Genomic DNA, 56,922 nt, shown 5'->3' on the forward strand with positions numbered 1-56,922 from the left:
GGATCCTGTCGTAGACGATCAAGGTTTTATCGGCCGCCAGACCGGCGCTGCGGGCGAAGGCTTCGAACGCGGCGGCGTCGGGAAGCATGTGGGGCAGGTCGGTATCGGCGCGAGAGGCTGCCTCGATATCGAAGAACGCGGCGCCCGGCAGGTGGCTTTCACGATAGCTGTCCAGTGCGTTCCCCGGTTCGGACGCGGCGAAGTATGTCGCGTCGACGAACTGCGCGCGTCCCGCTTGATGAAGCGCACGGGCGTCTTCGACCGAAATCAGCGGGTCGGGAGCGAGGGTGTCGACAGGCATCGGGTCCTTCCTGTGGGTCCGGCACGATGCGGCGGGCGGTGCCCAGCATCGACGACCCGGTTCTGACTGCCGGGCGTGTTGGTCTGCGTTTTTCTTGGAGTTCAGATTTGCGGGAATAATACGTATTGTCAATATACAAAAATTCCGTAACTTTTTGCCAACTCGTTTATCGCGGTGTGCCTGGGCTTTCCTGACATGACCGCCGCTCTTGCTGGAGAAAACATGCAGAAAATCAATGAGCAAAGCGTCATCGTTATCGGCGCCGGTGTGGGGGGACTCGCGTCGGCCAAGGCTTTGTCGACCATGTTCGGGAAGGTCCTGATCATCGACCGCGACACGATGCCGGACGGCGCCGAACCCCGTGTCGGCGTCCCGCAAAGCCGTCAGGTTCACGTTCTTTTGGGCGGCGGATTGCGGGCGCTGAACACGCTGGTGCCGGGTTTCGAGGACAAGCTTGTCGCGGCCGGTGCGAACCGGGCCCGGGTGGGGTCGGAGATCCGGGTCGAGGTGCCGGGCTTGCCGGTCCTGCCGGAGCGTCCGTTCGAATTTCACTCGATGTGCATGACGCGGCCCCTGCTGGAAAGCGTGCTGCGGCGCGAGGTTCTTGCGACGCCCAACGTCGAGTTGTTGGAGCAGGCGAACGTCATGGAACTGCTGGCCTCTGAGGATGGCAGCCGGGTCGTTGCGGTGAAGGTCCTGCGCCGCAGCGGCGAGGAAGAGGTGCACAAGGCCGATTTCTTCGTCGACGCGGCGTCTCGGGCGGATCTGACGCCCAAGCTGCTGGACAAGCTGGATATGCCCCGGCCTGTAGACACCGAAATCGGGATCGACCTGAACTATTCGACGGCGGTGTTCGATATCCCTGCCGAGGCTACGGGCCCTTGGAAGGCTGTCATTCACCGGCCCGACCCGGCGGATGGGCGCGCGGGCTTCCTGTTCCCGATCGAGAACGGCAAATGGCACGTCAATCTCAACAGTGTCCACGGGGACGGGGCCGGGCGCACGCCCGAGGAATTTCTGGAATTCGCCTACAGCCTGCGCACGCACACGATCTATGACGCGCTGAAAGCGGGCACGATCGACGGCAAGATCAACAAGTTCATCCTGAAGGCCAGTTCTCGCCGCCGGTACGAGGATCTGGACCGCTTCCCGGGACGTCTGATCGTGATCGGGGATGCCATCTGCCGGTACAACCCGGCTTATGGTCAGGGCATGAGCGTGGCGTCGCAAGAGGCGGCAGCCCTGCGCGAAGTGTTTGCCGAACGGCTTGCCCTGGATAACCCGCTGGACGGCATCGCACCGGACTATTTCCAGCGCATGGCAACGATCCTGGGTGCCCCGTGGAGCGTCGCCGAGTCGGATTTCGTCTATCCCGAGACCCGTGGCGAACGGTCGCCCGACGTGATGGAGCGGATGCGGGTCAACAAGACGCTGCTTCGGCTGGCCTATGACGATCCAAAGATGCACCACCTGTGGGCCGAGGTCACAAACCTGATCAAACCGGCGACGACGCTGCTTGAAGATCCGTGGCGCGAGATCCTTTCGCAGGATGCGCCGCCGCTGCCGCCCGAGGCAGAGGCCCTTGTGCCCCGACGCCGCGCGGCAGAGTAGGAGAGCGACGCGGGGACTCGGCGATCCTGCCCGCTGCCGGTCGGGATCGCGTTTGCCGCTTTTTTGTACATGGACGGTAGGACAGGCACCGGAAACGCCCTGTTTGAGGCCACAACGGCCCTCGCTGGAAATCATATATTGACAATAAATGTATTTCCCGAATGCTGGGAAATACGAAAAAAACGGAAGTAAATTTTGGCCGGCGCGCGGGGTGCATCCCGCCTCGTGCGGGGCCGCGAGCCGAAAACGTAATGGCTCGTTATCCCAACAGAAAGGTAAGACGTCCGATGAAATTCGCCCGTATGCGGCGTGGCCTTGTCGCCTCCGCGATTTCGGCATTCGCCCTTGCTGCCCCGATGGCGGCGCCGGTGTCCGCGCAGAACCTCACGATGCTGGTCCAACCCGAGCCGACCACGCTGCTGGCTCAGCTGAATACCTCAAGCTCGGTACAGATCGTCGCCACCAAGATCTTCGACGGTTTGTTCAACCTTGACGCCGACCTAGAGCTTCAGCCGGCACTGGCGCTGGGCTACGAGCTTAGCGACGATGGCCGCACCCTGACGCTGGAACTGCGCCCCGACGTGCGCTGGCACGATGGCGAGCCCTTCACCTCGGAAGACGTGCGGTACACCCTTATGGAGGTCATCAAGGAATTCCACCCGCGCGGCCGTTCCATCCTTGCCTCGCTGACTGCGGTCGAGACGCCGGATGAACACACCGCGATCCTGCAATTCGCAGAGCCGACCCTGTACGCCCTGCGGTCGCTGACCGGCCCTGAAGCGCCGATCCTCCCGGCGCATATCTTCGCGGGCTCCGACGTGCGTGAGAACCCCGCCGGCAATGCGCCCATCGGCACCGGCCCGTTCAAGTTCGAGGAATGGGACCGCGGCAGCGCCATCATCCTGTCGGCGAACGAAGACTACTGGATGCCCGACGCGCCGAAGGTCGAGCGCCTGATCGTGCGCAACATCCCCGACCCGTCGACCCGTTCGATCGCGCTGGAGACCGGCGAGGTCGCGGTTGCGGGCATGAACCCGATCGCGCTGAGCGAACTGAACGCCGTGTCCGAGGTCGAAGGCGTCGAGGTCTCGACCGCCGGGTATGACGCTCTTGGCGGGATCATGTTCTTCGAGTTCAACACGCGGCTTGAGAAATTCGCGGACGTTCGTGTGCGTCAGGCGATTGCCCACGCGCTGAACCGCCAGTTCATCGCCGACAACGTGTGGTTCGGTCTGGGGACGCCGGCGACCAGCCCGGTGCCGTCCTGGGTTGCGGAATTCCACAACGAGGCGCTTACGGGTTACGATTATGATCTGGAAGAGGCGACGCGTCTTCTGGACGAGGCGGGCCTGACGCCGGACGAAGACGGCTGGCGGCTGAGCTTTACCCACGACGTGATGCCGTTCGACGAGAACTATCAGCGGCTTGCGCGCTACTTCAAACAGGCGCTGGCGCAGGTCGGCATCAACGTCGAGCTTCGCAACCAGGACTTCCCGACGTGGCTAAGCCGCGTCTACACCGACTATGACTACGAGACGTCGGCCTACATCGTCTTCGCGGGTGTCGACCCGGCGATCGGCATCCAGCGTCTGATCTGGGGGGACAACATCCGCAGCGGCGTCGCCTTCTCGAACGCTTCGGGCTACGACGACGACACCGTGGACGGCTTGCTGGCCGACGCGGCGACGGCGCCGACCCAAGAAGAGCGCATCGCGATCTGGAACGACGTTCAGTCCAAGGTCATGGAAGATCTGCCGGTGCTGCCGCTGATCGACGTAAGCTATGCCACCATCCACCAGGGCAACGTGTCCGGGATCGAGGATGACGGCTATGGCGTCTTCGGCTCGTTCGCGAACGTGTCGGTCGACGAGTAAGGACCCCCTGAAGAATGCGTAGTTTCCTGCCCTTTATCCTTCGCCGATTGGCCCGAGCGATCCTGGTGGTCCTTGCGGTGGCGGTGATCAACTTTGTCATCATCCAGTCCGCGCCGGGCGACGCTGCCTCGGTTCTTGCGGGGGAGGCCGGGGCAGGGGACACGCAGTATGTCGAGGACCTGAGAGAACAACTGGGACTCGACCGGCCGTTTCACGTTCAGCTGGGGCGCTACATGTCGTCCCTGCTGACCGGCGATCTCGGCTATTCCATGCGGCACAACATGCCGGTCGTCGACCTGATCATGGACCGGCTGCCCGCGACGATCCTGCTGGTTGTCGTCAGTATTCTGTTCGCCACCGTGGTCGGCTCGCTCATGGGCCTGCTGGCGGGCTTCAACCGGGGCAAGTGGCCGGACATGGTCGTCTCGGTGCTTGCGCTGATCGGCTATGCCACGCCGCTGTTTTGGCTGGGCCTGATGCTGGTGATGATCTTCAGCCTGAACCTTCGTCTGCTGCCAAGCAGCGGCATGGCGACGGTCGGGGCGGGCGGCAACGCGTGGGATCACGCGCTGGACGTCGGTCGCCATCTGATCATGCCGGCCACGACGCTGGGCCTGTTTTACCTGGCAACCTACGCCCGGATCGTCCGCGCCTCGACGCTGGACATCCTTGGCATGGACTATGTGAAGGTGGCGATCTCGAAAGGGGCCTCGCGCCTGCGGATCGCGATCTTCCACGTGATGCGCAACGCGATGCTGCCGGTGCTGACGATCTTCGGCGTCCAGTTTGCAACCGCGCTTGGCGGGGCCGTGGTGATCGAGGTCGTCTTCGGCTGGCCCGGTATCGGACGGCTGGCGCAGGAGGCGCTGCTGCAACGCGACGTGAACCTGCTGCTGGGTGTGCTGTTCTTCTCCGCCATCCTCGTTTCGCTCGTCAACCTGATCGTTGACATCCTTTATACCGTCGTCGACCCGCGGATCACGCTGCAATGACCCAGTCAAATTCCAAACCCCGTCGGCGGATCAAGCCGCTGACGATTTTCGGGATCCTCGGGATTGCCCTTGTCGCCTTCGCGATCGTGGGCCCCTGGATCTATCCGCAGGACCCTTGGGCAATGGCGGGTGCGCCGTTCGTCTGGCCCTTCACCAGCACCGACCACATCTTCGGCACTGACAGTCTAGGGCGCGACGTGGCGGCCGGGCTGCTGTACGGCGCACGTTTGTCGCTGCTGATCAGCAGCGTGGCCGCGGGCACGGCCCTGACCATCGGGGTGCTGGTCGGCGCGATCGCGGGCTACTATCGCGGATGGGTCGATGACGTCCTGATGCGCCTGACGGACACGCTGCAGACGACACCCTCGTTCCTGATGATGATCGTGCTTGTCGCCGTATTCGGATCGACCGTGGGGGTGCTGATCGTGGCCATCGGCATCGTGTCGTGGCCGCCGGTCGCGCGCCTGACCCGGGCCGAGTTCCTGACCCTGCGCGAACGCGATTACGTCAACGCGGCACGGCTGCTGAAGAAAAGCGATCTGCACATCATCCTGCGCGAGATCCTTCCCAACGCGCTGCCGCCGATCCTTGTCATGGTGTCGATCCTCGTCGCCAACGGCATCCTGAGCGAGGCGGCCCTGTCCTTCCTTGGTCTGGGCGATCCCAACGCGACCTCGCTGGGGTCCATGATCGGCACCGGGCGCGAGTCGATGCGCAGTGCTTGGTACCTCGTGGCGGTGCCCGGCTCGATGATCATCCTGATCGTTGTCGTCGTGAACATTCTGGGCGACCTGCTGAACGATCGCCTCAACCCGAGAGGCCGCCAATGACCGTGGCAACCAATACCGAAACGGCACTGCGGATCGAGGATCTGACGGTGTCGCTGAACCGGCCTGACGGCACGCGCGTGCCCGTGGTCGAGGGCGTGTCCCTGTCGCTGTCGCGGGGCGAGGTGATGGGCCTTGTCGGTGAAAGCGGCTGCGGCAAGTCGGTGACCGCTCAGGCCGTCATGGGCGTGCTGAGCGGCAACATGCAGATCACGGGCGGCCGCATCTGGCTTGGCGACAAAGAGATGACGGCGATGCCCGAACGGGCCCTGCGCCAGCTGCGCGGTCGTGACATCGCGATGATCTTTCAGGATCCGATGAGTTCGCTGAACCCGCTGATCACCATCGGCAAGCAGATCGCCGAAACGCTGATCATCCACGGGATCGCGAACCGCAGGACCGCCCGCGCGCGGGCATTGGACCTGCTGAAGCTGGTTCGCATCCCGTCGCCCGAAGCACGGATGGACGAATTCCCTCATCGCCTGTCGGGCGGGATGCGGCAGCGAGTGATGATCGCCATCGCGCTTGCCTGCGACCCGGCCGTTCTGATCGCCGACGAACCGACAACGGCGCTTGATGTGACCATCCAGCGCCAGATTCTAAGCCTTTTGGGCGAGTTACAGGACAAACTTGGCGTCGCCGTTCTGATGATCACGCATGATTTCGGGGTCGTCCGAGAATTCGCCGACAGCGTGACGGTGATGTATGCGGGCAAGGTCGTCGAGCAGGCGGCAAGCGACCGGTTGTTCGCGGACCCGCGCCACCCCTATTCGCGCAAGCTGCTGGCGGCGATGCCGCATTTCTCGCGCGAGGTTACGGACGCCGACCGTGCGCGGCTGGTGGAAATCCCGGGCATCGTGCCGCCCATCGGACAACGGCCTGCGGGCTGCAATTTCAATCCGCGCTGCGACCGCGCCACCGAACTGTGCGGCACACGCGAGCCCGTCACCGAACCCTGCGGTCCGTCCCACACCGTCGCCTGTTTCCATCACGGAGAACCCGATGCAGCCCACTGACATCGTTCTGAAGGCCGACCGCGTTGGCGTTACCTATGGCAGCGGGCACAAGGCTGTTCATGCGGTTCACGAGGTTTCGCTGGAACTCAAACGGGGCGAGACCCTTGCCATCGTCGGAGAGTCCGGCTGCGGCAAGTCCAGCCTCGCGCGTGCTTTGGTCGGGCTGACCGACCCCACAAGCGGCGCGATCACCTTTCCGGCCGATACCGGAACCGCGCCGGACGGCACCCGCATCCAGATGGTGTTTCAGGACCCGTTCTCGTCCTTCAACCCGCGAAAGCGCATTCGCCGCTCGATCGCCGACGCGCTGGCGCTGCTGGACAAGTCCGAGGCTGAAAAGATCGCGTTCCGCGACCACCTGCTGGAAAAGGTCGGCTTCGGCCCCGAAGTGCTGGACCGGTTCCCGCACGAATTTTCGGGCGGTCAACGACAGCGGTTGGGGATCGTGCGGGCATTGGCGACCGGCGCGCGGATCATCGTGTTCGACGAACCCGTTTCGGCTTTGGATGTCTCGGTTCAGGCGCAGATCCTGAACATGATCGCGGACATGCAGGCCGAGCTTGGTCTGTCCTATGTCTTCATCTCTCACGACCTTGCGGTCGTGAAGCACATCGCTGACCGTATCGCGATCATGTACCTTGGCCGCGTTGTGGAAGAGGGCGCGCGCGCCAGCTTCTGGTCCGACAGTTCGCACCCCTATTCGCAGATCCTGATGGACGCGGTTCCGGGGGCCGAGCAGACGCCAGAGCCGGAAGGCGGCGCACCCGTGGTGGACGCAAGCGAGGTGACCGCGATGGCGCCGCCGCCGGGCTGCGTATTCCACCCGCGCTGTGCGCTGCGAAAGCCCGTCTGCGAGACGAAAGTCCCCGTGCTGCGCGATGAAGCGGATGACCGCCGCATCGCCTGCCACCTGTTCTGAACCCATCCCCCGACGCAGGCCGCGACGCTTCCGCCACAGCGCGAAGCCCTTCGATGACGCGGCCATCTTCCTAGAGGACACCACCTTTTCATGGCCCCGACGCATACCCGGATCCGCCGCGCCTTTGTAACCATCGACGACCGCCAGGTTCATTACCGCCACGCCGGGGAAGGCCCCGTTGTGATCGTGATCGGCCAGTCGCCCACGTCGGCGCGGATGCTGGACAAGCAGACCGCCGCCTTCGCCGAAGCAGGGTTCACCGCCATTGCGCTTGATGCGCCGGGGCTTGGCCGGTCCACGCCGCACAACACGCCGCGCCCGGATGTCAGCGATCAAGCCATCGGACTGGCGCGGATGCTGGATGCGCTGGGGGTCGACAAGGTGGGGCTGTACGGCTCGCACTCGGGCGCCTCGATTGCGTTGGAATTCTCTCGCCTCTACCCGGACCGGTCGGCCATCGCGCTGATGGACGGGCTTCCGATCTATAACGATCTTGAGCGCAACCTGCGCCTTAGCACCTATTTTCCCGAGTACGAGACGACGTGGGACGGTCTGCACCTGATGTGGCTGTGGTATCGGTATCGCGAGCAGAACGTGTTCTGGCCGTGGAACATTCGCGGTCGCGGGGCGCGGGGGCCGGTCGACATTCCGTCGCCGCGCAAGCTGCATGACGGGGTGGTGGACATCCTAGAGGTCGGCAACGGCTATATCCCGCCATACGCCGCCGTCTTCCGCTACCGGGCCGAGGACGCGATCCCGCACCTGTCCACGCCGGCGCATTTTCTGGCGTATCCGGACGACTCTCTGCTGCCCGCGCTTCGGCACCTGCCAAACCTGCCGGACTGCTGCCATCTGACCGAGATGCCGCTCGACAAGACGAAGGGCATCGAGAAGGAAATCGAGCTTTTGCGCAGCGTTCCCGCGTGGGGCGCATCCGAGATCCGGCACGGCGCCGCACCGCGCCGCAATGGCAGCGCGCTGGACTATGTCGACGTGGCCGGTGGCCAGCTTGCGGTGGCGCGCTGGGGGATCGGCAAGGGCCGCCCGCTGGTCATTTTGCCGCCGGCGCCCGGGTCGGTCACGCAGCTTGGCACCTTGCCCGAGTATCTGGGCGAAGAGCGCGAGGTGATCGCCATCGACCTGCCCGGATGCGGGGACTCTGACGTGCTCGAAGGCACGCCCGTGACCGTCGAAGCCTTCGCGGAACAGGTCGCGGCCGCTTTGGATCAGCTCGTTGACGGTCCGGTGGACATCTACGCCCGCGACGGGGCCGCCGCCGTCGCCTTGGACCTGCGCAGGCAGGCCCCGGACCGGGTGCGGCGCCTGCTGATCGACAACGTGCCCGCCGTCGCGCCCGCAGAGCGCGACGAGATCGCGGAGGCCTATGCCGAGCCAATCACGCTGGACTGGGACGGCGCGCATCTTGTGCGCCTGTGGCACGCGACGCGCGACAAGGAACTGTATTGGCCGTGGTACAACCGAACCATCGACGGCGTGCGCTATGAGAACGACCCGCAGATCGACCCGCATCAATTGACGGTCGAGGTGAACGCGTATCTCAAGAACTTCGAAAGCTACGCGCCGACGTGGAAGGCGATCTTGCAGTACCCGGTCTATGAAGCTTTGGCAGAGCCGAGTGACGACATCGTCGTCTGTGCGGACGAGGATGGGCGATATGCCCACCTTGCCCGGGCTGTCGCCGGAGATCGGTTTCGGGACATGCCCTTGGGCGTTCTGGCCAGAAGCGGGGAAATCCTGAAACTGCTGGACTAAGCGTCGTCGCGTCCGGGCCTGGCGGCCTGTCGGCCGTCAGCGGTACTTGCTGACGAGGCCGGTGAACGTCGAGGGATTGAAGATCTCGTGCACGGGCAGGGCGGCGGCGCCAAGTTGGGGCAGCTGGTCCTGTTCGGCGCGTAGGATCTGCGGCGGCGTGACGAAGTAGTCCTCGCCAAGGTTCTCGGCCGACATGACCCGATCCAGCATGTTGCCGATCAGGGCAGGGTGCAGGGTGCCGCCCACGACAATCGCGTCGGGCGCGAAGGTCCGTGCGATCACCAGACACAGCCACCGCAGTTGATCCGCGGCGCGCTCGCACCAATCGGTGACGACGGGCAGCGCAAGATGGCTGTCGTCGAGGTCGCTCAGCCGGTCAAGCGACACGCCGTTGGAGGCAAGAACGTCGAGAAGATCCTGCCCCGAGGGGCGGGGCTGCGACTTGGGGAACAGGCCGCCCCATTCCGCCGCAAGGTTGTTGCGCCCGAGATAGGGCTGCTGGTCGACGATGGCCGCGCCGCCGATGCCGTAGGACAGCCAGATGTGGCAGAAGTTGCTGAAGTTGCGGCAGGCGCCATGATACAGCTCGGCCATGCAGGCGGCCTTGGCGTCGTTCATGTGGTGGACCGGCATCCCGAAATAGGGCGTCAGGTCGCGCCGCACGTTGACGCGCGGCCAGTCACGGAACTGACGGATGCGCAGCACCTGCGTCGGGTCGGCGCTGTATTGGCCGGGATAGCTGACACCGCACCCGGCGATGCGCGCGCGGTCGATCCCCGTCTTTTCGACCAGACGGTTCACGCTTTCACCCGCCTCGGTCATCAGGCGCACGAAGGATCGGTCGGGGACCGGCGCCTCTTCGACCGCCAGCGCCTTGCCGCTTAGATCGCTTATGCAGGTCATGATGCGGTCGGGGTCGATGTAGACGCCCGCGCTGAACACACCGTCCGGCGCGATGCTAAGCAGTTTCGCAGGATACCCTTTCTGCCCCTCGCGGGATGGGTCCGGCTCTTCCTTCAGAAGGCCCTCGGCGACCAGCGGCCCGGTCAGGCGCGTCACGGTGGACGGCTTGATTTCAAGCCGCCGCGCAAGGTCCGCGCGCGACTGCGGGCCCTGCGTCCGGATCGCGGAAATGATCCGTCGGCCGTTGTAGGTCAGCCTGAAAAGGTCGCTCGCTCCGTCCATCTTTGAAAGCTGTAACCAGAGCCGCGTTTGTCGGGAAGCGCAAAATTTTTGTTGACTTGGGTTTTGTTCTGGATTGCAAATTAATCAGACGCAGCGACACCTGCGCAGACAAAATACGCGGGGCCCACCCGCGCAGACCCCAACCGGAGGATAAAAATGACCCTGAAATCCACGATGTTCGCCTCGGCCCTCGCGCTGTGCGCCACCGGCGCGCTGGCCGATACCGTCACCGTCTACACCGCCGCCCCGCAGAACCTGATCGACGCGCTGGTGCCGATGTTCGAGGAAGCCACCGGCAATGACGTCGAAATCATCAAGGCCGGCTCGGGCGAGCTGCTGAACCGCCTGAGCGCGGAATCCGACGCGCCGCAGGGCGACGTGCTGTGGAGCGTCGACGGCACCGCCGTGGACTTCAACCCCGCGCTGTTCGAAGCCTACGAGGCGACCGGGTCCGAGAACCTTGCCGATGGCATGAAGCAAAGCGACCTGTGGACGCCCTTCACCGCCGTCGTCATGGCCTTCATCGTCAACGAATCAGAACTTGACGGCAAGCCCGTGCCGGACAGCTGGGCCGCGCTGGCCGATCCGCAGTACGACGACATGATCTCGTCCGCCCGCGCCGACGCGTCGGGTTCGGCCTACATCCAGTACGCCACCGTCCTTCAGGCCTTCGGGTCGGAAGAGGAAGGCATGGAGATGTACAAGGCCATGCTGGGCAACTTCGTCCTGTCGGAAAGCTCGGGCGCCGTGCCGCGCTTCGTCAACGACGGCGAACTGGCCATCGGCGTGACGCTGGAAGACGCCGCGCTGCGCTATGTCGAAGGCGGCGGCCCGGTCGAGATCGTGTATCCCTCGGAAGGCACCGCGATCGCCCCCGACGCGATGGCGCTGGTCGCTGGCGCGCCGAACGCGGACGGCGGCAAGGCCTTCATCGACTACATGCTGTCGGAAGAGGCGCAGGCCACCATCGCAGAGCAGGGCCGTCGCCCGGTCCGCTCGGACGTGGCGTCGAAAGACGCGCTGGCGCCTCTCGATGAGGTGAACTCGGTCGGGTACGACGGCGCATGGGCCGCGGACAACCGCGAGCGGCTGGTCGAGGAATGGAAGGACATGGTTCTCGACGTTCAATAAGACATAGGCCGGGCGCGCGGTGGCGCGCCCGGAGCCTCCTCGAATTTACCCAAGTCAGATAGGTACCCCATGGCGTCCGTGGAAATTTCCGCGCTCCGCAAGCTTTACGGCGACGTGGTCGCGCTTTCGGATATCAACATCACGATCCCCTCAGGGTCCTTCTACACGCTGCTTGGCCCGTCGGGCTGCGGCAAGACCACCCTTCTGCGGACGATCGCAGGCTTTCACAGCCAGAACTCCGGCAGCATCAAGGTCGACGGCGCGTCGATCGAGAGCCTGCCCGCCTATCGCCGCGACGTCGGCATGGTGTTTCAGGATTACGCGATCTTCCCCCATCTCAGCGTGCGCGACAACGTCGCCTTCGGCCTGAAGCAGCGCAAGGTCGGCTCTGCCGACATCGCGCGCCGGGTGAAGGACGTGCTGGAGGTCGTGCAGCTGGGCAGTTTCGCCGACCGGATGCCGCACGAGCTTTCGGGCGGCCAGCAGCAGCGCGTGGGCCTCGCCCGCGCCATCGTCATCGAGCCGAAGGTGCTGTTGATGGACGAGCCGCTGTCGAACCTCGACGCCAAGCTGCGGGTCGACCTGCGCGCCGAGTTGCGCCGCATCCAGCGAGAGCTTGGCATCACCACGATCTACGTGACCCACGACCAGGAAGAGGCGCTGGCCATGTCCGATACGGTCTGCGTGATGTACGGCGGGGTGATCCAGCAGGCGACCAGCCCGCTGGAGATCTACCTCAAGCCCGCCAACCGCTTCGTGGCGTCTTTCGTGGGCGCGAACAACTTCCTGTCGGTCGGTCGTGACGGCGGTTCTGCCGCGCTGCGGTCCGGCGGGGCGGATGTGTCGGCGATGCTGCCGGGTTCTGACGCCGCCGTAGCCTGCGCCATCCGTCCCGAGGCGCTGCGCGTCGTACCGGGGCAGGCGGCGGCCGATCCCGCGTCCATCGCCATCCCCGCGAACCTGCGCGAGGTCAGCTTTATCGGCCGCGAGATGGAGGTCTTCGCGACCACCGAAACCGGCGAAACCCTAAAGGCCGTGGCCCGGCCCGATCCGGCCGTGGTCGACCTGCCAGAGGGCAGCCCGGTGACCTTCACCGCCCCCCGCAGCGACCTGCTGTTCTTCGAAGACAACGAAACCGGAAAGCGCATCGCATGAGCACGCGCGCCCGGTTCCGCCCCGAGTTCTGGAACGTCGTCACGGTCCTGATCCTTGTCGTGCTTGCGGTCCTGCTGATCCTGCCGATCCTGCGGGTCCTCATGCTCAGCTTCGTCGACGCCAAGACCGAAGCCTTTACGCTTGGCAACTACGTCGAGGTCTTTACCCGCAATTATTACCTGAACGGCTTCAAGAACACGCTGTTCGTCGGTGCGCTGGGCACGCTGGGGGCCTGTCTGCTGGGCATCCCTCTGGCGTTCTTCACCGCGCGGTTCCACATCGCGGGCCGGACCTGGATTTCGACGCTGGCGATCCTTGTGCTTGTCGCGCCGCCGTTCATCGGCGCCTATGCGTGGATCATGATGCTGGGCTCGAACGGGTTCATCACCAACTTCTTCGAACGCATCGGCATCTCGACGCCCACGATCTATGGCGCGCACGGGATCATCCTTGTGTTCACGCTGAAGTTCTTTCCCTTCGTCTTCCTGATGACGCAGACCGCGCTGAACGCGGTGAACAAAAGCTTCGAGGACGCGGCAGAGAACCTTGGCTGCACGCCGTGGCAGCGGTTCTACAAGGTCACCCTGCCGCTGGTGTTCCCGGCGATCTCGACCGGGGCGATCATCTGCTTCGTGCTGTCCATCGCAGACTTCGGCACGCCGGCCATCCTTGGGCGCGGGTTCCGCACCCTGTCGACCATCGCGCTTGCGGCCTATCGGTCGGAACTTGGCGGGCTGCCCACGATGGCGGTCACCGTTTCGATCATCATGATGGCGATTTCGATGCTGGCGCTTGTGGCGCAGCGCCGGATCCTTGCAAAGCGCCGCTATGCCTCGGCCCTGACCAACCTGCCGGTCAAGTCGAAGCTGTCGGGCTGGCGCAACGTGGGCGTTCACCTGTTCTGTCACGGTGTTGTGCTGATCGCGATGCTGCCGACGCTGGTGGTGGTCTACACCTCGTTTCTTCAGACGAAGGGCCCCGTGTTTACCGGCGGTTTCGGGCTGGAAAGCTATCGCCGCATCATGCTCGACGCGCCGGGCGCCATCGCCAACAGCTTCCTCTTCTCGCTGGCGGCGGTCGTCCTGATCACGGCGGTCTCGGCGCTGATCTCTTACGTCATCGTGCGGCGCGACACGCCGGCCTCGGGGGCGATCGATTTCCTGATGATGGTGCCGTACCTCGTGCCCGGGGTCGTGATGGCGATCGGGTTCGTCACCACCTTCCGCAACGGTCCCGTCGGGATCTTCGGGGCGGCGGGGCTGCTGATCATGATCTACTTCATTCGGCGGCTGCCCTACGGCGTGCGGTCCACCACGTCGAGCCTGCGTCAGATCAAGCCATCGCTCGAGGAAGCCGCCGTGAACCTTGGCGCACCGCCGCTGAAGGCCTTCCTGAAGGTCACCGTGCCGCTGATCGTGCCGGGGCTGATCGTCGGGTCGTTGATGAGTTTCATCACTGCGATCAACGAGTTGTCGTCGACACTTATCATCTACGACTCGGGCACCATCACCATGCCGGTGAAGATCTATCTTGCCGTGTTGGACGGTGAATTCGGGCTGGCGGCGGCGTTGTCGACCGTGCTTCTGCTGTGCACCGGCGTCTGCGTCTATGCGGTGTTCCGCTTCGCCGACAACCGCGACTCTGCTTTCGTCTGAGACCGTCATGAGAATCGAAGTTCTGAACATTTCGAAGTACCGCACCTCGGCGCGGGTCGGCGACGACGTGCCCGTGGTCCTGCCGGGGGCGTTGATCGGGGTCTGCGACGGGGCTACGGACCCTCGGGGGACGGCGGTCGACGGGATCGGGACGGGGCGGCTGGCGGCCCTGACGGTGGCGTCTGCGGCGGCGGAACTGGCAATCGACCCGGACAGCCGCGACATGCCAGCCGCCGATCTGCTGGGGCATCTGGCGGGGGCGCTGGCGCGCAGGACCGCGCCGTTGAACCTTGAGATTCCGCCGTCGACGACGCTGGCGCTGGTGTTCGACTGCGGCGACCGCTGGCGGTTCCTGACGCTTGGCGACACCGGCATTCGGATCAACGGGACCGAGGTTCTGCGGACCGACAAGCTGATCGACGACGTGTCGACGCACGCCCGGATCGCCGTGTTCCGGCACCTTGCCGGAGAGGGGCCCGCCACAGACGCGACCGAGGCCGCGACCCGTCGCGCGATCCTGCTGGGGCTGGATAACGCGGTGGCCGAGGGTGTCATCGCAGGCGACGTGGCCGAGAACGTGATCGATGCGACGGTGCGCGCGCTGAAGCTTGACGACCATCGCGCCCCGGTCACCCGGTTCCTTCGGGGCGGGATTAAGACCCAGTTTGAGTTCAGCAACGACCCGGACAGCCCGCTGGGGTTCGATACGATGAACGGCAACACCCCGCGCCGTGGGGATTACGTGGACGTCTCCCGCCCCAAGGCGCAGGTCCAAAGCATCGAGATTTTCTCCGACGGCTACCCGGCGATTCCCGACGCCGTGTCGCTAGAGGCATGGGAAGCGGTGTTCGCGAAGGCCGAGGCAGAGGACGTCCACAAGATCGGCGCCTACGCGACGGTGAAGGGGTCTACCACGGACGAATTCTTCGACGACCGGACGGTGATCGTGGTGGATCGGCTCTGAGCGCAGCGCCAAAACGGGACACGCTGCGGTTCTGCTGCCGGATCATGTTTTTATATAATTCGCAAAGGCTTGCCTTCGCACTTTGATGTAATGCGGGTGCGTGAGCGGAAAGGTCCGCTCCACCTTCGCCCGTCTCAGTCGGTCTCTGAAATGCCGAAGTATGTCAGGTACTTGTCGATCGCACTTGCGATGACTTCTTCGGGGTTCTCGGGCGCTGGCAGTCCGTAGATGTGCGTGCGGATGCCGATGTAGACGATGCCGCCGTGCAGGTTCCAGATATCCTCCATCGTCGGTCGGGCCGAGGCGGACGCAAGCGCGGCGGTCTCGGCCAGCACGGGATTCAGAATCACGCCGCCCAGATGTTCGAGATAGCGATTGTTCAGCGCCGCCCCCGCAAGGCCCGAGAACATGAAGATCCGCATCCAGTCATGTTCGAAGATCAGGGCGCTGTACTCGGTATAGAAGGCCAGCAGGCGGGTGCGAAGCGACACGGAACGGTCCGTCAGGCGCGCAGGCCAGTCGGACGAAAGCCGGTCCAGATACACCGTCTCGTACACCGCTTCCAATAGATCCTCTTTGGTGGCGAAGTACTTGAAAAGAAGGGACTGTGTCACGCCAAGCCGCTTTGCCAGCTGCCGCGTGTTCCCGTCCAGCCCGACCTCGGCGAAGAAGCGCACCGCCTCGTTCACGATCTGCTCGCGGCGTTCCTTCGGCGGCAGCCTGCGACGGCCGCCCGCATCCCTGTCGTGTCCGGTTTCGCTGTCCAACATCCGATCCTCAAATCGCCTCTTCCGACCCCATCTAACAAATTTTTCTTGTAATGCTCAAAATTTTATAGATCATCCGATCAACAAGAGTGAGCAGCCGCTCAATAAGCGCCCAAGGCGTGGCGTCGCTCTTGAAGGGAGGACATCACTATGAAGGCATCGGCCGGCGGATACGCCCGGGCAAAAGACGTGCCGCATGCGTTGGAACTGATGGCCGCGTCCGAGGGGGCGGGCCGGTTCCTTGCTGGCGGGCAAAGCCTTGTCGCCGCGATGAACATGCGCCTGTCCGAAGGCGACATGCTGATCGACATTTCCAGAATTTCCGGCCTGTCCGGGGTCAGCCTGTCGGGCGATCACCTGCGGATCGGCGCGCTGACGCGTCACGTCGAGGTCGGGTCCGATCCGCTGATCCGCGACCACGCGCCGCTGCTGACGCAGGCCGTGACCCACATCGCACACGCCGCGATCCGCAATCGCGGGACGATCGGCGGCGCGCTGGCCCATGCCGACCCCGCTGCAGAATTTCCCGCCTGCGCGCTGGCTTTGGGCGTGACCCTTCACGCGCAAGGCGACAACGGCACGCGGGACATCCCGGTCGAGACATTCTTCGAGGACGTGTTCACCACCGCGCTAGAGGAAGGCGAGATGCTGACCGGCCTGTCCGTCCCAGTGGCGGAACCGGATGAGGTTCAGGTTATCGAAGAGGTCGCACGCCGGTCGGGCGACTATGCGCTGACGGGGCTGTGCCTTGTCCGCCGCGCGTCCGGGCACCGGCTATCGGTGTTCTCTGCCGGGCCGGTTCCGATGCTGGCGACCGGCGCGATGCAGGCGCTGGATGCGGGCGACGTGGACGCGGCGGTCGATGCGCTGCGCGCCGAGATCGACCCGCCCTCCGACACACAAGCCAGCGGCAGCTACCGCCGGCATCTTGCGGGCGTTCTTCTGCGCCGCGCCGTTTCGCGTATCGAGGGAGACCGCGCATGACACAGGCATTCCGCGACAGGGTGGACATCGCCCTGACGGTGAACGGTGAACCGGTCGAGGCCCGCGTGCCCGCCGGTCAGCACCTGATCGATTTCCTGCGGACCGAGGTCGGTCTGACCGGCGCCCACGCAAGCTGTGAACACGGCGTTTGCGGTGCCTGCACCATCCGCGTCGACGGGCAGGCCGTGCGCGGCTGCCTGACGCTGGCAGCGCAGGCCGACGGTGCCGAGGTCTGGACGGTGGAGGGTCTGACCGACGCGGGCGCCATCGCCGACCTTCAGGCGGCGTTCGTGGACCGTAACGCCCTGCAATGCGGGTTCTGCACGCCCGGGATGCTGGTCGCGGCCGAAGAGCTTTTGGCTGCGGGCACGGTGCCGTCGCGGGCCGAGATCCGCGAGCACCTGTCCGGGAACTATTGCCGCTGCACCGGCTACGAGGCCATCGTGGACGTGGTGGAAAGCGTGGCCCGCGCACGGGCCGGGAAGGGGGACGCATGACCATCGCCTTCGGAAACCCAGACCGTCCGAATTCCTACATCGGCAAGACCGTTCCGCGCCCGAATGCCGGAAAGCTGGTGCAGGGCCGTGGCCGCTATGTCGACGACGTGGTGCTGCCGCGCATGGTGCATGTCGCCTTCGTCCGCTCGCCCTTTGCCCATGCCCGGATCACCGGCATCGATCTTGAGGCCGCGAAAGAAGTGCCGGGCGTCGTTCGGATCTTTACCGGGGCGGACCTGCAAGAGGTCTGCACCCCGTGGGTCGGCGTCCTTGCGCATCTCAAGGGCCTGAAATCCGCGCCGCAACATGCGCTGGCGGTGGACCGCGCCGCATGGGTGGGCGAGCCGGTCGTGGCCATCGTCGCAACGACCCGCGCGGCCGCCGAGAATGCCGTGGCACTGGTCGAGGTCGATTATGACCCGCTGCCGGTCGTCACCGACACGATGACTGCGCTGGACGCGGACACCCCGGTGATCCACCCGGATTTGGGCGACAACCTTGCCTTCCGCCGCCTGCACGAGGAAGGCGACGTCAAGGCGGCGATGGCCTCGGCGCACAAGGTGGTCAAGGCCAGCTTCCGCACCGCGCGGCACACCGGCGTCACGCTGGAACCGCGCTCGATCCTTGTGGACTGGAACCCCGCCGAAGGGCAGATGACCGCGTACCACGCGACGCAGGCGCCGCACATGATCCAGACCGTTCTGGCTGAGCATCTGGACATCCCCGAAAGCCGGGTGCGGGTGATCTGCGGTGACGTCGGCGGGTCCTACGGCATCAAGGTCCACGTCTACCCCGACGAGGTGGCGACCGCCGCCATCGCCAAGGTGATGGCGCGTCCGGTCAAGTTCATCGCCGACCGGCTGGAAAGCTTTTCCACCGACATTCATGCCCGCGACCACGAGATCGAGGCGTCCATCGCGGTGGACGAAGACGGCAAGATCCTTGCCATCGACGTGGATGACTGGACCGGCATCGGGCCGTACTCGGTCTATCCGCGCACCTCGGCCATCGAGGGCAATCAGGTCGTGAATCTGTGCGGCGGACCCTACGACTTTGCCAACTACCGCGCCCAGACGACGGTGGTGTTCCAGAACAAGACGCCCACCTGCCAGTACCGCGCCGTGGGCCATCCCATCGCCGTGGCGATCACCGAGGGGCTGGTGGACATGGCCGCCGCCGAGCTGGGCATGGACCCGGTCGAGATCCGCCGCCGCAACATGTTTGCCGACGATGCCTATCCGGTGACGTCGCCCGCCAAGATGCGGTTCGAAGGGCTGTCGCATCACGCCTCGATGGACAAGCTGATCGCGATGATGGACTACGACGCGCTGCGGGCCGATCAGGCCGAGGCGCGCAACCGCGGCAAGTACCGTGGCATCGGCATCGCGTCCTTCATCGAACTGACCAACCCGTCGCCCTTCATGTACGGCATCGGCGGCGCCCGGATCTCGGCGCAGGACGGCTGCACCGTGCGGATGGACCCCGACGGGTCCGTCGTGGCGCTGTCGGGCGTGACCGAACAGGGGCAGGGCACCGAGGCGATGTTGTCTCAGGTGGTGGCCGAAGGGGTCGGGGTGTCGCCGTCGCGGGTGCGCATCATCACCGGCGACACGCAGGTCACGCCCTATGGCGGCGGCACTTGGGCGTCGCGCGGCGCAGGCATCGGCGGCGAGGCCGCGCTGCAGGCCGCCCGCGCGCTGCGCCAGTCGATCCTAAAGGTCGCGGGTGCGATGCTTCAGGCCGACCCGTCCACGCTGGACATCCGCGACGGGCAGGTGGTGAACGCCGACACCGGCGAGGACCGCCTGCCGCTCGAGGAACTGGGCCGCATCGTCTATTTCCGGGGCGATACCCTGCCCAAGGACCTGCCGCGCGAACTGGTGCAGACACGGCACTTCATCACGATGGACTATCCGTTCGCCTTCACCAACGGCGTGCAGGCCTCGTATCTCGAGGTGGACACCGACACCGGCGTCGTCACCCTGCTGAAGCACTGGTGCGTCGAGGATTGCGGCCGGGTCATCAACCCGCAGCTTGTCGACGAACAGATCCGGGGCGGTATCGTGCAGGGGCTGGGCGGCGCGCTGTACGAGGAAATCCACTATGACGAGGAAGGCCAGCTTCTGAACGGGTCGATGGCGGACTACCTTGTGCCGATGGCGGCCGAGATGCCGGACATGCAGATCGGCCACGTCGAGACGCCCACCGGCGAAAGCGAACTGGGCGCCAAGGGCGCCGGAGAGGCCGGCACCGCCGGGGCGCCCGCTGCGGTGATGAACGCGATCAACGACGCGCTGCGCCCGCTTGGGGCGCAGGTCACCGAAATGCCATTCACGCCCGAGCGCATCCTGCGCGCTTTGGGAACGATCAAGGACTGAACCAAGATGGGGCACGACGGGAGCGTGCCCCGAACAAGGGAGGAAAGACTATGACCTACATGAAACTCGCGGCGACCACCGCGATTGCGGTCCTGGCAGGCGGCGCGGCATTCGCGCAGCAAAGCATCACCGTCAACATCGGCTCGTCGCACCCGGAGGCCAACATCTGGGTCTACGCGATGAAGAACACCTTCCAGCCCGAGGTGAACCGCATCCTTGCGGAGAACGGCAACGAGTATCAGGTCGACTGGGTCGAGAACTATGCCGGCACCCTGTACAAGTTCACCGACACCCGCGAGGCGGTGATGGACGGGATCGTTGACGTCGGCATGGTCGGCACGGTCTGGGAAGGGGCGAACATGCCGCTCCAGAACGTGACCTATTTCACGCCCTTCGCGACCGAGGATCACCGGATGATCATCGAGATCTTCGATGACCTGTCCGAGAACCTGCCCGAGCTGAAGAACAGCTGGGCCGAGAACGGCATGGTCCACCTGTCGTCGCTGATCACCGACAGCTACGACATCTACGGGACCTTCCCGGTCAACTCGATGGCCGACCTGCAGAACCGCAAGCTGAACGCGCCGGGCACCTCGGCCAACTGGCTGCGCGAAACCGGCGCGACCCCGGTGGATGGCGCGCTGACGACCTACTACACCAACATCCAGACCGGTGTGACCGAGGGCACGCTGTCCTTTGCCTCGGGCATCCTGCCCACCCGCGTCTACGAAGTGGCCCCGGAACTGACCCGCGTTGGCATCGGGTCGATGTATTTCGGCGGGATTGCGGCCAACAAGGACTTCTTCGACGGGCTTCCCGCCCCGGTGCAGGACGCCTTCCGCGAGGCGGCGCAAGCGACCTCGGTCGCGCATGGCGACTATGTCGCCGACCTTGCCGCCCGCGCGCTGGACGAGATGCAGAAAGCCGGCCTGACCATCCATCAACTGCCCGAGGCCGAGAAGGCCGCATGGGTCGAGGGTCTGCCGAACATCGTCGAGCCGTGGCTGGAGCAGACGGGCGAGGCCGGCAAGACCGTGCTGAAGGCCTATTTCGACGCTCTGGAAGAACGCGGCGCGACGCCGCTGCGCAACTGGGCCGAAGGCCTGTAAGGTCCGAACGGACCACCGCGTGACCTACCCGTCGGCCCGGCCGTTTCCGGTCGGGCCGGCCCACCTTGCAAGGCAGGCCCAATGAGCGAAGACACGACCGCCGATCCTGAAGACCAGTTCGTTCCGGCCTTCGCCGAGGCGCCGCTTGGCGCGGCGCTGGGCAGCGTCGCCGCCGCCATGTCGGCGATCGGCACCGCGTCCATCGGGGCGCTGATGCTATTGATCGTGGCCGACGTGATCGGCCGCAACCTGCTGGACCTGCCGATCACCGGCGTGTCCGAAATCGCCGCCCGCACCGTGGTGGCCATCGTGTTCCTGCAGGTGCCCGCCGCGATCCTGCAACGGCGTCTGACCCGCGCCGATTTCCTTGTCCGCCGCATCGGGCGCTCGTCTCCTGCGGCGGTGTCGGTGCTGGAGATCGTGTTCTGCCTGACCGGCGCGGTCGTCTTCGCGCTGGTCGTCTGGGCCTCTTGGCCGAAATTCGTGTCCGCGTGGCAGACGGCCGAGTTCTTCGGCGTTCAGGGCGTCTGGACCATTCCGACTTGGCCCTTCCGGGCGATTACCGTCCTTGGGGCCGGAACCGCGGTGCTGGCCGCGCTGTACCGCGTGACCCGCGAGATCGAAGAAGTGAAGGCCACGCAATGACGACCCTGACCATCGGTTTCATCCTTATCGCCGTCCTGATCGCGCTGGTGCTTCTTGGGATGCAGATCGCCTACGCGCTGTTTTCGGTGGCCTTCGTCGGGATCTGGATCATCCGCGACAACATCGGGCTGGCGTTCCGGATGCTGGAACTGACCGCCTATTCCGGCATCGCCGACTACCTGTTCGCGACCATTCCGCTGTTCGTTCTGATGGGGCTGCTGGTCAGCGTCTCGAACGTCGGGCGAGATACCTTCGCGGTGGCCGAAGAGCTGCTGCGCCGCATGATCTGCGGGCTGGGCGTCGCCACCGTCGCGGCCAACACGATCTTCGCCGCCGTCACCGGGGTGTCGATCGCCTCGGCCGCCGTGTTCACCCGCGTCGCCGTGCCCGAGATGACGCGCCACGGCTATCGCCCGGCCTTCTCGTCGGGCACCGTCGCCGGGTCCTCGGTGCTGGGGATGTTGATCCCGCCCAGCCTGCTGCTGATCATCTACGGCGTGCTGGCCGAGGTCTCGATCGGCGGCATGTTCATCGCGGGGATCATTCCGGGGCTGCTGCTGGCGGGCGGCTTCGTGGTCATGCTGATCAGCGTGACGATCATCGCGCCGAACTTTGTGCTCAGCGACCCCGAAAGCACCCGCGCGCGGCGGTTGGACCGCGACATCGAACCGATGCCGCTGGGCCAGCTGATCCGCAAGCTGATCCCGATCATCCTGCTGGTTATCCTTGTGCTGGGAGGCCTTTACACCGGGTTCTTCACCCCGACCGAGGCGGGCGGCGTCGGTGCCTTCGGCGCGCTGCTGGTCGCGCTGTCGCGCCGCAGCCTTGATCGCCACAAGCTGTGGCAGGTGATGAAACAGACCGGCGTGATCTCGGTCTCGATCCTGCTGCTGCTGATCGCCGCCTCGTTCTATTCCCGGATGCTGGCCATCGCGGGCCTGCCGAATGCCATCGCTGGGCTGGTGGCCGGGTCGGGCTTCGGACCGCTGGGGTTCATGCTGTTCTACGCGGCGATCATCCTGCTGATGGGGATGATCCTGGACAGCACGTCGATCCTGCTGATCATGGTGCCCATTGCCGCGCCCATCGCGCAGGGCATGGGGCTGGACCTGATGCACTTCGGGATCGTCACGGTGATCGCGGTCGAGATCGGCCTGCTGACACCGCCGTTCGGGATCTCGGTCTTCACGGTGCACAACACGCTGAACGATCCCGACGTGTCCGTCGAACAGATCTTCGGCGCCACGCTTCCGTTCATCGGCGTGATGCTTCTGGTGCTGATCACGGTCGCGCTGGTTCCGGCGACGGTGACCGTGTTCCTTTAGACCGGGCGGGGCGAACCGCGCGTCGCGCGGGCCGCTAGGGCGTGGCGATGGTGCCGCCAAGCGCAAGATCGGCGCCGATACCCGACGGGCTGTCGACGTTCCCGCTTTGGATCGAATGCAGCAGCGCCGGGTGCCGTTCAAGCGCGGCGGCAATGCGGTCGGCTGCTTTCCTAAGCGCGGGAACCCGCGTTTCGATCATCGTGTCGAGGTTCGCGCGCGACAGCTCTCCGGAACAGTTCACCGCCGCCAGCACATCGCCGTCGGGGGACCGGACCGGAACCGCCACGGACAGGACACCGTATTCCAGCTGTTCAAGCGCCGCGGCGTGATCGTTGCGCCGGACGAAATCCAGCGCGGACTGTAGTTCCTCGGCGGATGAGATGGTGCGCGAGGTGTACCGCTCGAACGAGACGGTGTCGAAATAGGTCTCGATGGCCTTCGGATCGGAGAACGCCAGAAGCACATGCCCCAGCGAGGTGCAGTAGATCGGCAGGCTGTACCCGATGCGCGCGCGGAAGCGGTTATCGCGCATGCTGGAGATATGGGAAACGTACAGCACATGATTGCCGTTCAGCACGGCAAGCGACACCGCGTCGTGGAATTCCTCGTGCACTTCCTGCAGGAAATGGTCGGCCACGTCCTTGATGTTCATCGAGTTCAGGAAGGCGGACCCAAGCGACAGCACCTTGGCGCGCAGCAGGAACCGCTTGCCGTTCATGCCGACGTAGCCAAGCTTGCGAAGCGTGTGCAGCGACCGCCGCGCCGTGGCCGGGCTAAGACCGGTCTTCTCCGCGACTTCCTTCAGCGTCATCTCGGGGCTTTCGCGGGTGAACGACAGGATGACCTCCAGACCGCGGGCCAGTGACTCGACGAAATCGCGGTCACCCTCGTGTGGTCTTTGCGACGCGGAGGTCTTGTTCATCTTTGCCTCGAATCTTGACGCCGGCTGGCTTGGGGGGCGCATCTGACGCGTCCTGCCGGGGTTTCGGGTCACTATAGTCTTCCGGCACCGAAGCTCAAATGCTGCTGGCCGTGGCAGACGCCGGACATCGGCTGGGACGGGCGCACCGGGACCCGTCCCGGCAGGGCGTCAGGTGAATTCGCCGCGCTGGTCCGAGAAGGTGACGCGCACGGTCACACCGCCTTCGTTCACCATCCACGGCCGGATGGTATAGGTGCGCGCGCCGCTGGCGTGCATGGGGTCTTCGTCGCACAGCGCGCGGGCCGCGTCGATCGAGGCCGCGCGCAGGACGAACATTCCGGTGCCGTCGAAGCTTTCGCTGTCCTCGCTTAGAAGCGGACCGGCGGCGACCATGTGCCCCTCGCGCTCCATCCGGACCTGATGGTCAAGATGCGCGGGCGTCACCTCGTTCAGCAGGTCTTCCTTGCCATCGACGGGCGAGGTCACGACCACGTAAAGCTCGCGCTGCAGCATCCCGCGCGTCTTCTGCCGGACTTCTTCTGTGCTGATGTGATAGGCCAAGGCGGTCACTCCTTTCGTGGGCTGGGTTATCTGGCAAGGACCAAAGCGATCTGCGGGAAGACGGCGAGGATGGCGACCAGCAGCAGCATACCCAGCAGGAACGGGAACGCGCCGCGGAAGATGGTGCCCAGCGTCAGGTCGGGGTCGTTCAGGCTGGATTTCACCACGAAGGCCGACAGACCGAAGGGCGGCGTCAACAGGCCCACCTCGATCGAGACGATCGACACGATGCCGAACCAGATCGGGTCCAGCCCCATGCCTTCGATCACCGGCAGCATGATCGGGATGACGATCAGCAGGATCGAGACAGAGTCGATGAAGCAGCCCAGCACCAGAAGGATCGCCACGTAGCAGATCAGGAACCCCACGTATCCAAGGTTCAGCGCCGTGATGCCGTCCGCCACCGAGGCGGGCAGCCCGCTAAGCGACAGTGCGCGGCTGTACAGCGTGGCGGCGATGATCAGGAACAGGATCGAGACGTTGATGCTTCCCGTCTCCATCGACAGGCGCCACAAGCTGCGCGGGCCAAGGCTGCGTCGCAGCAGGGCGATCACCAGCGCCCCCGCAACGCCGACTGCGCCGGCCTCGGTCGGGCTGAACTTGCCCGAGTAGATGCCGCCAAGGACCAGCAGGATCAGGATCAGCATCGGCGCGATCTTCGCCAGCAGGGTCGGGCCGCTCATCCGGGGCGGCAGGGCGGCGTTCTCGGGCAGGGGGGCGCCGTCCGCGCGCTGCCCGACCGACCCGGGGCGAAGCCGGGCGGTGATCAGGATGATGGCAGCGAAGATCAGCGCCAGCAGCGCGCCCGGCAGAAGCCCGGCCAGAAACAGGCGGCCGATGGATTCCTCGGCGATGATGCCATAGACGATCAGCAGCAGGCTGGGCGGTATAAGCATCCCCAGCACCGAGCTTCCCGCGACCGTGCCCACCGCCAGTTCCGCCGAATAGCCGTGGCGGCGCATTTCCGGCACCGCGATTTTAGAGAACACGGCCGCCGACGCGATGCTGACCCCGGTGATCGCGGCAAACACCGTGTTCGCGGCGACGGTCGCCACGCCCAGCCCGCCGCTTAGCCTTCGGAGCAGGGACTCGAACACGTCGAACGTGTCCCGTCCCATCCCCGAGGCAGAGACGATCATGCCCATCAGCACGAACAGCGGAATGACCCCGAAGAGATAATCGTTGACGGAATCGTTCGCCGCCGCCGCCAGAAAGCGACCGGCAAGCTCGGGCGACCGCATCGCGGCGATGCCGATCAAAGACGAGGTGATCAGCGCCAAAGCCACCGGCAGGCCGATCATGATGCCGAACAGAAGAATGGCGATAAGCCAGAACCCGACCGAGATATCCATCAGGAAGAATGCTCCGAAGAAGCCGCGCGGCGGGGCAGGGCCTCGCGCACCGCGTGGGCAAGGAATTGGATCGCGGCCAGACCGGCGCCATAGACGGCGATTGCCAGCACCGGCCAGCGCGGGAAGGTCATCACGCCGACGATTCCGACGAACTCCGACCGGGTCCACGCGTTGCCAAGTTTCGGCAGGGTCCAGTTGACGATGCCGATGCAGATGGCCGCACCGATCAGGTGAAACAGGATGCCCAGGATCTTCGCCAGCCCCGGCGCGCCGGTCTGGATGCGGGCCAGCAGGAAATCGGCGCGGGTCAGGCGGTCGTTCCGCACGGCAGAGCCAAGCTGAAGGAACACGATGGCCACGACGGAAGAGGCGACGATGTCTGCCACCCCGGCGATGGGCTGGTTCAGCAGGTTGCGGGACACGACGTCGAGACACATCAGGACGACGACCGCCCAGATCAGTAAGACGCCAATGACGTTGGAAATATCGACGACCACTCCAAGCGGCGTCAGTCGTGCGGATCGTGCCGCCATGTCATGCCCTCCCTGCCGGCGGCTTCGGCCGCGCGTACGTTCCGTGTAGACCGGGCGCCCGAACGGACGCCCGGCCCGGGTGCGTTACTGCACTTCTTCGTCCCAGTTGCGCACCGGGGTCGCACCGGCTGCACGGGCGGCTTCCATGTAGGCTTTCAGCACCTCGCGCGCGGGCAGGCCCTGCGCCTCGTTGGCGTCGACCCACTGCTGGGCAAGGTTGGGCAGGCCGTCGAACCACGCCTGACGGTCCTCTGCCGACATCTCGGTGACGGTGATCGGCGGGTTCTGCGACGGGCCTTCCTCGGACAGGTAGGTTTTGATCTTCTCGACCCGTCCGTTCACGTCCTCGCCCACGGCGACCGAGTAGGTGCGCGCGGCCTCGCGGAAGGCTTGCTGAACCTCTTCGGGCAGACCTTCCCACACGTCCTTGTTCACGATCAGCCCACCGAAGAAAGTGGACCCAAGGTTGACCATCGTGACGTGCGGCGCGACCTCGAAGTATTTGATCGAGTTGGCGACCGACAACGAGGTGTTGGCGCCCTCGGTCAGCCCGGTGGCGGCGTCGGTGTAGAAGGTGGTCGCGGCGCCATCCACGGGGATCGCGTCGGTGCCGCCCATCCACGTCCCGACGCTGCCGGGGGCAGAGATCTTCATGCCCGCGATGTCGGCCAGCGAAGTGACCGGGGACTTGGTGAACAACTGGTGCCCGTCGCCCGAGGTGGCCGACAGAAAGACCACGTTCTGCCGATCCCATTCCTCTTGGAAGGCGGGAACGGTTTCGTTCAGGTCGTTGAAGACGTTCATCAACAGGACCGGATCGCTGGTCACGCCGGGCAGGTAGCCGGTGATCTGGGTCAGCGGCAGGCGGCTGCCCTCGACAAGGCTGAACACCCAGCCGACATCGGCGATGCCGTCGCTGATCGCGGTCAGGGTTTCGTTTACCTTGTACAGCGTGCCGCTGTACATCTCGTTGAACTCGACGGTGTAGTTGCCGTCCTCGGCAAGGATGCGGTTCACCTCGGGGATGAAGGTCTCGGTGATCTGGGCGACCCAAGCCACGGCCGGCGGGTGGCTGGCGCCGATGGTGATGTCGATCACCTCTTGCGCGGCGGCAAAGCCGGGCAGGCTGGCAAGGGCCAAGGCGGCCGTCGCCGTCCGAAAACGAGTCTGAAGCGTCATGTCGGGTCTCCTCCGATTGATGTGTCTTGCTCTGGTGGTAGGGGCGATTGGTCCCCCGTTGGCCGCGGCCCGGTCCTCCTCCGGAACGCGGCGTGGTTTCATGGGGCGATCTTGGCCTGCCATTGCAGCAGGGCAGAGATCATGTCGTCCACCAGCCCCGCCGCGACCGTGTCGGTCAGGGCGCCGGTGTCGTCGAATTTCTGTGGTGCGAAGTTGATGAAGATCTCGGGCTTGTTGACCGGGTGCGCGTCCAGGAACACCAGCATCTGTCGTAGGTGATACTGCCCCCGCGCACCGCCCAGCATCGAGGTCGAGGCGCTCATGATCGCCACCGGCTTGCCCGCCAGCGGGGCGGGTTTGCCCCGCGACACCCAGTCGATGGCGTTCTTCAGAACGCCGGGGACCGAGAAGTTGTATTCCGGCGTCGCGAACACCACGGCATCGGCGGCTTGCGCCTGCGCGATCAGACGCTCCGCGGGCTTCGGAAACCCGTCCGCCATCAGGTCGGCGTCGAAATGCGGCAGGTCGGCGATCTGGGCCTGTTCGAAGCTGACATGATCGGGAAGACGGCTCGCGAAATGGCTTAGCAGCATAGAGTTGTACGACCCGGCGCGCAGGCTGCCGGAAAAGCCGAGAAGGCGGATGGGGGTGCCGGTCATGACCAACCTCTGACGTCAACGAAATGCCCTGCAATCGCGGCGGCGGCGGCCATTGCCGGGGAAACAAGATGGGTGCGGCCGCGAAAGCCCTGCCGCCCCTCGAAATTGCGGTTCGAAGTCGACGCGCAGCGTTCGCCCGGCTCCAGCCGGTCGGGGTTCATCGCAAGACACATCGAACAGCCCGGTTCGCGCCATTCGAAACCGGCGTCGAGAAAGATGCGGTCCAGCCCCTCGGCCTCGGCCTGTTCGCGGACAAGGCCCGAGCCGGGGACGATCATGGCCGACACCCGGTCGTGCACGCGGCGGCCTTCGACCATGCGGGCGACAAGGCGCAGGTCCTCGATCCGGCCGTTGGTGCACGAGCCGATGAAAACCCGGTCCAGTTCGATGTCCGTCACGCGCTGGCCGGGCAGCAGGCCCATGTAGTCCAGCGCCTGCCGCTTGGAGCGGCGCTGTGTCTCGTCGGTCAGGTCGGCGGGGTCCGGCACGCTGCCCGCGACCGACACGACGTCCTCGGGGCTGGTGCCCCAAGTTACGACCGGCGGCAGGGCGGCGGCGTCCAGATGAACTTCGCGGTCGAAGACGGCATCGGGATCGGACGGCAGCTGACGCCACGCGGCGACGGCGGTGTCCCATGCGTCGCCCTTCGGCGCGCGGGGGCGGTCCTTGAGGTAGGCGAAGGTTTTCTCGTCCGGTGCGATCAGGCCCGCGCGCGCGCCTGCTTCGATGGACATGTTGCAGACGGTCATCCGGCCTTCCATCGACAGCGCGCGGATCGCTTCGCCGGCGTATTCGATGACGTGGCCGGTCGCGCCGCCGGTGCCGATCTCGCCGATGATCGCAAGGATGATGTCCTTGGCGCCGACGCCTTCGGGCAGTTCTCCGTCGACGGTCACGCGCATGTTCTTCGGCTTGCGCTGAACCAGCGTCTGCGTGGCCAGCACATGCTCGATCTCAGAGGTGCCGATGCCCATCGCGAAGGCCCCGAACGCGCCGTGGGTCGAGGTATGGCTGTCTCCGCAGACGATGGTCGCGCCGGGCAGGGTGAAGCCCTGTTCCGGCCCGATGACGTGGACGATCCCCTGCCGCCGATCGGACCCGGCAAAGAAGTCGATACCGTTCTCGGCGGCGTTGCGTTCCAGCGTCTCGACCTGCAGGCGGCTGTCGGGGTCCGCGATCCCGGCTGCGCGGTTCAGCGTTGGGATGTTGTGGTCTGCGACGGCCAGCGTGTTCTCCGGCACCCGCACGGTGCGTCCCGCAAGGCGCAGCGCCTCGAACGCCTGCGGCGACGATACCTCGTGCACCAGATGCCGGTCGACATAGATCAGCGACGTGCCGTCCGGCTGGGTGTCGATCAGGTGATCGTCCCAGATCCGGTCGAACATGGTCCGCGCCGCGCTCATGCGACGGCTTCCGATGTCGCGCCCGCGCGCAGGGCCTCCGCGACGGCGGTGCCCATCTCGGCGGTGCTGACGGCGTTCTGCCCCGGTGCGGCGATGTCGGGGGTGCGCAGGCCCTGTTCCAGCACGCTTTCGATGGCGGCCTCGACCCGGTCGGCCAGATCGGGCTCGTCCAGCGAATAGCGCAGCGACATCGCCAGCGAGCCGATCATCGCCAGCGGGTTGGCAAAGCCTTGCCCCGCGATGTCGGGCGCGGACCCGTGGATCGGTTCATACAGCGACGGGCGGCTGCCGGTGACGGGGTCCGCATCGCCCAGCGACGCGGACGGCAGCATCCCAAGCGAGCCGGTCAGCATCGCGGCCACGTCCGACAGCAGGTCGCCGAACAGGTTGTCCATCACCAGCACGTCGAACTGACCCGGCTTGCGCACCAGCTGCATTCCAAGGTTGTCGGCAAGGATGTGTTCCAGCGTCACGTCCGCGAACTCGGCGGCGTGCAGGTCGGTGATCGTCTCGCGCCACAGGGTGCCGGTGCGCATCACGTTGTTCTTGTCGGCGGAATGGACAAGGTTCTTGCGCTTGCGGGCCAGATCAAAGGCGACGCGGCCGATGCGCTCGACCTCGGACGTCGTGTAGACCTGCGTGTCGACCGCGCGGCGCTGACCGTCCTGAAGCGTGACGATTTCCTTCGGCTGTCCGAAATAGACGCCCCCGGTCAGTTCCCGCACGACAAGGATGTCCAGCCCGGAAACCAGTTCCGCGTGCAACGACGAGGCGGTGGCAAGCGGGCCATAGCATTTCGCGGGCCGCAGGTTGGCATAAAGCCCCAACGCCTTGCGCAGCCCAAGGATGCCGATTTCCGGACGCAAGTGGAACGGCCCCTTGCCGTCCCATTTCGGGCCGCCGACCGCGCCGAAAAGCGTGGCGTCGGCGGCTTTGGCCAAGGCGATGGTTTCGTCCGACAGCGGGTTTCCCCGCGCGTCGATGGCCGCGCCGCCGACGAGGTCTTCCTCGGTCTCGAAGTGCGCCAGCCCCAGATCGGACAGCGCGGCCAGCACCTTGGCGGCCTCGGCCATGATCTCGGGTCCGATCCCGTCGCCGGGAAGAAGGAGAAGGTTATAGCTTGTCACGGCTGGGTCCTGTCTTGCAGCAGCCACGGCCGGTTCGCGGCGTGGCGGGTCTCGAAGGCGGCGATCTCGGGATCGCGTTTCAGTGTCATGGCAACCTCGTCCAGCCCGTCCAGCAGCAGGCGGCGCTGATAGGGGCTGGTGGCGAAGGATATGCTGCCGCCGCCGGGAAGCCGGATCTCCTCGGCCTCCAGATCGACGGTCAGGCTTGGGTCGTTCGCGGTTTCGGCGTGAACGAACAGCTGTTCCAGTTCATCGGGCTGCACGCGAACCGGCAGAAGGCCGTTCTTGAAGCAGTTGTTGAAGAAGATGTCGCCGAAGCTGGTTGAGATCACGCAGCGAAAGCCGCAGTCCATCAGCGCCCAGGGCGCCTGTTCTCGCGACGAACCACAGCCGAAATTATCGCCCGCGATCAGGATGCTGGCACCCTCATAGCGCGGCTGGTTGAGGGCAAACTCTGGGTCGGGCATGCCGTCGTCCAGCAGGCGGCGTTCGATCAGCAGCCCTTCGCCCAGCCCGGTCCGGGTGATCAGCTTGAGGTACTGCTTGGGGATGATCATGTCGGTGTCGACATTGACCAGCCGTAACGGCGCGGTGCGCCCGGTGTGGGTGACGAAAGGCTCCATCGCGGGCATGTCAGACCCACACCGTTTCAAGAAGCTGGCGGTAATCGGCGGCCGTGGCTTCGCGCGGGTTGGTCGCGTGGCTGTGGTCGGCAAGGGCGCGTTCGACGACATAGTCGAACTGATCCTCGGTCACACCCAGCGTGCGCAGCCCCTTGGGGATGCCCAGCCGTCCGTTCAGCGCGTCCAGCTCGTCGGCCAGGTCGGCATCCGCAGGCAGGCCCATCGCGGCCTTCAGGCGCGGCAACTTGTCGGCCAACACGTCGGCGTTGAAGCGCAGGACCGGCGGCATCAGGATCGCGTTCAGCGTACCGTGGTGCAGGCTGGGTTCCTTCAGCCCGCCAAGCGCGTGCGACAGCGCGTGCACCGCGCCAAGGCCCTTCTGGAACGTCAGCCCGCCTTCCAGCGAGCCCATCATCAACTCGTTCCGGCCTGCCAGGTCGTCGCCCTTGTTGAACACGGCTTCCAGGTTGCCCCAGATCCGGCCCGCGCCGTCCAGCGCGATGGCGTCAGCGGGCGGGTTGATCTTGGGCGAACAGAACGTCTCGATGCAGTGCGACAGCGCGTCGAGGCCGGTGGCGGCGGTCAGCCATTTCGGCAGCGCCAGCGTTAGTTCCGGGTCGCACAGGGCAAGGCGGGGGAACAGGTAGGGGCTGATGAACCCCAGCTTGCGCCCGTCGTTCAGCGTCAGCAGCGCGGCGCGCCCGACCTCTGCGCCGGTCCCGGCGGTGGTGGGGATGGCGATCATCGGCGCCACGGCAGAGGTGATGCGGGCCAGCCCGCCAAGGATCACCGCGTAGCGTTCCAGCGGCCCCTCGTGGGTGGCCAGGAGCACCACGCCCTTGCCAAGGTCGATCGGGGATCCGCCGCCCAAGGCCACCAGCCCGTCGCAGTCATGTGCGCGGTAGGCGTCCAGCGCGCCCAGCGTCGCGGCCTCGGTCGGGTTGGTCGGCACGTCGAGATAGGCGGGCGTCCCTTCGGGGCACAGCGCCAGCACCTTGTCGACCAGCCCCGCGGCCTTCAGCCCGTGGTCGCTGACCAGCAGTGGCCGTTTTATGCCCAGCTTCGCCAGCTGTTCGGGAAGCGTGGCGACGCTGCCCGCCTCGAATTCGATCGACGTCAGATAAGAGATCTGAACCATATGAACGTCCTAGTCTTCGCGGATGAGTTCGATGTCGAACTCACAGGTTTCCGGAGTGCCCGGCTGGGCGGGCGCTTTGATGCGGGCCATGTTCTCGACCCGGAACGAAAAGATGCTGTCATGTTCGTTGGACGGTTCGCCCTCGAAGTAGATCAGCGTCGTCAGGTGGGTGAAGCCGGGGGCATCGACCATCAGGTGGATGTGCGGCGGGCGGAAACTGCCCAGACCCACGGCCTTCGTCAGTTCCACCACCGGCGTGTCGCGGTTGGCGATGTAGTACCCGCCCGGAACGATGGTGCGGAAGGAATAGCGGCCCTGATCATCCGCCTTGATCCGGCGGCGGAATTCATAGTCGGGCATGTCGGGGCGCTGATCTTCGTAGAAGCCTTCGTGGTTCGACTGCCAGAAATCGAGGATCGTACCCGGCAGGGGCTTGCCGGTGTCGCAGTCGCGGACCTGACCGCTGAGGATGATGTGCCGCCCCGGTTCGTCGTCTGCGACCATCTGGCCGGGGTTGTCCATGAAGGGCGCGTCCTCGCGGTACAGCGGGCCGATGACGTTCGGCACCGTACCCCGGCTTTGCAGGTACGAGATGTCGTTGGCCCGGACCGACAGGCCAAAGTGGTCGCCCAGCAGCATCATGTCGCCGTTTGCCCCGACGCGGTCGAGGAATTCGTAGACCTTGAGGATCTCGGGCTCGCCCACCTCAAGCTCGTCCAGCATCGCGTGCAGGTGCTTGGCCACGATCAGGATCTTGCGTTGCAGATCGGGATCCACACCTTCGCCGGGCTTCGACAGCATCTCGACCACGCGGTCGATCTGCATGTTCGGCGGGACCGGCTCTTTGCGCGTCTTGGGCGCGGGCCGCGCCATGATCTCTGGAACGGCAGAGCCGTGTTTGACGTCGTTCATCCTGTCTTCCTCCCCTTGGACAGTGATCCGGTTTAGGCCTTTTTCCGGGCTGTCCGGTCCCGAAGCTCTGCTCCGTGCTCGTCGAGTGTCGGTGGCGGCCCGGCGCTGAACCGCCGGTCGCCGTCATAGGTAATCGGATTTCGTATCATGCGGATCTCGCCCATCTCGGGGTGGGTGACGGTCTGCAGGACCTCAAGGTGCTTTGCCTGCTCGCCCTCCAGCGCCTCGGCGAGGGTGTAGATCGGCGCGAAAGGCACGTCGTGTTTGTCCAGCAGCGCGCTCCATTCGTCGCGCGTTTTGCGGACGAACACCGGGCGTAATTCCGCAATAAGTTCATCGTGATGGTCGACACGCTTCATGCGGCTGTCGAACCGGGGATCGTCGTTCAGGTCGGGCCGTTCGATGGCCGCCAGAAGTTCGGTCCAGAACTTCTCGGGCGATGACAGGTGCAGCGCGATCAGCGACCCGTCGGCGCATTCCAGCGAATAGGACTGCGAGATGCTGGCGCGGTCGTAGGGCCCCCACGGCTTGCCGTTGCCGAAGAAGTTCGCGAAGGGCTCGCTGGCGAAGTGCATCACCGTTTCCAGCATCGACAGATCCACCTTCGACGCCTTGCCGGTCCGCTCGCGCCCGGCGATTGCGCCAAGGATACCGTAAGCCGCGTACAGCCCGGTCAGCGAGTCCGCGATGGCGGGGCCGACGATGCGCGGTTCGTCGCCGCCGACGTACATGCTGAGAAAGCCTGACATGCCCTGCGCCACCGTGTCATAGGTCGGTCGCGCGGCAAGCGGGCCATCGGGGCCGAAACCCGAGATCGAGCAGTAGATCAGCTTCGGATTGCGGCCTTGCAGCGTCTCGGCGGACAGGCCCAGCTTTTCGGCCACACCGGGGCGGAAGTTTTGAACGTAGACGTCCGCCTCGTCGATCAGCGACAGCAGAACCTCGCGGTCGGCGTCGTCGTTCAGGTCGATGCCGATGCTTTGCTTCGACCGGTTGTTGGCTTGGAAATGCGGGGCATACAGCCCGCCCCGAAAGCTGCGGTAGGGGTCGCCGACGTCTTTCTTTTCGACCTTGATGACCGTCGCGCCAAGATCGGCCAGCAGCATCGTCGCGAAAGAACCGGTAATGAAGGTGCCGTGGTCGATGACCGTCAGGCCGGACAACATGCCGCTCACGATGAGGCTCCTTCCGCTGCAAGATCCTTCGCGCTGGGCGCAACGTCATAGTCGATCCCGGCCTCGGCGGTGTTGGACAGGGCAAAGCCGATGGGATGTTCCTGTTCCTCTAGCAGATGCGCGATCAGTCCCGCGGTGCGAGCAATCAGCGGGATGCCCTTCATCGCACCTTGCGGGAAACCGGCATCCAGCAGCACCGCCGGAATGGCGCCCGACACGTTTAGTGGCAGCGCGCGGCCATACACATGCGGCACGACCCCGTGCACCGCTTTCAGCGCGGCGCAGTTGGCGCCGGCAGAGCCAAGGTCTTCGGCAAGCTCCAGAAGCCGCCATGCACGGGGATCTTCGGGCTTGTGGATCGGGTGGCCGAAACCGGGCAGCGCCCGGCGCGCGGCGCGGATTTCGGACACGGCGTCCAGCGCGACCTCGTCCAGTGGACGTCCGCTTGCGTGGGCCTTGCGGTTCAGGTCGCCCAAGAACGCCCCGGCGGTTTCCGATGCGCCAAGGATCACCGACCCGCATCCCAGCAGACCGGCGGCGACGGACCCGTGCAGCGACTCTGGCGACGCGGCGTAGGTCATGCGCGCCGCCTGCACCGAGGGCACCAGCCCGTGTTCGGCGATTGCGATGAGCGTGGCGTCGACCAGCGCCACCAGCGCCGGGGTCCGCTCGACATTCAGAAGCCTCAGGAAATAGGCGGCGAAGGTTTCATGCCCGATACATTCGGTACACAGGTCCGCCCCGCGCACTGTCACGCGGTCGGCGTGCGCCTGTGCGATTCTCGTCTTCGGACCGGACGCGTCGGCTTGTTTCACGGGCTCTCCTCCAAGATCGTGAAGCGAAAAAAATTCGCTATGCAAAGTTTTTTTCGCTATGCGCAATTATTACACATGCCAATTACGCCGTGTCAACCGATCTTAACGCTGGCGGCCTTGAGAGAAGATCGCCGTTCGCGTGGAAGGGGGGGCGACACTCCAGCCCAACCGGGCACGGCGCGCGCTTGCTCAGGCAGGGCGAGGATGAGTTGTGGGGCGTTGCACCGCGCAGCTGTCTGCTTCGGCGGGAAAGATCTGGCCTGATGCGTGTGGTTTTGTCCCGGACGGGAGCAACCGTCCTGAAACCGAACCTGATTTAATTGGCGGCACTCGGCCCGAACCGTGTCGTCAACTGCCCGAGCAGCAGGCGCGCGCGATACGGCATGGGCCAGAGCGTCCGACGTTCCTTCACCCTTGCGCGAACCTTCGCGAGGATGACCCGCGCGCCGCTGATCTGGGCGAGGGGGCGGTCCGTCGTCGAGCCGAAGCGTGCCTTAACGGAACTTCAATTGTCACGGCGGGTGGCTGGATTCGCAAACTAATTGTCCTTTTCGATCAACATCGACCCGGGGGTCTCGCTGATAGTTGCTGCACGACATGCCATTTTCAGCGTTGCGGCGAAGGCCGCGCAACAGAGTCCGACGGGCTCTGAACGGGTGAGATTTGGCCAAGGAAATCTAACACGTTCCGCAGGAGAACAGGGAAAATGAAGACGACTTCACGGCTTATTGCAGCGTGCCTTCCGGCGCTGATGATCGCGGGAACCGCCTCGGCCGAGGACGATGTGCGGCTGCGGCTGAACTGGATGTACTACGGTTCGCACGCACCGTTCTCGCTTGGGCTCGACGCTGGCTATTACGACGAACAAGACATCGATCTGGACATCCGTTCGGGCAACGGGTCCTCTGCCGCCGCGCGGCTGGTGGCTAATGGCGACAGCGACTTCGCCTATGGGTCCTGCGCCGCGATGGTGACGCTGGCCGCTCAGGGCGCGCCGCTGATTTCGGTCGGCGTGATCGACGCGATGGGCACCGAGGCCGTCATCGTCCGCCCCGACACCGGCATCGAAACCATCGCCGATCTGGAAGGCCAGAAGATCCTGACCACCGCCAACGCGGGCGTGAACACCTTCTTCCCGCTGGTGCTGGCCAACGCCGGCCTGTCCGAGGATGACGTCACCATCGTGAACGTCCCCGAGGGCGCGCTGATCTCTGGCTATATCCAAGGGCCCGATGACAGCGTCGGCATCCTTGGCGGGCTGGACGACAAGCCGTCGCAGATCAAGACCGCGGGCGGCCCCGAGCCGGTCACGTTCCCCTATTCGGACTATGGCGTGAACCAGGTCGGTTACTGCGTCGTGGCCCACAAGGACATGGTCGAGGAAAACCCCGAGCTTGTGAAACGCTTCATGGCCGCGACGGTCAAGGCGTTCTCCGACGCCGAAGCCGACCCGATGAAGGCGATCGACGCGATGGCCGACATCGTCGGCGGCAGCGCCAACACCGACGAAAGCAAAGCCGCTGAACTTGACGTGCTGAACGTCACGCTGGGCGTCCTTTATTCGGCGGGCAACACCGACAAGAAGATCGGCTACCATGTTGCAAGCGACTGGGAAGACATGCTCACGTTGATGAAGGATTACAACGACCTAGAGACCGACATGGTCGCCAGCGACTTCTACACCAACGACTTCCTCCCGGAGTGAGTGATTTGACGAAGACAGCTCCCGCGGCCACGGCGCCGCGGGATCCCAAGACAAGAAACGGGGCGGCCCATCCTCGGGCGAGCCAGTTGCCGCAGATCGAAATAAGCGGCGTTTCCAAGACATTCGGTACGGGCGCGGAAGCCGTCCATGCCTTCGGGCCGGTCGACATGAACATCATGCCGGGCGAGTTCGTCTCGCTGCTGGGACCGTCCGGCTGCGGGAAATCGACGTTGATGCTGATGATCGCGGGACTTGTGGACCCGACCGAGGGCCGCATCGCCCTTGCCGGGCGCGAGGTGCACGGGCCGCAGACCGACATCGGCATCATGTTTCAGGACAACACGCTGGTGCCGTGGCGCACGGTGCGCGGGAATATCGAGCTGCAGCTGGAACTGCGAAGCCTGCCGCCGCGCGACTTCCGCGAGCGCATCGACGAACTGCTGACCTCTGTCGACCTGATGGCCTTCGCCGACCGGCACCCCTACGAGCTGTCGGGCGGGATGCAGCAACGCGCCGCCTTCTGTCAGGCGATGGTGCACGACCCGCACCTGATGCTGCTGGACGAACCGCTGGGCAAGCTGGACGCGATGACGCGCGAGCGGATCCGCGACGACCTTCAGGCGCTGTGGCAGCGGCAGAAACCCACCGTGGTTTTCGTGACCCATTCGATCGAGGAAGCGGTGCAATTGTCCACGAAGGTCGCGGTGGTCACGCCGCGCCCCGGCCGGATCGAACGGCTGATCCCGATCGACCTGCCGTATCCCCGCGACCTGTCGGTCAAGAACACGCCCGAGTTCACCGGGTACGTCCGTGAAATTCAGGAGATCTTCCGTGGCTATGGCGTCCTCTGACAAACCGCAGGCGCGCTCGCGCCTGATCAAGTGGCTGTCCTACTGGTGGATGGGGATCGCGTTTTTCGTGGCCTTTTTTGCCTTCTGGGAAGCGTCGATCAGCCTGTTCGACATTCCGCGCTACATCCTGACGGCGCCCTCGACCGTGGTGCAGAACGGCTGGGCGGATATCAGCACGCTTCTTTATTACACGTGGATCACGGGGTTCGAGGCGTTCCTGGGCTTTGCCATCGCCATCGTGATTGGTCTGCCGCTGGGCTTGGCCATCTCGTTCTCATCAGTGTTGAAGCGGACGATCTATCCGTTCTTCGTCAGCCTCGAGATGGTGCCGAAAATCGCTTTCGCGCCGCTGTTCATCTCGTGGCTGGGATTCGGGCTTATGCCGAAGATCATCATCGTGGTGCTGGTCTGCTTCTTCCCGGTGGTGCTGAACGCGATCCTCGCGTTCTCGTCGCTGCCGGACGAGTTGTCGAACTTTGCCCGGGCCACCGGGGCGGGGCGGGCGAAGGCGTTCTTCCGGCTGCGTCTGCCAGCGGCGTTGCCGCAGTGCTTCGTCGGGTTCAAATACGCCGCGATCAACGCGACGGTGGGCGCCACCATTGCCGAGTTCATCGGGTCGGATCGGGGGCTTGGCTTCTACATCCAGATCGTCACGGGGAACATGCGGCCGGATCTGGCGTTTGCGGGTATCCTGCTGCTGACGCTGCTGGGGCTGTTCCTGTTCGGACTTGTGACCGCAGCCGAACGCCTGCTGATCCCGTGGCACATCTCGGTCCGGCGCAAGGCGGCGTGACGGGGAGCCAAAACACACGGCAAAGAAAAACGGCCGCCAAGAGATTGGCGGCCGTTTCCTTTTGGGGGTCGCTTCTTCAGCGGGTCCAGTAGCTTTCCGGCGGCGGTCCGTATTCGGCCAGCATGCAGGAATAGACGGCGGACGGATCGAAGGGATAGCGCGCCTCGATCTCGGGCGTCAGTTCGACGCCGATGCCGGGGCTGTCGGGCCGGGTCAGACGGCCCGCGACGATGGGCGCGCGGTCGCCGATCATGTCGTCGGTCAGCGGGTGGTACAGCATCGGCCATTCCACCAGATCGCCATGCCCGGCGAACGCGGCGTGATAAGACGCCATGATCGCCGCCGGACCGCCCCACGCGTGGACGATGACGCGGACATTCTCTGGTTTCGCCGCCGCGAAAATGTCCATCACCGCCGAGATGCCTCCGATCACCGAGGCGTCGGGCTGTACGCCGTCATAGCAGCCGGCCTGAAGGCGCTCGATCATCTCTTTCGGGGTCGTGATGATCTCTCCGCCATAGACGGGCACATCGATCCGGTCCCGCAGGGCGCGGAAGTTCTCCGGCGCATCGGGGCCAAGCGCCTCTTCCACGAAGATCATCGGCACGTCGGTCAGCGCCGCGACACCTTCGATGAAGCCCGCCGCGTCATCGACCGATTGCGGCGGATCGGCAAGGTTCTGGCACATGTCGACACCCACCTTGATGCCCCGCGCGGCGGCCTCTTCCAGCACCCATGCGGTGCGCTTGAGGTCCTGCTTGACCGAACGGATCTTGTACAGTTCGATACCCTTGCCGTTCAGCAGCTCCATCTCGCGCACGAAGGCGTCTTTGTTGTCGCAGCAGCCGCCCGATCCGTAGATCTGAAGGCTGTCGTCCTTCGCGGTGCCCAGCAATGCGTGCACCGGCTGGCCCTTTACTTTGCCCATCGCGTCCCACAGGGCGATCTCGACCGCCGAGATGACGTGCCGCGCGGCCCCCTGAAGCGACCAGTAATCGCAGACGGACCGCATGTCGGCGATGCGGCGCGGGATGTCGAAGGCGTCCTTGCCGACAAGATAAGGGTCGAGCAGGTCGACGATGCTTTTGAACACCATCGGCGCGAAGACGGCGAGGTAGCCCTCGCCGATGCCGGTGGTGCCGTCGTCCAGCGTCAGTTCCACCATGCCGATGGTGCGCTTGGGACCGTTGGGAAAGCTTTCCTTGATCTCGGGATCGTCCGCGTCGGCATAGGGCGTCGACAAAAGAACGGTGCGGACCTTGGTGATTGCGGGCATTCAGTAACCTTTCTCGAAGCTGACCACGCCGGTCAGCGGCTCGCCCGCGCGGAACCGCGCGAGGTTGGCGAGGAACAGATCTATCTTGCGGTCGATTTCGTCGCCGGTGCCGCCGCCGGAATGCTGCGTCAGGATCAGGTTCGGGCAGGTCCAGAACGGGTGATCAGCGGGCAGCGGTTCGTCGCGGGTGACGTCGATGACGGCGCCGGACAACGCGCCGTCCGACAGCGCGGCGGCCAGGGCGGCCTCGTCCAGAACCGAGCCGCGCCCGAAACTGGCAACGATCGCGTTGGCGGGCAGAAGCGACAGGCGGCGCGCGTCGAACACGTCGCGGGTCGCGGGGGTGTCGGGCGCGGTGGCGACAAGGATGTCAGTGTCGGCCAGCGCGGCGTCCAGATCCTTGGGCTGCCAGCCGCTGCGCAGGGCGGTGATGGTGCACCCGAACGGGGCCAGCATGTCCGCCAGCCGGGCGTTGATCGCGCCCATGCCGAACAGGGTCACGCGGGCACCTTGCAGGCAGCGCAGCGTCGGGCGGATGTCGTCGCCGGTCCAGACACCGTCCCGGCGCAGCAGCGCAAGGCGGTCGATGCCGCGATACAGCGCAAGAAGACCGGCGAGGATCGACTCGGCGGCAGGCTCGGCGAAGAACCCGGCAAGGTTCGTCAGCGTCGCCCCGCGAAGGTCTTCACCGGCATATTCACCGAACCCCACGGATTCCAGCTGAACCCAGTCAAGGTCCGGCGCCTGCGCCAGCCAGTCGGCGGGCGGGTTGCCGAAGGCCGCGCGCGCGGTCTGGAAGGCGGGCGGACATGCGCCCTCGTCCGGAAGAAAGACAAGGTCGAGGTCGGCCGCCTCCAGCCGCGCGCGTTGCTCGGGCGAGAGGGGAAGCAATATGGCTGTGCGCATGGTTACCGCAACGCGATCCAGATGGTCTTGGTCTGAAGGTACTGGTCCATCGCCTCGGCCCCGTTGTCGCGCGCCAGAGACCCCGATCGCTTGTAGCCGCCGAAGGGCGTGGTCACGTTACCCTCCGAGAAGGCATTCACGCTGACCGTGCCGCAGGGCAGGGCACGCGACAGACGCAGGGCCTTGTCGATGTCCTGCGTGAAGACCGTGGCGTGAAGGCCGTATTCGGTGTCCCGCGCGATCTTCAGCGCCTCGTCGATGCCGTCGACCGGGACGACACCCAGCACGGGACCGAAGATTTCCTCGCGCGCGATGGTCATGCCGGGGGTCACGTCGGTGAACACGGTCGGCTGGATGAACGTGCCCGGTTCCATCGTGACGGACCCGCCATGCGCCAGTGTCGCCCCTTCGGCCTTGCCCGTTTCGATGTAGGACATGACGCGGTCGCGGTGTTCCTTCGTCACCATCGCCGGCATCTCGGTTTCCGGGTCCAGCGGGTTGCCCAGCTTGAACTGACCGGCCCGCGCGGTGACACGCTCGGCGAATTCGCCGGCGATCTTGCGGTCGATCAGCTGGCGCATGTTGGCGGAACAGTTCTGCCCGCCGTTCCAGAACGCGCTCATCGCGGCGTTCTCGATCATGTCATCGTCCATCAACGCGTCGTCAAGCACGATGAAGGGCGACTTGCCGCCCATCTCCAGCCCGACGACCTTCATGTTGGATTCCCCCGCATAACGCAGGAAATAGCCGCCGACCTCGGTCGAGCCGGTGAAGGACACGACGTCGATGTCGGGATGCCGCCCGATCGCCTCGCCCGAGGTTTCGCCAAGCCCCGGCAGGACGCTCAGCACACCGGCGGGAACGCCCGCCTGCGCGGCAAGCTCGGCCAGCTTGATCGCGGTCAGCGGCGTCTGCTCGGCGGGCTTCACGATACAGGAACACCCGGCGGCCAGCGCGGGGGCCAGTTTCCACGCCGCCATCAGCAGCGGGAAGTTCCACGGCAGGACAAGCCCCACGACGCCGATCGGTTCCTTGACGATCATCGCCAGCGAATCCTGACCGGTGGGGGCGACCTTGCCGAAGGTCTTGTCGATCAGTTCGGCATACCATTGGAAATAGTCCGCCACCTCGTTGCCGATCTCGTGCAGGCAGTCGGTGATGGTCTTGCCGGCGTCGATGCTTTCCAGCACCGCCAGTTCTTGCGCGTTCTCGCGCACCAGCGCGGCCAGCTTCAGCAGCACCTCTTTGCGCATCTCGGGGTCGGACCGGCTCCAGTCGCCTGCGTCGAACACGGTGCGGGCGGCTTTCACCGCGGTGTCCACGTCGGCTGCCTTGCAGTGGCTGACTTCGGCCACGACAGAGCCGGTGGCGGGGTTGATCGTCTGGAACGTGCTGCCATCTGCGGCGGCGACGTATTCGCCGCCGATGAAGGCGCGGGTTTCCGGTTTCAGGGCGGCGGCGATGCGGGTGGCATCGTCGAGGGTCATGTCGGACATGCGGAGGTTCCTATCTTGGCAATGTCAGGCGGGCAGGCGCGGCGCGCCGATCTCACGCAGCATGGCCAGCGTGGCGTCGCGGTACGTCTCGCGAATGTCGCGGGTGGGCGGACGGCAGCGGCTGGAGGGCAGGCCGACCAGTTCCATGCAAAGCTTGTCCAGATAGCCGTCGCCGCTGGTATAATTCTGCTCGATGTCGACCCACAGCTTGTAGAAAGGCATCGCCTCTTTCACCAGCATCCGCGAGATTTCGGCGTAATTTCCGGCCTTCACCTCGTCGATCAACTTGATGCCCCATTCCGGCCAGAAGTTGCAGTTGTGAACCTCGAACGCGCGGGCGCCCATTGCGGGGGTGGCCGAGTAGGCGAAGAACAGGTTGTTGTCGATCACCGTGAACCGGTCCGAGAAATGCGAGGTCACGTCCTCGAATTCCATCGCGTCGGTGCGGGGGGTGGCCCATTTCAGGCCGACGACCGACGGAATTTTCGCCAGCCGCTCGACCATGTCGAAGGACACGCCCTGCGAGGTCCAGAAGGTGTTGTAGACGATGATCCCGATGTCCGGCGCCGCTTCGGCGGCGGCCAGGATGAATTCCTCGAAATCGGCCTCGGTGTGGGTGAAGTAGTAGGGGCACGACACCTGAATGAAGCTTGCGCCCAGCTCGGACGCGCGTTTGGCCAGCCGCTTCAGTTCCAGCGTCGACGTGGTCTGCGCGCCCACCGCCACCGGGACCTGCCCGTTGACCTCGTCCAGCACGATTTCCGCGACGCGCATCCGCTCGTCGAAGGTCATGGTCGAGAAATCGCCAGCCGCGCCGCCGGCAAGGAACGTCGCGTAGTCGCGCGTCAGGCCAGAGCCGGTCAGGAAACGGACGTAGCTGCGAAGCGCCTCTTCGTTGACGGGAAAATCTTCGGTGTCGGCGAAGGGCGTCGGGATGGTGACATAGCACCCTTCCAGATCCGCTTTTAGCTGCTCGGGAGTCACACTGTACCTTTCTTGGTGCCGCGGGCCGCAGCTTCGCACGCCGCACCCAAGGGTGCGGGCGACGAACGGTCTGCGATCCGGTGTCGGGTCATTCGGCCACGAAGCGGGCCATGCTTGCAGGCTCAGTTTCATCGGCGGTCGGCCAAACTTGTTGACGCTGAAAGCCAATTCGTAGACAAATCTGGCCAAAAGGACAGACATGGCTGCCGACCTCAAGCGTTCCACGCAAAGCCCGCCGACCTTTCTTCTTTTCCTGCAACCCGAGTTTCCGCTGAACGCGCTGGTGCTTGCGGTCGATGCCTTGCGGATCGCCAACCAGAACTCGGGGCGCGAGCTGTTCCGCTGGATGCTGGTGTCGGAAACGGGCGGGTCGGTGCGGGCCTCGAACGGGATGTGGCTGGATGCCGACTGCTCGTTCGAGACGATGCCGATCGGGACGCATTACCTTGTGTTCGAGGGCAACCTGCCGACGCAGCACAACTCTCCCAAGCTGCTGAACCACCTGCGCGCGGCGGCGCGGTTCGGGGCGACTGTGGGCAGTGCCGACACCGGCGGGTTCGCACTGGCGCAGGCGGGGCTTGTGGGCACGGCGGATGCGCCGGCGGCGGTCGTGCACTGGGAAGCGACGCGGACGTTCCAAGAGGTCTTCCAGCGCGCCGACATCGTGGATCAGCTGTACCTTATCGGAAATGGCCGGGCGCAATCGGCGGGCGGGGTGGCGACGCTGGATATGATGTTGGACTTGATCGCCGGCATCAGTGGAGAGGCGCTGGCCGACGAGGTCGCCAACGCGATGGTGCACACCCGCCGTCCCATGACTCAGCCCCAGCGCAACGATTCCACGCCACGGCCAGAGACCGAGACGCTTGCCGCCCGGCTGGTGGCCAAGATGGAACAGAACCTTGATTTTCCGCTGCCGCTGGAAGAACTGGCCGAGGATCTTGCGCTGTCGCCCCGGACGCTGTCGCGGCTGTGTCAGCGGACCTTTGGTGAAAGCCCGATGCGGCTGTACCTGCGCATCCGTATTCAGGCGGCGCGTAACTTTCTGTTCTACGAAGAGTTTTCCATCGGCGACGTCGCCATCGCCTGCGGGTTTTCCTATCCGGCGGTCTTCTCGCGGGCGTTCAAGAAGCAGTACGGGCAGACCCCCCGCGATTTCCGCGAGCACCTTCGGCGCAACCAGTTCTCGTCGCTGCGTCCCGAAATCCGCAGGCTGGCGCGCGACAGCAAAGAGCCGCCGCTGGGTGCGTAGGGCGCGCGTGCCTTTGCAGGCCGCGCGCCTTCGTCTTGGGGTGCCCTAGAACGGGTAGGGCTGTTCGGGGTCCTCGACGGTGATCCAGCGCAGTTCGGTAAAGGCGTCGATCCCGGCAGAGCCGCCGAACCTGCCGTAACCGCTGGCCTTCACGCCACCGAAGGGCATTTGCGCCTCGTCGAACACGGTTGGACCGTTGACGTGGCAGATGCCGCTTTCGATCCGCCGCGCCACGTCCATCGCGCGCCGGACATCCTGCCCAAAGACCGATGACGACAGGCCATAGTCAGAGTCGTTGGCCAGTTCGATGGCGTGATCGGTGTCCTTCGCGCGGATGATCGAGACGATGGGGCCGAAGCTTTCCTCGCCATAGATCCGCATCTCGGATGTGACGTGGTCAAGGATCGTCGCCGGCATGATGGTGCCGCTGTCCGGGATGCCGCCGCAAAGACGTTTCGCGCCCTTCGCCTCGGCATCGGCCAGAAGGGCCGCGACATGATCGACCGCGTCGGCGTCGATCACGCTGCCAAGGTGGACCTTTTCGCCGGGTGGTCCGGCGACCAGCCCTGCGGCCTTGGCGGCGAAGGCGTCGGCAAAGGCGTCGGCCACCTTTTCATCCACGATGATCCGCTCGGTCGACATGCAGATCTGGCCCGAGTTCATGAAGGCCCCGAAATTCGCGGCATTCACCGCGCCGCCGATATGGGCGTCGTCCAGAACCACCAGCGGGGCCTTGCCGCCCAGTTCCAGCAGGCAGGGCTTCAGGTGCTTCGCCGCCCGTTCCGCGATGATCCGCCCGACGCGGGTGGAGCCGGTGAAGTTGATCCGCTTCACCGCCGGGTGGTCGATCAGCGCGTTCACCACATCGGGCGCATCCTTGGCGCTGTGGGTGACCACGTTCAACACGCCCTTCGGCAGCCCCGCCGCCGCCATCACGTCGGCCAGCATCCGGTGGGTGGCGGGGCATTTCTCGGACGCCTTCAGCACCACGGTGTTGCCGCAGGCGATGGGCAAAGCGAAGGCGCGGACGCCAAGGATCTGCGCCGCGTTCCACGGGGCCATGCCGACCAGCACGCCGACCGGCTGGCGATAGCCCATCGACAGCGAGCCGGGACGATCCGAGGGGATCACCTCGCCCTTGATCTGGGTGACGGACGCGGCGGCCTCGCGCAGGATCTTGCCCGCGAACATGCAGTTAAAGCCGTGCCACATGCCCGTGCCACCGGTCTCGGCGATGCCGATCTCGATGAACTTCGGCGTCCACTCGTCCATCAGGTCGGCGGCCTTGTTCAGGATCTTGCGTCGTTCGGCCGGGCCGGTGGCGGACCACGCCGGAAAGGCGGCCTGCGCCGCTTTCACCGCCCTGTCCACGTCCGCCGAGCCTGCGGCGGCCGCCGTCGTCGCGGTGGCGCCGCCCACGGGGTTGGCGCGCTCGAACGTCGCGCCGTCGCCCGCCGGGACGTTCTCGTTGTCGATCAGCAATCCGGTGTCCATCGGTCTTTCTCCCAAACCCGTTGTCAATCCGCAGCCGTCAGGCCCGCCTTGGCGATGCCCGCGCGCGCGCAGAGTTCGTCGTTCTCGCCGGTGTCGCCGCTGATGCCGACCGCGCCGATCACGGTGCCGCCGTCGTCAAGGATCAGCACGCCGCCGTGGTTCGGCGCGACGCGCCCGCCCGAGGCGGCGACGATGCCGCCAAGGAACCCGGGGTTGCCGCCCAGCCGCTCGCCGATGGTGCGGGCGTTCAGCCCCATGCCCACGGCGCCCCATGCCTTGGCCAGTGCCACGTCCATCCGGACGATGCCGCTGCCGTCCTCGCGCTTGGCGGTGACGATGTGGCCGCCGGCGTCCAGCACCACAACGGTCAGCGGCAGGAAACCCTGCGCCTTGCGGTGGGTCAGTGCCTCGGACGCGATGGTTTCTGCGGTGTCGAGCCCGAGGGACGTGCTGACGGGATGGACCATGGTGTCGCTCCTGTTGTTTTGTGTGAATTGGGGGTGGGGGCGGCCGAAGCCGCCCGCCGCGGTCGCGATCAGTAGTCGACCTTGCTGTAGATCTCGTCCCACAGCAGCTGGGCGTAGTCGTCGGTGCCCTTCTCAGACAGGATCGCCGTCCATTTTTCGAGGTTCTCCTCGAAGGTGTGCACGATGTCCGCCGCGTTCGAGACGCCGCGCGCTTCGGCATCTTCGATGACGCGGCCTTCGTAGCCGTCCAGATAGGCGGTCAGCGCGGTCTCGTAGGCGCCGTCAAGGTCGGTCACGGTCAGCCCAAGGCCCTGCCACTTCTCCAGCGCGGCGGCATCGCGTTCGGTGTAGTTGTCGATGATCCCTTCGATGGCTTTCGGCATCGAGGTCAGGAATGCCTCTTGCACCGGGTCCGACAGACCGTCCCAGGTTTCGGCGTTCATCGTCGCGATCGAGATCGCGAACTGCGACCCGTTCGGCGTGTCGATCACGGTCTTCACCACCTCGCCCAACGAGAACGCTTCCAGCCATTCAGCCGAGATGATGGTGCAGTCCGCCACGCCGCGCTCCATCGCTTCCAGACGGGCCGGCGGCGGCACGTCCAGCTGGATGCCGCCAAAGCTGTTGACCCAGCCCGCGATGGTGGACTGGCCGATCACCTTGCGGCCGGTCAGGTCGTCCATCGAGGTGATCTCCGGCGCGCAGGACATCAGCGTCGGTGTCGTCGCGTGGGCGCCCATGAACATCGCGTTGTTGTTCGCGTACTCGTCCCGGCAGCTTTCGCAATCCAGCAGGATCGTTTCGTTCAGCGCCGCCGCCGTTGCATAGGGGTCTTCGCCCATGAAGTAGAGATCGGCGAAGATCAGGTTCACCGGCATGTCCGCCTGCGCGTCCTCGGGCTGGGTGAAGGCCACGTCGATGACGCCGTCGCGGATCGCCTCGAAGTTGCCCGCTGCGTCGAACAGCTGACCGGCCCAGAAGTATTTGACCGTGACGTCGCCGCCGGTCGCTTCGGTGACCATGTCGAACAGCGGCTGGATGCCGGCAGAGTTCACGCCCACCACGGGCGGTAGGTGGGTGGAATATTGAAGTTCCTGCGCACTCAGCGCGCCGGATGTCAGGGCCGTCGCGGCCGCAAGGGCCGTCACTTTGGTAGAAAGTTTCATCGGGTCCTCCTCTGGTTAATCACGGGTCACCGGGCGCTTGCGGCCAGAACGGTGGAAATGGCGGGAAAGGCGATCAACAGGGCCAGCACGACGATCTCGGTCACGAAGAACCAGCCGGTGCCGCGAAAGATGGTGCCCACAGGGATCTGCGGCAGGATCGAGCGCAGGATGAACACGTTCATCCCGACGGGTGGGGTGATCAGGCCGATCTCGATGTACTTGATGAACAGGATGCCGAACCAGATCATGTCGATATGCGCGGCCTCGTAGATCGGCAGGAACACCGGCAGCGCCAGCAGCATCAGCCCGATCGGATCGAGGATGCAGCCCAGCACCAGAAAGATCAGGCCGGTGGCGATGATCAGGGCCAGTGGCGACAGGCCCCAGCCGATCACCGCGTCCGAGATGAACTCGGGCAGGTCGGAATAGGCCATGAAGCGGGTCAGCAGCACGGCGCCAAGGATGATGAAGAAGATGCTGGCGGTGTTCTCGATGGTGCCAAGGAACGAGTCGCGCAGAACCTGCAGGGTCAGCCGGCCCTTGAGCAGGGCGATGACGAAGGCGGCGAGCACGCCGAAGGCGGCGCTTTCGGTCGCCGAGGCGATGCCACCGTAGATGGTGCCGACGACCACGAAGATGATGACGGGCAGGGGCCAGACCTCTGCAAGCGCCCGCCACTTGGCGCGCGGGTCCTCGGTTTCGCGCACCGGCGGGGCCAGCTTGGGGTTCACCGTGCAGCGGCCCATGATCATCAGGCAATACAGCCCCGCCGTCAGCAATCCCGGCAGGATGCCGGCAAGAAACATCGAGCCCACCGAGACCTCGGCGAAATAGGCGTAGATGATCATGGGGATCGACGGCGGGATCATCACGCCCAGCGTGCCTGCGGCGGCGACGGTGCCGGTGGCCAGCCCCTTGTCGTAGCCAAAGCGCAGCATTTCCGGCACCGCTATCCGGCCCATCGCGACCGAGGTCACGACGCTGGACCCGGCGGCGGCGGAAAACCCGGCGCACCCGATGTTCGTTGCGATGGCCAGCCCGCCGGGCAGCCACGACAGCCACAGCCGCGCGGCGTGGAACAACGAGGCGGTCATGCCCGACGCGTGAGCCACGGCGCCCATCAGCAGGAACAGCGGCACCGCCGAGAATTCCCAGTTCGCGGCAAAGCTGTAGGGGACGTTCTGCAGGATCGAGAACGCCGCGCGCGGGCCCTGGATCACGAAGATACCGAGGGTGGCGACCATTCCCATCGCCAGCCCGATGTGAAAGCGCAGCATGATCAGCAGTATCATGACGCCGACGCCGATGCCTCCGACTGCAATATCGCTCATTTGGGGGACTCGATTTCAAGAGAAACGGCGTCGTCGTCGCCGCGTGTCAGAAGGGTCAGCAGGGCGGCAAGCGTCATCGCGCCAAGCCCGACGACGACCAGCCAACGCGATGGCCAGATCAGGAAGGGCGTGCCAAGGATCGTGTCCTTCTCGCCCCGCGCGGTCTGGCTGATCGCCTTGACCCACGCCTGCCACGTCATGACGCCAAGAAACGCCGTCAGGAACAGACCGTTGGCCTTGCGCGCCACCGTTCGCAGGCCCCGTGGCAGGGCCGAATACAGCAGGTCGGCGGTGATATGCGCGCCGCGCAGTTCGGCATGGGCCAGCGGCAGAAAGAACAGCGCGACCATGTAGTAGCTGGTGACGATCTGGTGGGTGGCGAACAGCGGCGACCGGAAGAACTTGGTCGCGATGGCGTCGGCGAAGATGTGCAGCGTCGCCAATGCAAGGGCCACCGCCGCCGCCAGCGTCATCGCCCGCCCGGCAAGTTCGGCAAGCCGAAGCAGCCGCCCTAAGGGTCTGGCCTTGTCTGACATATGGCCTCCTCCCCGAACCCCATTGCCAAAATATTTGAACACATGATTAACTGATCGAAGGCGTCGGTCAAGGGGTGTTTTGCATCGCGGGTCGAAGCCTTATGGTAGGGTCAACAAACACGACAGGATGCCCCGGACATGGCGAAAGCCCAATCCAACGCCGCCCAGACGCGGCAGAAGCTTATCGAAGCCGCGGGCGAGAAGTTTGCGCAGAACGGGTTCCGCGCGGTGTCGGTGCGCGACATCGCGTCCGCCGCCAAGGTGAACCCGGCGCTGATCGCCTATCACTTCGGCAACAAGGAAGGCCTGTTCGAAGAGGTCATGCGCGCCAGCGCCGCCGACCATGTCGCGCAACGGATGCACGACCTGACCCGCGCGCGTGCGAACGGGGTAGAGATCAACCTTGAAGGCTTGTTGAGGATATACCTGCAACCCCTTCTGAATAATAAGAATTGGCAATCCGGCGCTGCCAATTTCGCGCGGCTTCATGCCAGCCTGATCAACGAGCGGTCCGAGGTCGCGGAAGAGATCGCGGCCCGCGCCTTCAACACCGTTAACATCGCATTCATCGACGAGATCTCGGCGCTGTTGCCGGATCTCCCGCGCGAGGTGGTGATCTGGCGGTTCTACGCGATGATCGGGTCGATCCTGTTTTTCAACACACGCCCGACGCCTCCGGGGTTGCTCGTGGTGTCGGCCGGCAAGTGCGACAGCACGGACGGGGACGAGATCTTTCGCCAGATCCTGCCTTCGCTGGTCGCGTCCTTCTCGGCCCCGGCGCCCGCCGCGGCGCAGCAAGAGGCAGGCCGCGAGAAATCCGCCTGATCGGGCAAGGCGCTTGCCAAAAATTGAACACGCGATTAATGCTTGATCCATACCGCAGACGGGGAGGGATCATGGACCGTAATTGCGCAGAGATCGTCATCGAGTGTTTGGCGAAGGCCGGGGTCGACCACGCATTCGGGATTCCGAGCGGCAAGATGATGCCCCTGATGAAGGCGCTGTCGCGTCAGAACCGGGTGCGGTTCATCGGCGTCCGGCATGAACAGGCGGGGGCGATGATGGCGACCGCCGCGACGCTGGGCACCGGTCGGCTGTCCTGCGCTTTCGGTGAACTCGGTCCGGGCGGCAGCAACCTTGTCCCGGGCGTCGCGAATGCCTTCGCCGACAACGTGCCGATGATCGCGATCACCAGCGGCAACGCCACGCACCTGACCGGCCCCGACCGTGGCATCATGATGGATCTCGATCTGGTAGAGCTTTACCGCCCCATCACCAAGCTCAGCATCCGGCTGACGGACGGTCGCCGCGCGCCCGAAGTGTTGCGCCGCGCGATCCGCGAGGCGCTGTCGGGCCGGCCCGGCCCGGTGCACGTCAACATTCCCGCCGACATCCTTGCGTCCAGTTATCCCTATGACCCGCGCACCCTGTCCGAGGCCGCCTTCGCCCCGCCGCCGCGCCTGTATCCCGATCCGGCGCTGATCGATGCGGCGGCCCGCTGCCTGTCCGGAGCCGAACGTCCGCTGGTCATCGCCGGGGGCGGCACGGTGCAGTCCGGCGCCTCTGCCGACCTTCTGCGGGTTGCCGAGATGCTGGGGGCAGCGGCCACGGCCACCCAGATGGGCATCGGGTCGGTGCCCTCGGACCATCCGGCCTTCATCGGCCACGGCGGGATCATCGGTGGCGCAGCGGTGATCGAGGCGCTGGAACAGGCCGATGCCGTCCTTGCCGTCGGCTGCCGGTTTTCCTCGTGGCTGTGGGGGGCGGACGGGCCGCTGGTGTCGCCGGACGCGCGGCTGGTCCAGATCGACACCGACGCCGGGGCCTTGGGGCGGAACACGCCTGTCGAGGTCGGTATCCACGCGGACGCGAAGGCCGCGCTGGCTGAACTTGCAATGGCGCTGGACGGCCATGCTGCCCGCGCGGCGACGACAGGCTGGCGGGACGCGCTGGTCCGGCGGCACCGCACCGAGATCGCCGAGGCCGAAACCATCGAGATCATCGACGACCTGCCGCATCCGGCCCGCTATGCTGAGGTGTTGAACCAGATGCTGCCCGCCGATGCGCTGGTCACCTATGACGGCGGCCACACGACGTTCTGGCACAACGACCGCCTGTCGGCCCCCGCGCCGCGCACCCGGTTCCACATGCCCGGTCTTGCCCTTCTGGGCTGTGGGCTGCCTTACGCGCTTGGCCTGAAGGCCACCCAGCCGCACCGCCCGGTGATCTGCACCACCGGCGATGGCAGCGTCGGTTTCACCATTCAAGAACTCGACACCGCCGTTCGCTATGACCTCCCGGTGGTCGTCGTCGTTCACAACAACGCCGCTTGGGGCGTGATCCGGGCCGGGCAGCAGAAATCGGGGTTCGAGTTCGAGGCGGACCTGTCCGGCACCGACTATGCCGCCATCGCGCGCGGTTTCGGGTGCGAGGGGCATCTTGTCAGCAGCGAGGCCGAGTTCCGGGCGGCCCTGTCCAAGGCGCTGGCCAGCGCAAAGCCCAGCCTGATCGACTGCCGCACCACGTTCCAAGGGCATCCTGCGATGCGCTATTTCGGCGCCGCAGGTGCGCCGCGCGGGGCGGACGCGGCGCTGCCGTACTGACGGAACGACGGATGCGCCCGGTCCGGGGCGGGGCAGGGATGTGCCCCGTCGCGCCCCCAAGGCGCCGGGGGCGGCGGTCAGTACAGGACCGAGGGCAGCCATAGCGCCAGCGACGGAGCCGCGAAGAGCAGGGCGATCAGGACCAGAGGGGCGATCAGGAACGGGGCGATGCCGGCGTAAAGCGCCTGCATCGACAGGTCCGGCACCTGCGCGCGGATGATGAACAGGTTCATCCCGACCGGCGGGGTGATCAGGCCCAGTTCCACCAGCACCACGACCAACACGCCGAACCAGACCGGATCGAAGCCGAACCCGGTCACGATGGGCAGGAAGACGGGAACCGTGATCAGGATCATCCCGATGCCTTCCAGAAAGCAGCCCATCACGATGTAAATCGCGACGATCAGCGCCATGATGGTGAAGGCCGAAAGCTCGGCCTGCTGCGACAAGGCCAAAAGCGTGTCGGGCAGGCGTGTCTGGACGATGAAGTTGGAAAAGATCGTCGCGCCGACGATGATCATGAACAGCGCGCACGACACCAGAACGGCGGTCTGCAGAGCTTGCAGCAGTGCAGGGACCGTCAGCGTGCGCTTGAGAAACCCCAAAAGGATCGCGCCAAAGGCACCGACGGACGCGGCCTCGTTCGGGCTGAAGATACCGGCATAGATCCCGCCGATGGTCACCACGAACAGCAGGATGAACTGCCACGGCTCGCGCAGGGCGCGCAGCTTGTCCGACAGCGTGGTGCGGACGGGGTCGGGCGCATCGCCGCTGCGGCGGGCGCGCCAGAAGGCGATGGCCATGTACAGCACCAGCAGCACAAGCCCCGGCAGCATCGACGCGGCGAACAGGCGCGCGACCGACAGCTCTGCAACGCCGCCATAGATCACAAGGATGATCGAGGGCGGGATCAGGATGCCCAGCGACCCGCCCGCCGCGATGGACGAGGCAGCATAGCCCCGCCCGTATCCGGCGCGGCTCATTTCCGGCATCGCGATCCGGGTCATGCTGGCTGCGGTGGCGACGGACGATCCGCAGATGGCGCCGAATGCGCCCGAGGCGGCGATGGACGCGATGGCCAGCCCGCCGCGGACACCGGACAGCAGCACCCGCGCCGCCCCGAACAGCTCTGCCGACATGCGCGAGCCGCTTGCGATCTCTCCCATCAGGATGAACAGCGGGATGACCGACAGGTTATAGGACGACGCGGTGTCGAAGATGGCGGTGCCCGAGATCAGTTGGGCCACCGCAAGGTTGTTCAGGATCGTGTTGCCAAGGATGCCGACCGCCGCGAGGGCCACCCAGACCGGCTGGCGCAGGAACAGGGCGGTGAACAGGGCGCCGATGGCGCCAAGGCCAAGTGCGAAGGGGGTCATGTGCGGGACCGTTCGGGTGCGGGGCCCCGCGTGGCGGCGGTGCGCAGGCGACCGATGTCGGCAATCAGACGGCGCAGGCAGACCCACAGGATGCCGGACAGCCCGACAAAGGCTACCGCCCATAGCCACCAGACCGGCATCCCGAGTTCCAGGGAATGCCCGCCCCATTTGTACGCGTCCTGCGCGGGCGAGATCATCGACCAGCCAAGAAAGACGAACACTGCGAACGCCGCACAGGTGGCCAGTGTTTCCAGCAGGACCAGCACGCGGGGCGATACCATGTAGTCGATCAGGTCGATGGTGATCTCTCCGGCGCGGGCGATGACGGGGGCAAGACCGAAGAACACCATGATCAGCAGCGAGAAGCTGACGACGTCGTAGGCGCCGCGCACCGGGATGCGAAAGGCAAAGCGCAGGATGACGTCAAGCACGGTGACGGACATCATCACCACCAGCGCGGCGCTGGCGACCCAAAGCATGATCTTTGGCAGGCTTTGCCTTGGTCTGTCGACGCTCATGGTCCCCCCGTTCGTTCATTCGGATCCGGCCCGCCCCGGCAGGCGCGGGCCGGATCGGTTTCAGTCCGTGTAGGCCGACAGGAAGGCCTCGGCATCGCCGCCAGAGTCGGCGGCCGCCGCGACGGCTTCGTCCACGATGCCGGCAAACTCTGCCTTCAGGTCGTCGATCTGGTCGGCGCCAAGCGTGATGATGTTCACGCCTGCCTCGGCCATGTAGGCGCGACCGCCGGCCTCGCCCTCGTCCAGCATCTTGCCGAACCACTCGGCCCGGTCCGGCCCGGTGGTGTCGTCGATGATCGCCTGAAGCTCTGGCGACAGGGCGTCGTAGGTCGCCTGCGACATGACCAACGCGAAGGGCGCCGCTGCCAACCCGGGCTCAAGCGAATAGCTGGTCACCGGCGCAAGGTCGAAGGCTTTGGTCGCCTCGAACGGGAAGCAGGCCCCGTCGACCACGCCCTTGCTCATCGCGTCCGCCGCCTCTGCCGGGGGCACCGGCACCGGCGAACCGCCCAGCGTCTCGATGATTTTCTGCCACGTCGATCCGGCATAGCGGATGCGCTTGCCCTCGAAGGCCGACAGGTCGGACGGGTCGGCGTCGGTCAGGTGGATCTTCAGCGGCGGCGTGACCGCCATCCACAGGATCTTGGTGTCGGGATGTTCCCCCGCAAGATAGTCCGGCGCCAGTTCCGTCAGCCGCCGCGAGGTGATCGCACTGTCGTTGCCAGCCGAGGGCACGGTCAGCGGCAGGCCCGCCAGCTCGGTCATCGGGAACCGTCCGGGCGTCGCGCTGTGCAGGATCACCGCAAGGTCGGCGGCCCCGGTGCGCACAAGATCGTATTGGCGCGGGGGCGGGCCAAGCTGTCCGGCCGGGAAGATCTCAAGGTCCAGTTCGCCGCCGCTCAGGTCGGCGATCTCGGTCCCCCATGCCTCGATCGCGCGGTTCCAGACGTGGTTGGGCGGCAGGAACGTCGAGACCTTCAGCGTCTCGGCCTCGGCGGTCGCGGCGCCGAAGCTCGCCATCGCGACCATCGTCAGTGCCAGTCGTTTCATCGTTTCCTCCCTTGATGATGTGCTGGTGTAGTCAGGTGCGGGCCGTCCATCGGTCGGACAGCTCGGGCCAGTGCGTTTGCCCGGCGGTGCGCATCGCCGTGGCGGCGCCGTCCGGGATCAGGTCCGCAATCGCCCGCGCGTAGCTGGGCCGCGCCTTCATGGCGGCAAGCCAGCCCGCGATCGCCGGGCGGTCGGCCCAGAGGCCGTCGAAGCCCAGCCGGTCCAAACGGTCGAGATAAGACAGCAGCGCCACGTCCGAGAGCCCGAAGGCGTCGCCCGAGATCCAGGCGGTCTGGCGCAGCGCCGCGTTCATGTCGGCAAACCACAGGCCGACGTGCCGCAGCGCCTGATCGACGTGGACGGACGCCAGACCCCGGTCCAGCAGGTCGCGCCGTTTCGCGCGCGCGACCGGGTCCGGCATGCGTGCCAGACTGGCGTCGATCTCGTCTTGGGATTTCGTCGCCAGCATCTTGTCGCGCATGACGGTCGAGAAACTGAGCGTGTTGATCGCGCCGTGGATCGCAAGGCCGCGCAGCAGCCAGTGCCGCGCGGCGACGCCCCGGTCCGGCGCGGCGGGCATCAGGGCGCCGCCGTTATGGACGCGGTCGAGGTACGACAGGATCAGGCTGGATTCCACCACGACCAACCCGTCGTCCACCAGCGTCGGCACCACTGCCTCGGGGTTCAGTGCCACATAGTCCGGCGCGAACTGGTCGCCCTTCTGCAGGTCGAGCAGGCGGCTGTCATAGTCCAGTCCGATTTCTTCCAGCGCCAGCCGCACCTTCTGGGAACAGACGCTGGTCGTGCCGTGGTAAAGAACAAGCGTGCTCATCGGGGGTGTGCCCTTTCGCTGCGGATCGTGCGGTATGCCGGTTGCTGCGCCATGCGTTACACGAAGGGGATCGCCAGCTGCGCCTTGGCGCAGTCGTCGCGTTTCGGCGGGGCGATGCCCCATTGGTCGGTGCGTCCCTTGGGCCAGACCCAGTCTGCCGGCGTGCCGACGCGATAGCTGTCGTCGACCTCCAGCACCTCTGCGGTATGCTCGATGACGATGCCGTCGGGATCGACGAAATAGGCGAAGACGTTGTCGCCGGGGCCGTGCCGCCCGGGACCCCAGCCGATTGGGAAACCCGCGTCGCACATCCGGCCCGAGGCGCGCATCACGTCCTCCCAAGACGGGTGATTGAACGCGATGTGGTTCAGCGTATCGACGGGGGCCATCGCAAGCACGACCGCATGGTGGTCGGCGTTGGTGCGCAGAAAGCCCATCTTGGCCGACCGGTCGGTCAGGCGGAATCCCAGACCCCGCTCGAAGAAGGCGATGTCGCGGTCGATGTCCGTCGTGTTGATGTTGACGTGGGCCAGCCGGTCGGGCTGGCTGTCGCCGTCCAGCGGGGCGGCGTCGGCTGTGCCTTGCACCACACGGTACAGCCGTCCCGCAGGATCGCGCACCGCAAAACCGGTGCCACCGCCGATGTCATCCACCGCGCCGATGTCGCCCTCGGCCGTGCCGCCGGCGGCGATCATCCGGTCCCGAAGTGCGCCAAGCTCCGTGTCGGGCGCGGCGGCGAAGGTGACCGACACCGCTGCCGTCTCTCTCTTGGTCAGGCG

At 65.5% G+C, this 56,922-nt stretch carries 53 protein-coding genes (2 of these 53 running past the window's edge); 23 read left to right on the forward strand and 30 right to left on the reverse strand.

Annotated features, from left to right (window positions below; translation table 11 throughout):
* Positions 1-301 carry the start of a sulfurtransferase gene (locus P1K30_RS16300; RefSeq protein WP_275633823.1) on the reverse strand. 590 nt of this gene lie to the left of the window's left edge, so the window shows 301 of its 891 coding nt (coding positions 1-301); its start codon is at positions 299-301; its stop codon lies off the left edge, out of view.
* 222 nt (positions 302-523) lie between these two features.
* On the opposite strand from P1K30_RS16300, the gene P1K30_RS16305 reads away from it, so the two are divergent.
* The 7 genes from P1K30_RS16305 (at position 524) to P1K30_RS16335 (ending at position 9,313) form a co-directional block, all read left to right on the forward strand.
* A complete protein-coding gene (locus P1K30_RS16305; protein ID WP_275633824.1) occupies positions 524-1,912 on the forward strand; it encodes an NAD(P)/FAD-dependent oxidoreductase in 1,389 nt (462 codons plus the stop codon).
* 287 nt (positions 1,913-2,199) lie between these two features.
* Positions 2,200-3,786 (forward strand): ABC transporter substrate-binding protein, encoded by a 1,587-nt coding sequence (locus tag P1K30_RS16310; RefSeq protein WP_275633825.1) that lies wholly within the window; start codon positions 2,200-2,202, stop codon positions 3,784-3,786.
* Between the two features lie 14 nt (positions 3,787-3,800).
* Positions 3,801-4,778, forward strand: a complete 978-nt coding sequence (locus P1K30_RS16315; protein WP_275633826.1) for an ABC transporter permease — start codon at positions 3,801-3,803, stop codon at positions 4,776-4,778.
* Positions 4,775-5,608 (forward strand): ABC transporter permease, encoded by an 834-nt coding sequence (locus tag P1K30_RS16320; RefSeq protein ID WP_275633827.1) that lies wholly within the window; start codon positions 4,775-4,777, stop codon positions 5,606-5,608. The genes P1K30_RS16315 and P1K30_RS16320 overlap by 4 nt, the downstream gene beginning before the upstream one ends.
* Positions 5,605-6,621: an ABC transporter ATP-binding protein gene (locus P1K30_RS16325; protein WP_275633828.1), complete on the forward strand. Its 1,017-nt coding sequence runs from the start codon at positions 5,605-5,607 to the stop codon at positions 6,619-6,621. The genes P1K30_RS16320 and P1K30_RS16325 overlap by 4 nt, the downstream gene beginning before the upstream one ends.
* Positions 6,608-7,540 (forward strand): oligopeptide/dipeptide ABC transporter ATP-binding protein, encoded by a 933-nt coding sequence (locus P1K30_RS16330; protein WP_275633829.1) that lies wholly within the window; start codon positions 6,608-6,610, stop codon positions 7,538-7,540. The genes P1K30_RS16325 and P1K30_RS16330 overlap by 14 nt, the downstream gene beginning before the upstream one ends.
* Before the next feature lie 90 nt (positions 7,541-7,630).
* Positions 7,631-9,313 (forward strand): alpha/beta fold hydrolase, encoded by a 1,683-nt coding sequence (locus P1K30_RS16335; RefSeq protein WP_275633830.1) that lies wholly within the window; start codon positions 7,631-7,633, stop codon positions 9,311-9,313.
* 36 nt (positions 9,314-9,349) lie between these two features.
* On the opposite strand, the gene P1K30_RS16340 is transcribed toward P1K30_RS16335, so the two are convergent.
* Positions 9,350-10,498, reverse strand: coding sequence for an ROK family transcriptional regulator (locus P1K30_RS16340; protein WP_275633831.1), 1,149 nt, complete (start codon positions 10,496-10,498; stop codon positions 9,350-9,352).
* 156 nt (positions 10,499-10,654) lie between these two features.
* On the opposite strand from P1K30_RS16340, the gene P1K30_RS16345 reads away from it, so the two are divergent.
* The 4 genes from P1K30_RS16345 to P1K30_RS16360 all read left to right on the forward strand — a co-directional run bounded on the left by P1K30_RS16345 (position 10,655) and on the right by P1K30_RS16360 (position 15,403).
* Positions 10,655-11,629 carry an extracellular solute-binding protein gene (locus P1K30_RS16345; RefSeq protein ID WP_275633832.1) on the forward strand — a complete coding sequence of 325 codons (975 nt, stop codon included), beginning with the start codon at positions 10,655-10,657 and terminating at the stop codon, positions 11,627-11,629.
* Positions 11,630-11,698: 69 nt separating this feature from the next.
* Positions 11,699-12,784 (forward strand): ABC transporter ATP-binding protein, encoded by a 1,086-nt coding sequence (locus P1K30_RS16350; RefSeq protein WP_275633833.1) that lies wholly within the window; start codon positions 11,699-11,701, stop codon positions 12,782-12,784.
* On the forward strand, positions 12,781-14,439 hold the full coding sequence (locus tag P1K30_RS16355) for an ABC transporter permease (protein ID WP_275633834.1): 1,659 nt from the start codon (positions 12,781-12,783) through the stop codon (positions 14,437-14,439). The genes P1K30_RS16350 and P1K30_RS16355 overlap by 4 nt, the downstream gene beginning before the upstream one ends.
* 7 nt (positions 14,440-14,446) lie before the next feature.
* Positions 14,447-15,403, forward strand: coding sequence for a hypothetical protein (locus P1K30_RS16360; RefSeq protein ID WP_275633835.1), 957 nt, complete (start codon positions 14,447-14,449; stop codon positions 15,401-15,403).
* Positions 15,404-15,537: 134 nt separating this feature from the next.
* Here the strand turns inward: P1K30_RS16360 and P1K30_RS16365 are convergent, their stop codons facing one another.
* Positions 15,538-16,173 (reverse strand): TetR/AcrR family transcriptional regulator, encoded by a 636-nt coding sequence (locus P1K30_RS16365; RefSeq protein WP_275633836.1) that lies wholly within the window; start codon positions 16,171-16,173, stop codon positions 15,538-15,540.
* A 147-nt stretch (positions 16,174-16,320) separates the two neighbouring features.
* On the opposite strand from P1K30_RS16365, the gene P1K30_RS16370 reads away from it, so the two are divergent.
* The 6 genes from P1K30_RS16370 to P1K30_RS16395 all read left to right on the forward strand — a co-directional run bounded on the left by P1K30_RS16370 (position 16,321) and on the right by P1K30_RS16395 (position 23,108).
* A complete protein-coding gene (locus P1K30_RS16370; RefSeq protein WP_275633837.1) occupies positions 16,321-17,154 on the forward strand; it encodes an FAD binding domain-containing protein in 834 nt (277 codons plus the stop codon).
* Complete coding sequence (locus tag P1K30_RS16375) at positions 17,151-17,651, forward strand: (2Fe-2S)-binding protein (protein ID WP_275633838.1); 501 nt, start codon at positions 17,151-17,153, stop codon at positions 17,649-17,651. The genes P1K30_RS16370 and P1K30_RS16375 overlap by 4 nt, the downstream gene beginning before the upstream one ends.
* Positions 17,648-20,029 (forward strand): xanthine dehydrogenase family protein molybdopterin-binding subunit, encoded by a 2,382-nt coding sequence (locus P1K30_RS16380; protein ID WP_275633839.1) that lies wholly within the window; start codon positions 17,648-17,650, stop codon positions 20,027-20,029. Before P1K30_RS16375 ends, P1K30_RS16380 begins: the two co-directional genes overlap by 4 nt.
* Before the next feature lie 50 nt (positions 20,030-20,079).
* Positions 20,080-21,138: a C4-dicarboxylate TRAP transporter substrate-binding protein gene (locus P1K30_RS16385; RefSeq protein ID WP_275633840.1), complete on the forward strand. Its 1,059-nt coding sequence runs from the start codon at positions 20,080-20,082 to the stop codon at positions 21,136-21,138.
* A gap of 81 nt (positions 21,139-21,219) precedes the next feature.
* Positions 21,220-21,783, forward strand: a complete 564-nt coding sequence (locus P1K30_RS16390; RefSeq protein WP_275633841.1) for a TRAP transporter small permease subunit — start codon at positions 21,220-21,222, stop codon at positions 21,781-21,783.
* Entirely contained in the window at positions 21,780-23,108 is a 1,329-nt protein-coding gene (locus P1K30_RS16395; protein WP_275633842.1) for a TRAP transporter large permease, read from the forward strand. The genes P1K30_RS16390 and P1K30_RS16395 overlap by 4 nt, the downstream gene beginning before the upstream one ends.
* Before the next feature lie 34 nt (positions 23,109-23,142).
* Here the strand turns inward: P1K30_RS16395 and P1K30_RS16400 are convergent, their stop codons facing one another.
* The 13 genes from P1K30_RS16400 to P1K30_RS16460 form a co-directional block, all read right to left on the reverse strand.
* Positions 23,143-24,030, reverse strand: a complete 888-nt coding sequence (locus tag P1K30_RS16400) for an IclR family transcriptional regulator (protein ID WP_275633843.1) — start codon at positions 24,028-24,030, stop codon at positions 23,143-23,145.
* A 168-nt stretch (positions 24,031-24,198) separates the two neighbouring features.
* Entirely contained in the window at positions 24,199-24,591 is a 393-nt protein-coding gene (locus P1K30_RS16405) for a YciI family protein (protein WP_275633844.1), read from the reverse strand.
* Positions 24,592-24,617: 26 nt separating this feature from the next.
* A complete protein-coding gene (locus P1K30_RS16410; protein ID WP_338052375.1) occupies positions 24,618-25,943 on the reverse strand; it encodes a TRAP transporter large permease in 1,326 nt (441 codons plus the stop codon).
* Entirely contained in the window at positions 25,943-26,476 is a 534-nt protein-coding gene (locus tag P1K30_RS16415; protein ID WP_275633845.1) for a TRAP transporter small permease subunit, read from the reverse strand. The genes P1K30_RS16410 and P1K30_RS16415 overlap by 1 nt, the downstream gene beginning before the upstream one ends.
* Before the next feature lie 84 nt (positions 26,477-26,560).
* Positions 26,561-27,655: a C4-dicarboxylate TRAP transporter substrate-binding protein gene (locus P1K30_RS16420; protein WP_275633846.1), complete on the reverse strand. Its 1,095-nt coding sequence runs from the start codon at positions 27,653-27,655 to the stop codon at positions 26,561-26,563.
* Positions 27,656-27,753: 98 nt separating this feature from the next.
* Positions 27,754-28,314 carry an NADPH-dependent FMN reductase gene (locus P1K30_RS16425; RefSeq protein ID WP_275633847.1) on the reverse strand — a complete coding sequence of 187 codons (561 nt, stop codon included), beginning with the start codon at positions 28,312-28,314 and terminating at the stop codon, positions 27,754-27,756.
* On the reverse strand, positions 28,311-29,717 hold the full coding sequence (gene leuC, locus P1K30_RS16430; protein ID WP_275633848.1) for a 3-isopropylmalate dehydratase large subunit: 1,407 nt from the start codon (positions 29,715-29,717) through the stop codon (positions 28,311-28,313). Before leuC ends, P1K30_RS16425 begins: the two co-directional genes overlap by 4 nt.
* A complete protein-coding gene (leuB, locus tag P1K30_RS16435) occupies positions 29,714-30,844 on the reverse strand; it encodes a 3-isopropylmalate dehydrogenase (protein WP_275633849.1) in 1,131 nt (376 codons plus the stop codon). The genes leuC and leuB overlap by 4 nt, the downstream gene beginning before the upstream one ends.
* A complete protein-coding gene (gene leuD, locus P1K30_RS16440) occupies positions 30,841-31,467 on the reverse strand; it encodes a 3-isopropylmalate dehydratase small subunit (RefSeq protein ID WP_275633907.1) in 627 nt (208 codons plus the stop codon). Before leuD ends, leuB begins: the two co-directional genes overlap by 4 nt.
* A 10-nt stretch (positions 31,468-31,477) precedes the next feature.
* A complete protein-coding gene (locus P1K30_RS16445) occupies positions 31,478-32,605 on the reverse strand; it encodes an iron-containing alcohol dehydrogenase (RefSeq protein ID WP_275633850.1) in 1,128 nt (375 codons plus the stop codon).
* A gap of 9 nt (positions 32,606-32,614) precedes the next feature.
* Complete coding sequence (locus P1K30_RS16450; protein ID WP_275633851.1) at positions 32,615-33,517, reverse strand: dioxygenase family protein; 903 nt, start codon at positions 33,515-33,517, stop codon at positions 32,615-32,617.
* A gap of 32 nt (positions 33,518-33,549) precedes the next feature.
* On the reverse strand, positions 33,550-34,683 hold the full coding sequence (locus P1K30_RS16455; protein WP_275633908.1) for a CaiB/BaiF CoA transferase family protein: 1,134 nt from the start codon (positions 34,681-34,683) through the stop codon (positions 33,550-33,552).
* A 5-nt stretch (positions 34,684-34,688) separates the two neighbouring features.
* Complete coding sequence (locus P1K30_RS16460; RefSeq protein WP_275633852.1) at positions 34,689-35,507, reverse strand: citryl-CoA lyase; 819 nt, start codon at positions 35,505-35,507, stop codon at positions 34,689-34,691.
* A 706-nt stretch (positions 35,508-36,213) separates the two neighbouring features.
* Here P1K30_RS16460 and P1K30_RS16465 point away from each other — a divergent pair.
* From P1K30_RS16465 to P1K30_RS16475, 3 genes are all read left to right on the forward strand, one after another.
* Positions 36,214-37,212, forward strand: a complete 999-nt coding sequence (locus P1K30_RS16465) for an ABC transporter substrate-binding protein (protein WP_275633853.1) — start codon at positions 36,214-36,216, stop codon at positions 37,210-37,212.
* Positions 37,213-37,298: 86 nt separating this feature from the next.
* The gene (locus P1K30_RS16470) at positions 37,299-38,063 is read left to right on the forward strand and encodes an ABC transporter ATP-binding protein (RefSeq protein WP_275633854.1); all 765 of its coding nucleotides are present in this window, start codon (positions 37,299-37,301) and stop codon (positions 38,061-38,063) included.
* Positions 38,050-38,856 carry an ABC transporter permease gene (locus P1K30_RS16475; protein ID WP_275633909.1) on the forward strand — a complete coding sequence of 269 codons (807 nt, stop codon included), beginning with the start codon at positions 38,050-38,052 and terminating at the stop codon, positions 38,854-38,856. The genes P1K30_RS16470 and P1K30_RS16475 overlap by 14 nt, the downstream gene beginning before the upstream one ends.
* Before the next feature lie 76 nt (positions 38,857-38,932).
* Here P1K30_RS16475 and P1K30_RS16480 read toward each other — a convergent pair whose 3' ends face one another.
* The 4 genes from P1K30_RS16480 to P1K30_RS16495 are packed head-to-tail and all read right to left on the reverse strand — an operon-like array spanning position 38,933 to position 43,518.
* Positions 38,933-40,132: a mandelate racemase/muconate lactonizing enzyme family protein gene (locus tag P1K30_RS16480; RefSeq protein WP_275633855.1), complete on the reverse strand. Its 1,200-nt coding sequence runs from the start codon at positions 40,130-40,132 to the stop codon at positions 38,933-38,935.
* Positions 40,133-41,038 (reverse strand): NAD(P)-dependent oxidoreductase, encoded by a 906-nt coding sequence (locus P1K30_RS16485; RefSeq protein ID WP_275633856.1) that lies wholly within the window; start codon positions 41,036-41,038, stop codon positions 40,133-40,135. It lies immediately after the preceding gene.
* 2 nt (positions 41,039-41,040) lie between these two features.
* Entirely contained in the window at positions 41,041-42,534 is a 1,494-nt protein-coding gene (locus tag P1K30_RS16490; protein WP_338052376.1) for an aldehyde dehydrogenase, read from the reverse strand.
* Between the two features lie 24 nt (positions 42,535-42,558).
* The gene (locus P1K30_RS16495) at positions 42,559-43,518 is read right to left on the reverse strand and encodes a dihydrodipicolinate synthase family protein (RefSeq protein WP_275633857.1); all 960 of its coding nucleotides are present in this window, start codon (positions 43,516-43,518) and stop codon (positions 42,559-42,561) included.
* 199 nt (positions 43,519-43,717) lie between these two features.
* Here P1K30_RS16495 and P1K30_RS16500 point away from each other — a divergent pair, with 199 nt between their 5' ends.
* Entirely contained in the window at positions 43,718-44,770 is a 1,053-nt protein-coding gene (locus tag P1K30_RS16500) for a GlxA family transcriptional regulator (RefSeq protein ID WP_275633858.1), read from the forward strand.
* A 45-nt stretch (positions 44,771-44,815) separates the two neighbouring features.
* Here P1K30_RS16500 and P1K30_RS16505 read toward each other — a convergent pair whose 3' ends face one another.
* From P1K30_RS16505 to P1K30_RS16525, 5 genes are all read right to left on the reverse strand, one after another.
* A complete protein-coding gene (locus P1K30_RS16505; protein WP_275633859.1) occupies positions 44,816-46,264 on the reverse strand; it encodes an aldehyde dehydrogenase in 1,449 nt (482 codons plus the stop codon).
* A gap of 23 nt (positions 46,265-46,287) precedes the next feature.
* Positions 46,288-46,731, reverse strand: coding sequence for a GlcG/HbpS family heme-binding protein (locus tag P1K30_RS16510; RefSeq protein WP_275633860.1), 444 nt, complete (start codon positions 46,729-46,731; stop codon positions 46,288-46,290).
* Positions 46,732-46,799: 68 nt separating this feature from the next.
* On the reverse strand, positions 46,800-47,897 hold the full coding sequence (gene dctP / locus P1K30_RS16515; protein WP_275633861.1) for a TRAP transporter substrate-binding protein DctP: 1,098 nt from the start codon (positions 47,895-47,897) through the stop codon (positions 46,800-46,802).
* Between the two features lie 26 nt (positions 47,898-47,923).
* On the reverse strand, positions 47,924-49,228 hold the full coding sequence (locus P1K30_RS16520; protein WP_275633862.1) for a TRAP transporter large permease: 1,305 nt from the start codon (positions 49,226-49,228) through the stop codon (positions 47,924-47,926).
* On the reverse strand, positions 49,225-49,764 hold the full coding sequence (locus P1K30_RS16525) for a TRAP transporter small permease subunit (RefSeq protein ID WP_275633863.1): 540 nt from the start codon (positions 49,762-49,764) through the stop codon (positions 49,225-49,227). Before P1K30_RS16525 ends, P1K30_RS16520 begins: the two co-directional genes overlap by 4 nt.
* A 138-nt stretch (positions 49,765-49,902) precedes the next feature.
* On the opposite strand from P1K30_RS16525, the gene P1K30_RS16530 reads away from it, so the two are divergent.
* Together P1K30_RS16530 and P1K30_RS16535 are read left to right on the forward strand one after the other, a co-directional pair.
* Positions 49,903-50,589, forward strand: a complete 687-nt coding sequence (locus P1K30_RS16530) for a TetR/AcrR family transcriptional regulator (protein ID WP_275633864.1) — start codon at positions 49,903-49,905, stop codon at positions 50,587-50,589.
* Between the two features lie 71 nt (positions 50,590-50,660).
* Positions 50,661-52,367 carry a thiamine pyrophosphate-binding protein gene (locus P1K30_RS16535; protein WP_275633865.1) on the forward strand — a complete coding sequence of 569 codons (1,707 nt, stop codon included), beginning with the start codon at positions 50,661-50,663 and terminating at the stop codon, positions 52,365-52,367.
* Between the two features lie 77 nt (positions 52,368-52,444).
* On the opposite strand, the gene P1K30_RS16540 is transcribed toward P1K30_RS16535, so the two are convergent.
* The 5 genes in view from P1K30_RS16540 to P1K30_RS16560 are tightly spaced (at most 60 nt apart) and all read right to left on the reverse strand, a layout consistent with a single transcriptional unit that may run on beyond the window.
* Positions 52,445-53,743, reverse strand: a complete 1,299-nt coding sequence (locus P1K30_RS16540) for a TRAP transporter large permease (protein ID WP_275633866.1) — start codon at positions 53,741-53,743, stop codon at positions 52,445-52,447.
* A complete protein-coding gene (locus P1K30_RS16545; RefSeq protein ID WP_275633867.1) occupies positions 53,740-54,261 on the reverse strand; it encodes a TRAP transporter small permease in 522 nt (173 codons plus the stop codon). The genes P1K30_RS16540 and P1K30_RS16545 overlap by 4 nt, the downstream gene beginning before the upstream one ends.
* 60 nt (positions 54,262-54,321) lie before the next feature.
* The gene (locus tag P1K30_RS16550; protein ID WP_275633868.1) at positions 54,322-55,311 is read right to left on the reverse strand and encodes a TRAP transporter substrate-binding protein; all 990 of its coding nucleotides are present in this window, start codon (positions 55,309-55,311) and stop codon (positions 54,322-54,324) included.
* Positions 55,312-55,342: 31 nt separating this feature from the next.
* Positions 55,343-56,143, reverse strand: coding sequence for a glutathione S-transferase family protein (locus tag P1K30_RS16555; RefSeq protein ID WP_275633869.1), 801 nt, complete (start codon positions 56,141-56,143; stop codon positions 55,343-55,345).
* A gap of 56 nt (positions 56,144-56,199) precedes the next feature.
* A protein-coding gene (locus tag P1K30_RS16560) for a VOC family protein (RefSeq protein ID WP_275633870.1) crosses the window boundary here: on the reverse strand, positions 56,200-56,922 show its 3' portion. It continues 162 nt past the right edge of the window; only the last 723 of its 885 coding nucleotides appear in the window; its start codon lies off the right edge, out of view — the gene reads right to left on this strand; the stop codon is at positions 56,200-56,202.

This window comes from Psychromarinibacter halotolerans, from assembly GCF_029168315.1.
Lineage (GTDB): Bacteria > Pseudomonadota > Alphaproteobacteria > Rhodobacterales > Rhodobacteraceae > Psychromarinibacter > Psychromarinibacter halotolerans.

Bases quoted from the DNA above. Each gene is read 5' to 3' on its own strand.
- P1K30_RS16305 (WP_275633824.1), top strand. From the start codon at position 524: ATGCAGAAAATCAATGAGCAAAGCGTCATCGTTATCGGCGCCGGTGTG.
- P1K30_RS16310 (WP_275633825.1), top strand. From the start codon at position 2,200: ATGAAATTCGCCCGTATGCGGCGTGGCCTTGTCGCCTCCGCGATTTCG.
- P1K30_RS16315 (WP_275633826.1), top strand. From the start codon at position 3,801: ATGCGTAGTTTCCTGCCCTTTATCCTTCGCCGATTGGCCCGAGCGATC.
- P1K30_RS16320 (WP_275633827.1), top strand. From the start codon at position 4,775: ATGACCCAGTCAAATTCCAAACCCCGTCGGCGGATCAAGCCGCTGACG.
- P1K30_RS16325 (WP_275633828.1), top strand. From the start codon at position 5,605: ATGACCGTGGCAACCAATACCGAAACGGCACTGCGGATCGAGGATCTG.
- P1K30_RS16330 (WP_275633829.1), top strand. From the start codon at position 6,608: ATGCAGCCCACTGACATCGTTCTGAAGGCCGACCGCGTTGGCGTTACC.
- P1K30_RS16335 (WP_275633830.1), top strand. From the start codon at position 7,631: ATGGCCCCGACGCATACCCGGATCCGCCGCGCCTTTGTAACCATCGAC.
- P1K30_RS16340 (WP_275633831.1), bottom strand. From the start codon at position 10,498: ATGGACGGAGCGAGCGACCTTTTCAGGCTGACCTACAACGGCCGACGG.
- P1K30_RS16345 (WP_275633832.1), top strand. From the start codon at position 10,655: ATGACCCTGAAATCCACGATGTTCGCCTCGGCCCTCGCGCTGTGCGCC.
- P1K30_RS16350 (WP_275633833.1), top strand. From the start codon at position 11,699: ATGGCGTCCGTGGAAATTTCCGCGCTCCGCAAGCTTTACGGCGACGTG.
- P1K30_RS16355 (WP_275633834.1), top strand. From the start codon at position 12,781: ATGAGCACGCGCGCCCGGTTCCGCCCCGAGTTCTGGAACGTCGTCACG.
- P1K30_RS16360 (WP_275633835.1), top strand. From the start codon at position 14,447: ATGAGAATCGAAGTTCTGAACATTTCGAAGTACCGCACCTCGGCGCGG.
- P1K30_RS16365 (WP_275633836.1), bottom strand. From the start codon at position 16,173: ATGTTGGACAGCGAAACCGGACACGACAGGGATGCGGGCGGCCGTCGC.
- P1K30_RS16370 (WP_275633837.1), top strand. From the start codon at position 16,321: ATGAAGGCATCGGCCGGCGGATACGCCCGGGCAAAAGACGTGCCGCAT.
- P1K30_RS16375 (WP_275633838.1), top strand. From the start codon at position 17,151: ATGACACAGGCATTCCGCGACAGGGTGGACATCGCCCTGACGGTGAAC.
- P1K30_RS16380 (WP_275633839.1), top strand. From the start codon at position 17,648: ATGACCATCGCCTTCGGAAACCCAGACCGTCCGAATTCCTACATCGGC.
- P1K30_RS16385 (WP_275633840.1), top strand. From the start codon at position 20,080: ATGACCTACATGAAACTCGCGGCGACCACCGCGATTGCGGTCCTGGCA.
- P1K30_RS16390 (WP_275633841.1), top strand. From the start codon at position 21,220: ATGAGCGAAGACACGACCGCCGATCCTGAAGACCAGTTCGTTCCGGCC.
- P1K30_RS16395 (WP_275633842.1), top strand. From the start codon at position 21,780: ATGACGACCCTGACCATCGGTTTCATCCTTATCGCCGTCCTGATCGCG.
- P1K30_RS16400 (WP_275633843.1), bottom strand. From the start codon at position 24,030: ATGAACAAGACCTCCGCGTCGCAAAGACCACACGAGGGTGACCGCGAT.
- P1K30_RS16410 (WP_338052375.1), bottom strand. From the start codon at position 25,943: ATGGATATCTCGGTCGGGTTCTGGCTTATCGCCATTCTTCTGTTCGGC.
- P1K30_RS16415 (WP_275633845.1), bottom strand. From the start codon at position 26,476: ATGGCGGCACGATCCGCACGACTGACGCCGCTTGGAGTGGTCGTCGAT.
- P1K30_RS16420 (WP_275633846.1), bottom strand. From the start codon at position 27,655: ATGACGCTTCAGACTCGTTTTCGGACGGCGACGGCCGCCTTGGCCCTT.
- P1K30_RS16425 (WP_275633847.1), bottom strand. From the start codon at position 28,314: ATGACCGGCACCCCCATCCGCCTTCTCGGCTTTTCCGGCAGCCTGCGC.
- leuC (WP_275633848.1), bottom strand. From the start codon at position 29,717: ATGAGCGCGGCGCGGACCATGTTCGACCGGATCTGGGACGATCACCTG.
- leuD (WP_275633907.1), bottom strand. From the start codon at position 31,467: ATGGAGCCTTTCGTCACCCACACCGGGCGCACCGCGCCGTTACGGCTG.
- P1K30_RS16445 (WP_275633850.1), bottom strand. From the start codon at position 32,605: ATGGTTCAGATCTCTTATCTGACGTCGATCGAATTCGAGGCGGGCAGC.
- P1K30_RS16450 (WP_275633851.1), bottom strand. From the start codon at position 33,517: ATGAACGACGTCAAACACGGCTCTGCCGTTCCAGAGATCATGGCGCGG.
- P1K30_RS16455 (WP_275633908.1), bottom strand. From the start codon at position 34,683: ATGTTGTCCGGCCTGACGGTCATCGACCACGGCACCTTCATTACCGGT.
- P1K30_RS16465 (WP_275633853.1), top strand. From the start codon at position 36,214: ATGAAGACGACTTCACGGCTTATTGCAGCGTGCCTTCCGGCGCTGATG.
- P1K30_RS16475 (WP_275633909.1), top strand. From the start codon at position 38,050: ATGGCGTCCTCTGACAAACCGCAGGCGCGCTCGCGCCTGATCAAGTGG.
- P1K30_RS16480 (WP_275633855.1), bottom strand. From the start codon at position 40,132: ATGCCCGCAATCACCAAGGTCCGCACCGTTCTTTTGTCGACGCCCTAT.
- P1K30_RS16485 (WP_275633856.1), bottom strand. From the start codon at position 41,038: ATGCGCACAGCCATATTGCTTCCCCTCTCGCCCGAGCAACGCGCGCGG.
- P1K30_RS16490 (WP_338052376.1), bottom strand. From the start codon at position 42,534: ATGTCCGACATGACCCTCGACGATGCCACCCGCATCGCCGCCGCCCTG.
- P1K30_RS16500 (WP_275633858.1), top strand. From the start codon at position 43,718: ATGGCTGCCGACCTCAAGCGTTCCACGCAAAGCCCGCCGACCTTTCTT.
- P1K30_RS16505 (WP_275633859.1), bottom strand. From the start codon at position 46,264: ATGGACACCGGATTGCTGATCGACAACGAGAACGTCCCGGCGGGCGAC.
- P1K30_RS16510 (WP_275633860.1), bottom strand. From the start codon at position 46,731: ATGGTCCATCCCGTCAGCACGTCCCTCGGGCTCGACACCGCAGAAACC.
- dctP (WP_275633861.1), bottom strand. From the start codon at position 47,897: ATGAAACTTTCTACCAAAGTGACGGCCCTTGCGGCCGCGACGGCCCTG.
- P1K30_RS16520 (WP_275633862.1), bottom strand. From the start codon at position 49,228: ATGAGCGATATTGCAGTCGGAGGCATCGGCGTCGGCGTCATGATACTG.
- P1K30_RS16525 (WP_275633863.1), bottom strand. From the start codon at position 49,764: ATGTCAGACAAGGCCAGACCCTTAGGGCGGCTGCTTCGGCTTGCCGAA.
- P1K30_RS16530 (WP_275633864.1), top strand. From the start codon at position 49,903: ATGGCGAAAGCCCAATCCAACGCCGCCCAGACGCGGCAGAAGCTTATC.
- P1K30_RS16535 (WP_275633865.1), top strand. From the start codon at position 50,661: ATGGACCGTAATTGCGCAGAGATCGTCATCGAGTGTTTGGCGAAGGCC.
- P1K30_RS16540 (WP_275633866.1), bottom strand. From the start codon at position 53,743: ATGACCCCCTTCGCACTTGGCCTTGGCGCCATCGGCGCCCTGTTCACC.
- P1K30_RS16545 (WP_275633867.1), bottom strand. From the start codon at position 54,261: ATGAGCGTCGACAGACCAAGGCAAAGCCTGCCAAAGATCATGCTTTGG.
- P1K30_RS16550 (WP_275633868.1), bottom strand. From the start codon at position 55,311: ATGAAACGACTGGCACTGACGATGGTCGCGATGGCGAGCTTCGGCGCC.
- P1K30_RS16555 (WP_275633869.1), bottom strand. From the start codon at position 56,143: ATGAGCACGCTTGTTCTTTACCACGGCACGACCAGCGTCTGTTCCCAG.